The sequence below is a fragment of the Coleofasciculus sp. genome (assembly GCF_046565525.1).
Classification (GTDB): Bacteria; Cyanobacteriota; Cyanobacteriia; order Cyanobacteriales; family Coleofasciculaceae; genus Coleofasciculus.
Genome location: NZ_JBKHUP010000051.1, coordinates 1 through 56003 on the forward strand (window position 1 = coordinate 1; position 56003 = coordinate 56003).

General features: G+C 45.7%; 41 protein-coding genes and 2 pseudogenes. 15 read left to right on the plus strand and 28 right to left on the minus strand.

Annotation, left to right across the window (positions count from 1 at the left end):
• A partial coding sequence (locus tag ACLGGO_RS18670) for a HEAT repeat domain-containing protein (RefSeq protein WP_446420437.1) occupies positions 1–3381 on the minus strand: 3381 nt, incomplete at its 3' end.
• Between the two features lie 174 nt (positions 3382–3555).
• Here ACLGGO_RS18670 and ACLGGO_RS18675 point away from each other — a divergent pair.
• Positions 3556–3726 carry a hypothetical protein gene (locus ACLGGO_RS18675; RefSeq protein ID WP_446367753.1) on the plus strand — a complete coding sequence of 57 codons (171 nt, stop codon included), beginning with the start codon at positions 3556–3558 and terminating at the stop codon, positions 3724–3726.
• 142 nt (positions 3727–3868) lie between these two features.
• Here ACLGGO_RS18675 and gcvP read toward each other — a convergent pair whose 3' ends face one another.
• Entirely contained in the window at positions 3869–6850 is a 2982-nt protein-coding gene (gene gcvP, locus ACLGGO_RS18680; RefSeq protein WP_446420438.1) for an aminomethyl-transferring glycine dehydrogenase, read from the minus strand.
• A gap of 249 nt (positions 6851–7099) precedes the next feature.
• Positions 7100–7492, minus strand: a complete 393-nt coding sequence (gcvH, locus tag ACLGGO_RS18685) for a glycine cleavage system protein GcvH (protein ID WP_446335662.1) — start codon at positions 7490–7492, stop codon at positions 7100–7102.
• 63 nt (positions 7493–7555) lie between these two features.
• Between gcvH and ACLGGO_RS18690 the strand changes: the two genes are divergently transcribed.
• From ACLGGO_RS18690 to ACLGGO_RS18710, 5 genes are all read left to right on the plus strand, one after another.
• A complete protein-coding gene (locus tag ACLGGO_RS18690) occupies positions 7556–8392 on the plus strand; it encodes an alpha/beta hydrolase (RefSeq protein WP_446420439.1) in 837 nt (278 codons plus the stop codon).
• Between the two features lie 103 nt (positions 8393–8495).
• The gene (nadA, locus tag ACLGGO_RS18695) at positions 8496–9479 is read left to right on the plus strand and encodes a quinolinate synthase NadA (protein WP_446420440.1); all 984 of its coding nucleotides are present in this window, start codon (positions 8496–8498) and stop codon (positions 9477–9479) included.
• A gap of 464 nt (positions 9480–9943) precedes the next feature.
• Positions 9944–10555 (plus strand): cation diffusion facilitator family transporter, encoded by a 612-nt coding sequence (locus tag ACLGGO_RS18700; RefSeq protein ID WP_446420441.1) that lies wholly within the window; start codon positions 9944–9946, stop codon positions 10553–10555.
• Positions 10556–10783: 228 nt separating this feature from the next.
• Complete coding sequence (locus ACLGGO_RS18705; protein ID WP_446335658.1) at positions 10784–11392, plus strand: TIGR04282 family arsenosugar biosynthesis glycosyltransferase; 609 nt, start codon at positions 10784–10786, stop codon at positions 11390–11392.
• A 292-nt stretch (positions 11393–11684) separates the two neighbouring features.
• Positions 11685–14888 carry a hypothetical protein gene (locus tag ACLGGO_RS18710; RefSeq protein WP_446420442.1) on the plus strand — a complete coding sequence of 1068 codons (3204 nt, stop codon included), beginning with the start codon at positions 11685–11687 and terminating at the stop codon, positions 14886–14888.
• Between the two features lie 600 nt (positions 14889–15488).
• Here the strand turns inward: ACLGGO_RS18710 and ACLGGO_RS18715 are convergent.
• Complete coding sequence (locus ACLGGO_RS18715) at positions 15489–16085, minus strand: PEP-CTERM sorting domain-containing protein (protein ID WP_446420443.1); 597 nt, start codon at positions 16083–16085, stop codon at positions 15489–15491.
• Between the two features lie 482 nt (positions 16086–16567).
• On the opposite strand from ACLGGO_RS18715, the gene ACLGGO_RS18720 reads away from it, so the two are divergent.
• Entirely contained in the window at positions 16568–17254 is a 687-nt protein-coding gene (locus tag ACLGGO_RS18720; protein ID WP_446420468.1) for a TIGR04283 family arsenosugar biosynthesis glycosyltransferase, read from the plus strand.
• 84 nt (positions 17255–17338) lie between these two features.
• On the opposite strand, the gene ACLGGO_RS18725 is transcribed toward ACLGGO_RS18720, so the two are convergent.
• The 11 genes and pseudogenes from ACLGGO_RS18725 to ACLGGO_RS18775 form a co-directional block, all read right to left on the minus strand.
• The gene (locus ACLGGO_RS18725; RefSeq protein WP_446420444.1) at positions 17339–17923 is read right to left on the minus strand and encodes a hypothetical protein; all 585 of its coding nucleotides are present in this window, start codon (positions 17921–17923) and stop codon (positions 17339–17341) included.
• 367 nt (positions 17924–18290) lie between these two features.
• A complete protein-coding gene (locus ACLGGO_RS18730) occupies positions 18291–18833 on the minus strand; it encodes a restriction endonuclease (protein ID WP_446420445.1) in 543 nt (180 codons plus the stop codon).
• Positions 18830–20167, minus strand: a complete 1338-nt coding sequence (locus tag ACLGGO_RS18735; RefSeq protein ID WP_446420446.1) for a DNA methylase — start codon at positions 20165–20167, stop codon at positions 18830–18832. Before ACLGGO_RS18735 ends, ACLGGO_RS18730 begins: the two co-directional genes overlap by 4 nt.
• A 259-nt stretch (positions 20168–20426) precedes the next feature.
• Positions 20427–21341 (minus strand): branched-chain amino acid transaminase, encoded by a 915-nt coding sequence (locus ACLGGO_RS18740; protein ID WP_446420447.1) that lies wholly within the window; start codon positions 21339–21341, stop codon positions 20427–20429.
• 132 nt (positions 21342–21473) lie between these two features.
• Positions 21474–23240, minus strand: a complete 1767-nt coding sequence (locus tag ACLGGO_RS18745) for a M61 family metallopeptidase (RefSeq protein ID WP_446420448.1) — start codon at positions 23238–23240, stop codon at positions 21474–21476.
• A 183-nt stretch (positions 23241–23423) separates the two neighbouring features.
• On the minus strand, positions 23424–24107 hold the full coding sequence (locus ACLGGO_RS18750; RefSeq protein ID WP_446334247.1) for a Crp/Fnr family transcriptional regulator: 684 nt from the start codon (positions 24105–24107) through the stop codon (positions 23424–23426).
• Between the two features lie 165 nt (positions 24108–24272).
• A complete protein-coding gene (dxr, locus tag ACLGGO_RS18755) occupies positions 24273–25469 on the minus strand; it encodes a 1-deoxy-D-xylulose-5-phosphate reductoisomerase (protein WP_446334248.1) in 1197 nt (398 codons plus the stop codon).
• A gap of 309 nt (positions 25470–25778) precedes the next feature.
• Positions 25779–27809 carry an AAA family ATPase gene (locus ACLGGO_RS18760; RefSeq protein WP_446420449.1) on the minus strand — a complete coding sequence of 677 codons (2031 nt, stop codon included), beginning with the start codon at positions 27807–27809 and terminating at the stop codon, positions 25779–25781.
• A 113-nt stretch (positions 27810–27922) separates the two neighbouring features.
• Positions 27923–28048: pseudogene (locus ACLGGO_RS18765) on the minus strand (type II toxin-antitoxin system VapC family toxin); the annotation flags it as partial.
• Positions 28045–28263 carry a hypothetical protein gene (locus ACLGGO_RS18770; RefSeq protein WP_446368006.1) on the minus strand — a complete coding sequence of 73 codons (219 nt, stop codon included), beginning with the start codon at positions 28261–28263 and terminating at the stop codon, positions 28045–28047. The pseudogene ACLGGO_RS18765 and the gene ACLGGO_RS18770, both read right to left, overlap by 4 nt.
• A 403-nt stretch (positions 28264–28666) precedes the next feature.
• Positions 28667–29758: an ATP-binding protein gene (locus ACLGGO_RS18775; protein ID WP_446420450.1), complete on the minus strand. Its 1092-nt coding sequence runs from the start codon at positions 29756–29758 to the stop codon at positions 28667–28669.
• 135 nt (positions 29759–29893) lie between these two features.
• Here ACLGGO_RS18775 and ACLGGO_RS18780 point away from each other — a divergent pair, with 135 nt between their 5' ends.
• Together ACLGGO_RS18780 and ndk are read left to right on the plus strand one after the other, a co-directional pair.
• A complete protein-coding gene (locus tag ACLGGO_RS18780; protein WP_446420451.1) occupies positions 29894–30034 on the plus strand; it encodes a hypothetical protein in 141 nt (46 codons plus the stop codon).
• Between the two features lie 438 nt (positions 30035–30472).
• Positions 30473–30922, plus strand: coding sequence for a nucleoside-diphosphate kinase (gene ndk / locus ACLGGO_RS18785; protein WP_446334250.1), 450 nt, complete (start codon positions 30473–30475; stop codon positions 30920–30922).
• A 135-nt stretch (positions 30923–31057) separates the two neighbouring features.
• On the opposite strand, the gene ACLGGO_RS18790 is transcribed toward ndk, so the two are convergent.
• Together ACLGGO_RS18790 and ACLGGO_RS18795 are read right to left on the minus strand one after the other, a co-directional pair.
• Positions 31058–32464: an amidase gene (locus ACLGGO_RS18790; protein WP_446420452.1), complete on the minus strand. Its 1407-nt coding sequence runs from the start codon at positions 32462–32464 to the stop codon at positions 31058–31060.
• A 191-nt stretch (positions 32465–32655) separates the two neighbouring features.
• Positions 32656–33597, minus strand: a complete 942-nt coding sequence (locus ACLGGO_RS18795) for a lysophospholipid acyltransferase family protein (protein WP_446420453.1) — start codon at positions 33595–33597, stop codon at positions 32656–32658.
• 565 nt (positions 33598–34162) lie between these two features.
• Between ACLGGO_RS18795 and ACLGGO_RS18800 the strand changes: the two genes are divergently transcribed.
• Positions 34163–34654 carry a hypothetical protein gene (locus ACLGGO_RS18800; protein ID WP_446420454.1) on the plus strand — a complete coding sequence of 164 codons (492 nt, stop codon included), beginning with the start codon at positions 34163–34165 and terminating at the stop codon, positions 34652–34654.
• A 76-nt stretch (positions 34655–34730) separates the two neighbouring features.
• Here ACLGGO_RS18800 and ACLGGO_RS18805 read toward each other — a convergent pair whose 3' ends face one another.
• The 4 genes from ACLGGO_RS18805 to ACLGGO_RS18820 all read right to left on the minus strand — a co-directional run bounded on the left by ACLGGO_RS18805 (position 34731) and on the right by ACLGGO_RS18820 (position 37603).
• Positions 34731–35021 carry a hypothetical protein gene (locus ACLGGO_RS18805; protein ID WP_446420455.1) on the minus strand — a complete coding sequence of 97 codons (291 nt, stop codon included), beginning with the start codon at positions 35019–35021 and terminating at the stop codon, positions 34731–34733.
• Between the two features lie 360 nt (positions 35022–35381).
• Positions 35382–36587 carry an AAA family ATPase gene (locus ACLGGO_RS18810; RefSeq protein WP_446420469.1) on the minus strand — a complete coding sequence of 402 codons (1206 nt, stop codon included), beginning with the start codon at positions 36585–36587 and terminating at the stop codon, positions 35382–35384.
• Positions 36588–36625: 38 nt separating this feature from the next.
• A complete protein-coding gene (locus ACLGGO_RS18815) occupies positions 36626–37171 on the minus strand; it encodes an RNA 2'-phosphotransferase (RefSeq protein ID WP_446420456.1) in 546 nt (181 codons plus the stop codon).
• Positions 37172–37432: 261 nt separating this feature from the next.
• Positions 37433–37603: a hypothetical protein gene (locus tag ACLGGO_RS18820; RefSeq protein ID WP_446420457.1), complete on the minus strand. Its 171-nt coding sequence runs from the start codon at positions 37601–37603 to the stop codon at positions 37433–37435.
• Between the two features lie 68 nt (positions 37604–37671).
• On the opposite strand from ACLGGO_RS18820, the gene cutA reads away from it, so the two are divergent.
• Together cutA and ACLGGO_RS18830 are read left to right on the plus strand one after the other, a co-directional pair.
• The gene (gene cutA / locus ACLGGO_RS18825) at positions 37672–38007 is read left to right on the plus strand and encodes a divalent-cation tolerance protein CutA (RefSeq protein ID WP_446420458.1); all 336 of its coding nucleotides are present in this window, start codon (positions 37672–37674) and stop codon (positions 38005–38007) included.
• 297 nt (positions 38008–38304) lie between these two features.
• Positions 38305–39033, plus strand: coding sequence for a phosphatase PAP2 family protein (locus tag ACLGGO_RS18830; protein WP_446420459.1), 729 nt, complete (start codon positions 38305–38307; stop codon positions 39031–39033).
• A 151-nt stretch (positions 39034–39184) separates the two neighbouring features.
• Here the strand turns inward: ACLGGO_RS18830 and ACLGGO_RS18835 are convergent, their stop codons facing one another.
• The 7 genes from ACLGGO_RS18835 to ACLGGO_RS18865 form a co-directional block, all read right to left on the minus strand.
• A complete protein-coding gene (locus tag ACLGGO_RS18835) occupies positions 39185–40657 on the minus strand; it encodes a hypothetical protein (protein WP_446420460.1) in 1473 nt (490 codons plus the stop codon).
• Complete coding sequence (locus ACLGGO_RS18840) at positions 40647–41000, minus strand: hypothetical protein (RefSeq protein ID WP_446420461.1); 354 nt, start codon at positions 40998–41000, stop codon at positions 40647–40649. The genes ACLGGO_RS18835 and ACLGGO_RS18840 overlap by 11 nt, the downstream gene beginning before the upstream one ends.
• A gap of 32 nt (positions 41001–41032) precedes the next feature.
• Complete coding sequence (locus ACLGGO_RS18845; RefSeq protein WP_446420462.1) at positions 41033–44245, minus strand: CHAT domain-containing protein; 3213 nt, start codon at positions 44243–44245, stop codon at positions 41033–41035.
• Positions 44246–44635: 390 nt separating this feature from the next.
• Complete coding sequence (locus ACLGGO_RS18850; protein WP_446420463.1) at positions 44636–45298, minus strand: phage tail protein; 663 nt, start codon at positions 45296–45298, stop codon at positions 44636–44638.
• A 1-nt stretch (position 45299) separates the two neighbouring features.
• Positions 45300–46472 carry an AAA family ATPase gene (locus tag ACLGGO_RS18855; RefSeq protein ID WP_446420464.1) on the minus strand — a complete coding sequence of 391 codons (1173 nt, stop codon included), beginning with the start codon at positions 46470–46472 and terminating at the stop codon, positions 45300–45302.
• A 235-nt stretch (positions 46473–46707) separates the two neighbouring features.
• A complete protein-coding gene (gene ppc / locus ACLGGO_RS18860) occupies positions 46708–49806 on the minus strand; it encodes a phosphoenolpyruvate carboxylase (protein ID WP_446420465.1) in 3099 nt (1032 codons plus the stop codon).
• A gap of 212 nt (positions 49807–50018) precedes the next feature.
• Positions 50019–50261: a hypothetical protein gene (locus tag ACLGGO_RS18865; RefSeq protein WP_446334268.1), complete on the minus strand. Its 243-nt coding sequence runs from the start codon at positions 50259–50261 to the stop codon at positions 50019–50021.
• 363 nt (positions 50262–50624) lie between these two features.
• Here ACLGGO_RS18865 and ACLGGO_RS18870 point away from each other — a divergent pair, with 363 nt between their 5' ends.
• From ACLGGO_RS18870 to ACLGGO_RS18880, 3 genes and pseudogenes are all read left to right on the plus strand, one after another.
• A complete protein-coding gene (locus tag ACLGGO_RS18870) occupies positions 50625–53654 on the plus strand; it encodes a DUF1574 domain-containing protein (protein ID WP_446420466.1) in 3030 nt (1009 codons plus the stop codon).
• 180 nt (positions 53655–53834) lie between these two features.
• A complete protein-coding gene (locus ACLGGO_RS18875; RefSeq protein ID WP_446420467.1) occupies positions 53835–55352 on the plus strand; it encodes an MBOAT family O-acyltransferase in 1518 nt (505 codons plus the stop codon).
• A 145-nt stretch (positions 55353–55497) separates the two neighbouring features.
• Positions 55498–56003: pseudogene (locus tag ACLGGO_RS18880) on the plus strand (photosystem II q(b) protein); the annotation flags it as partial.

Genomic DNA, 56003 nt, shown 5'->3' on the forward strand with positions numbered 1-56003 from the left:
CCCTAAACTCTCTGCGGCTTGCAAACGAGTAGATTCATCGTGTGAGGAATGAATTAATTTGACTAAAGCGGCGATGGCGTGGGGATTATCTTTGCCAATTTCTCCTAAACTATTTGCCGCTTGCCTAGGGGTATATTTATCTTGAGAGGTATGGATTAATCGGACTAAAGCGGCGATGGCTTGGGGATTGTCTTTGTCTATTTTCCCTAAACTCTCTGCGGCTTGCAAACGAGTAGATTCATCGTGTGAGGAATGAATTAATTTGACTAAAGCGGCGATGGAGTGGGGATTATCTTTGCTGATTTTCCCTAAACTCTGTGCGGCTTGCCTACGGGTATATTCATCCTGTGAGGAATTGATTAATTGAACTAAAGCGGCGATGGCATGGAGATTATCTTTGCCAATTTCTCCTAAACTCTGTGCGGCTTGCCTACGGGTATATTCATCCTGTGAGGAATTGATTAATTTGACTAAAGCGGCGATAGCTTCGGGATTATCTTTGTCGATTTCCCCTAAACTCTCTACAGTTTGCCTACGAATGTATTCATCCTGTGAGGAATGGATTAATTTGACTAAAGCGTCGATAGCTTCGGGATTATCTTTGCCGATTTCCCCTAAACTCTCTACAGCTTGCCTACGAATGTATTCATCCTGTGAGGAATGGATTAATTTGACTAAAGCGGCGATAGCTTCGGGATTATCTTTGCCGATTTCCCCTAAACTCTCTACAGCTTGACCATGACTATCTTCATCCTGTGAGAAATGGATTAATTCGACTAAAGTGGCGATAGCTTGGGGATTATCTTTGTCAATTTTTCCCAAACTCTCTGCGGCTTGCAAACGGATAAATTCATGTTTTGAGGAATGGATTAATTTGACCAAAGCGGCGATAGCTTGGTGATTATCTTTGTCAATTTCCCCCAAACTCTCTGCGGCTTGCAAACGGATAAATTCATGTTTTGAGGAATGGATTAATTTGACTAAAGCGGCGATAGCTTCGGGATTATCTTTGCCAATTTTCTCTAAACTTTCTGCAGCTTGCCAACGGGTAGATGCCTCTTGTGCGGTATGGATTAATTCCACTAAAGCGGCGATCGCTCTTGGACACTCCGTCTGTAGCAACACCGCCCTTGCTCCCTCTTCTACCGGATCAAGAAATCTCCGCCACTTCTGTTTTTTAGTGTTGAAACATCCAAAGCCCAGTGTAATCATTGTCTCTACTATTTCATCTGCCCAGGAACAATCTTTAAACTCAGCAATTCCGGCTGCGGTGATAAAATAGGCTCGATACCAATAAAAACCTCCGCATCCATCCTCAAATTCTACTAACGCCTGGATAAACTCCTCCTTCTGTTCCTTTTCCACATCCTCACGCCCCAACCACAGCAAAATAACCTGTTTCCATTGCGGCTCAAATATGCGGTAAGAGAGATCCCCCCAACCCCCCTTCAAAAGCAGGGCTTTTAGAGCGTTAGCTGATTCTCCCTCTTGATCAGTTAAGGTTAGAGGTGGGTTTCGATGATTCAAGAAAAAGTGCCAATCTTCAACCGCCAGCGCGGCAAAATATTCCTCAAACGTGGGGTGATAAAAGGCATAAACTTTCTCATCTGGCTTTTCTGCTGCCACTCCCACCACATTCAACCAACCCAACTGCAATGCTAAGGAAAACAGTGAATTTTTATCCGTTATATTTCCTAATTCCTGTTCAATAAACCCTTCCCGCAAGCGGAACCGCGATGTACCTTCATCAATATCCCGCAGCGCTAATTGTCCCAAGGCTTGATTTAATTCATCTTGCCTATCGGTATGAAAAATAGACGCTTTCCAGATATAAAACTGCTGGACAAACTTCTGATACAATCCCGCCTGGGTATCGGGTAAATGTCCCTCCCAGGTTTGCCAGGTACTACATAATAGCGCTAACCGTAGGGGATTTTGGACTAAATCGCGGATGCGGATGCGTTCGGGTTGGGCTAATTCGGCTTTTAATCGTTCGGCTTTTTTAACCCCCTCCGACTCCCCCTTACTAAGGGGGAGAGAAGTAGAGGTATCTTGATTAAGGGGTAGAGAAATAGATGTATCTTGACTAACAGAAAGACAAATAGAGCCATCTTGCTCCCCCCTTACAAAGAGGGGTTGGAGGGGATTAAACCAATTATCAATAAATTGATGTACCTGCTGGGGATAATCAAAATCTAATAGGCGATAGGTTTCAAAGGTTTCTAATGCATTCGTAGACGCCAACCAAACATTTAACCGACAGGTTAACACCACCCGCGCCTGATTAATCCAACCCGTTAATTGATCCGCCATTGCTTGTATGGGATTCTCGGATGTCATTCTGAGTGGAACGGAGTGGAACGAAGAATCTCCCCAATTTCTGGCGTTGTTCAGCTTAACAGTAGAAGCTACTATCTCATCCACCCCATCCAACAGCAGCCACACCCGCCCCTGTTCAATTTGCTTAACCAAATCATCCCGAATTATTTGACTCAATCGCGTTGGCGGAATCGCTTGATTTAACCAAACCTCTAACAAATACTTGCTAATATCCTTACCCGACAAATCCGCCAGATTTATCCAAATCGGCAACCCTAAATTCTTCTCCAATAGCCAAAACGCGATCGCGTGTAGCAATGTTGTCTTTCCCGCCCCCGGTTCGCCGATTAAAGCAATCTGTTTCCCTTGGCTTTTTCCTTCCCCTTTCTCCAGAATCTGACTAAAAAATGTATCATGTTCAAAACGCTGGGTTTCCTGATACTGGGGTTCATAGAGTTGGGTTCCTTTTTCGGGTAAAAATTCGCGATCGCGCTTATCCTGTTTTTTCCTCTCCACCAACGCCAGAGGTACATAAATCTGTTCCCGTTCAAACTTGGCAGACTCTTCCTGCATCAAAATATTACTGGTAGCGCGTCGCCGTTTCTCCAGCATGGCGTGGCAAATCTCACGCCAATGTATCCCGTTTTGCTTTGGCGATACGGCGGGTTGCTGCAATTTTTTCCCTCTTTTTCTCTCCCACGCTTGATCAAACTGTCTCAGATTCTCCGCTTTATCCGATGACCAAAGTTTTAGCGTAAAATGCCAATCCTCCGCCCCCTGATTTTGGGTGCGGTTATCCTCTAATATCTGCAAAAAATCTTTCAGATAATACCGTAGCGCTTCGCGGACTTTCCGCTTGTCTAAATTCCCCTTATCATCATCCTTCTGGGTGAGTTCAACCAATACTCTGAGAGTGGTTCTGACAATCAACTGGTGCTCCTCACGCCAGTCGAAACTCAGTTTAACCTCTTCCTCAAACTCGTAATTCACATAACCCAGAATGGCGGATAATACCCGCCTCACCCAGGCTTGCACATCAGAACCGTGGCTATACTTTGGCATTCCTCACGCCTAGAAATTTTGCCCATAAGTTTGGGTTACCCCAAGGTTCCTCCCTCTACCCCAAACCCCTTGACTCTGATTCTAAACGATTCCCCGGATTGGCTGAAATGCCTTTGCTTGGAGGGATTAACCCAAAATTACCTTGACCTTGTAATCAAAATCAAGGTCAAATTCATGACACGCCCAACCCCTAAAAAAAGAGCGATCGCACTTATCCTGATCGAATTCTCCCTTCCTCTTGTGTTAGGTACATTCATCCATCCCAAATTAGAACTCAGTACCAGTGCAGGGTTTGTGATGTGGCAGATTAGCCAAGTGATCCGTTCAACGCGCGATCGTTCGTAGTTCGTAGTCAGGGCTTTAGCCCATCATCCTTTCGCACTCAGAGTTTTAGCTTCAATGATGTTAACTTGAACGGCACTGAAAAAGCTGGTGGGCAATGCCCACCCTACGTATCAAGAGTTTCTGCAAACCCCACTAAATGGGTTTAATTTTGGTTATATTCCTCCATACCCACACAAGAACAAACCAAATTGCGATCGCCAAAGGCATTGTCAATCCGCCCTACCGCCGCCCAAAACTTGTGTTCCCTTGTCCATGGTGCGGGATAAGCCGCTTGTTCGCGAGAATAGGGGCGATTCCATTCCCCTGCAATTAAAACCTCCGCCGTATGAGGAGCATTTTTGAGCACATTATTCTCCTGATCAACCTCCCCTGACTCAATCGCCTCAACCTCTTGGCGAATCCCAATCATCGCATCACAGAACCGATCCAACTCCTCCTTCGACTCACTTTCCGTCGGTTCCACCATCATTGTCCCCGCTACGGGCCAAGAAACCGTTGGCGCGTGGAACCCATAATCCATTAACCGCTTGGCAATATCATCCACCTCAATCCCGGCTGACTTTTTCAAACCCCGCAAATCTAAAATACATTCATGCGCCACCAAACCCGATTTCCCCTGATACAAAATCGGATAATAAGGCGCTAAGCGATGGGCAATATAATTCGCATTCAAAATCGCCACCTTCGTCGCTTGGGTTAACCCATCTGCCCCCATTAAAGCGATATACATCCAGGAAATCGGTAAAATACTCGCACTTCCCCAGGGGGCTGACGCCACAACGCCCACGGAATCGTGATTTGTCACCGATCCATAACCTTTAACAAACGACACATCCGGCAAAAACGGCACTAAATGAGACTGTACCCCAATCGGTCCCATCCCCGGACCCCCACCACCATGGGGAATACAAAAGGTTTTGTGTAAATTTAAATGGCAAACATCCGCCCCATAATCCCCAGGACGACACAATCCCACTTGGGCATTCATATTCGCCCCATCCAGATACACTTGTCCACCATGAGCATGAATCGTATCGCAAATTTCGCGGATTTCTTCCTCAAAAACGCCATGAGTAGACGGATACGTCACCATCAACGCCGCTAAATTCTGGCTGTGCTTTTCTGCCTTTGCCTTCAAATCCGCCACATCGATATTCCCTTGGTCATCACAGGTAACGGCTACCACCTTTAATCCTGCCATAACTGCACTCGCCGGATTCGTACCGTGGGCGGATTGGGGAATCAAACAAATCTGTCGATGTCCCTCGCCCCGGTGTTCATGATACTGGCGAATTACCAGCAATCCCGCATATTCCCCTTGCGCCCCAGCATTGGGTTGTAAGGAAATCCCGGCAAACCCGGTAATTTCTGCCAACCACGCCTCAAGCTGTTGGAATAAAATCTGATATCCCTGGGTTTGAGATAAGGGGGCGAAGGGATGAATCTGGCTAAATTCCGCCCAAGTAATCGGCATCATCTCGGCTGTGCCATTGAGTTTCATCGTACAGGAACCCAAGGGAATCATTGAGGTGGTGAGAGATAAATCCTTAGCTTGGAGACGATGGATATAGCGCAATAATTCGGTTTCTGAATGATAACGGTGAAAAACTGGGTCAGTAAGATAGGGACGGGTGCGGGTAAAAGGAGGTTCAAAGCTGTCAACGTCTCGTTTCAGCAGGGAGTCAACGGGAAACGGTAGCGAATCAATGCCCTCGACGCCAACTGATCCGAAAATATCCAGGAGAGTCACCACATCTTGGAACGTTGTCACTTCATCCAGGGTAATCGCGATCGCAGCTTCATCCAACACCCGCAGATTCATCCCCCTGGCTTGCGCCGCCTTGAGAATATCGCCGAGTTCCTGGGCATCTAACTCCACCCGCACCGTATCAAAGAACGGTTGTGAACTAATGTTATAACCCAAGCGTTCTAACCCAGCTGCCAATATCATCGTTAACCGATGCACACGCAGAGCAATTTGCTTAAGTCCCTCTGATCCATGATAAACCGCGTACATACTGGCAATCACCGCCAGCAAGACTTGTGCCGTACAAATATTACTCGTGGCTTTATCCCGACGGATATGCTGTTCACGGGTTTGGAGGGCAAGGCGCAAGGCGGGTTTCCCTTGGGCATCCTTAGACACACCGACAATTCGCCCTGGAACCTGCCGTTTATACGCCTCACGGGTGGCAAAATATGCCGCATGAGGTCCACCGTATCCCAGGGGTACACCAAAGCGTTGAGTCGTTCCTACGGCAATATCCGCACCGAATTCACCCGGAGGTGTCAGCAGGGTTAGACTCAAGGGATCAGCCGCAACCGTGACTAAACCGCCCGCCTCATGTACCTTACTCACAAACTCCCGGTAATCGTAAATTGTGCCATCAGTGGCAGGATATTGCAGTAATGCGCCAAAAATTGGCGACTCAAACTCAAATGTCTGATGATCACCGACAATAATCTCCATTCCCAATGGTTTGGCACGGGTTTGCACCACCTGAATCGTTTGGGGATGGCAATCCTGAGAGACAAAGAAGGCATTGGCTTTAGTTCTGCACAAGCCATAACTCATACTCATGGCTTCCGCCGCCGCTGTTCCTTCATCCAGTAACGACGAATTGGCGATATCCAAACCCGTTAAATCAATAATTAGGGTTTGAAAGTTCAGCAACGCCTCCAGTCGCCCTTGGGCAATTTCGGCTTGATAGGGGGTGTAGGCTGTATACCAGCCTGGATTTTCCAGAATATTCCGCAGGATCACCGGTGGGGTAATACAGTCGTGATAACCCATGCCGATGAATGAGCGAAACACCTGGTTTTTTGAGGCAATGTCCTGAAGTTGGGTAAGGGCAGCTTTTTCGCTTTGGGCGGGGGGTAAGTTGAGCGGATGATTTAGCCGAATGGTTGAGGGGACAGCGCCATCAATCAGTTCATCCAAGCTGGAGTAGCCCAAGATATCCAGCATTTGCCCTACGTCTTCAGCATTGACACCAATATGCCGTCTAGCATAAGAATCGGTTGATACTAAATGATCCGCCGCCGCAGAAACAGTTGGCTGAGAATCATTAGAGACGCCATTGAGGGTTGTGTCTGGATTAACTGAGACATTTGAGTTAGTCATATCAAACCGATTCATTCAAAGATTTGGGTGCATCAAGCCGCTAGAGTCAGGACGACTCCTTATTATTTTTTAACAAACCATTCGCGATCGTGCTGTCATTGGTCATTTGTCATTGGTCATTGGTCATTGGTCATTCGTCCTTTATCATTCTTTGATTAGGAAATTTCTCCCCCTGCTCCCCCTGCTCCCTCTGCTTCCCCTGCTTCCCCTGCTCCCCTGCTCCCCCAGCTCCCCCTGCACCCCTAACGCTTACTCCTCTCCTTCCACCTGAGCCTGATATTCAGACGCAGACAAAGCGTCTTCTAATTCATCGGCATCATTAACCCGCACTTTCAGAAACCACCCTTCACCATAAGGATCTTCAGCAATCAGTTCGGGAGATTCCACGACAGCATCGTTGCGTTCAATCACCGTTCCTGTAACCGGGGCATACATATCCTCAACAGCTTTCACCGATTCAATCGTGCCAAAGGTTTCCCCTTTTTCCAAAGCACTATTCACATCGGGCAGTTCGATGAACACAATATCACCTAACTGATCGATGGCAAAGGCACTAATCCCGATAGTGGCAATTTCCCCGTCGAGTCGTACATACTCGTGGCTGTCTAGATACTTTAAGTCATCAGGATACTCTAAAGCCATTTCATGTCCTCAAGAAAGCAGCAAAGCTAAGTGTACAACTTCCGATCGCGCCATAATAAACAGATGGATAAAGAAACCCTCAAACGGCGGCTATTGGGTGAGTTTACCTGGAAACGACTCGTGCGATCGCTAATTTTTATCTACGTCTTCTTTGCCTTATACGTCTTCTTCATCGCAGATCGGATGATTTTCCTACCCTCCCCCTCCAGCTACCCAGACACCCCCGACATTCTCAAATTGACGACGGCTGATGATATCCAGATTTCCGCCGTTTACTTGCCCAATCCGGCAGCTACTTATACTATCCTCTACATTCACGGCAATGCCGAGGACTTAGGCAATATTCAGCCCCTGCTGCATCATCTGCACAGTCTCGGGTTTAGCGTCTTTGCCTACGATTATCGCGGCTATGGCACGAGTCAGGGAAGTCCCTCTGAACGTAATGCCTATCGCGATAGTGACACCGCCTTTACCTATTTAAAAGAGCAACTGAAAGTACCACCGGAACAAATTATCGCCTATGGACGTTCCGTCGGCGGCGGTTCAGCCGTAGATTTAGCCGCCCGTCACCCCTTGGCAGGTTTAATCCTCGAAAGTTCGTTCACCTCCGCCTTTCGCGTCGTGCTACCCATCCCGATTTTACCCTTTGATAAATTCCCCAACCTGGACAAGATCACCCAGGTGAACTGTCCCGTCTTAGTCATCCATGGCACCGCCGATGAAACCATCCCCCTCTCCCACGGAAAACGCCTATTTGCCGCCGCCCCTGAACCAAAACTCTCCTTGTGGGTAGATGGTGCTAGTCATAATGATTTGTTCTGGGTGGCTGGGGAGCAATATGGGGAAACTTTACAGGAATTTGCCCAATTAGTCGCCAAAACTCAATCCCCTGACAAATGACAGATGACGAATCAGTCAAGAAAGAATGACATCACCTCTGCTATTTTTGGTAAAATTTACTATAATTACTTTGGAAGGTTTATATTCCGGGTAATTTACAACATTGTTTACAACCGTACTGCCTCAAACGACCCAACCCTTTGGGTCAATTCCCGATGACCTATTTAACGCCATTGACATCCTCAAGCAGGAACTCAACGCCGTTATCCTTGCCCACTACTACCAAGACCCCGATATTCAGGATATTGCCGATTATATTGGCGATTCTTTAGGACTTTCCCGCCAAGCAGCTAATACAGATGCAGATGTCATCGTCTTTGCGGGTGTTCATTTCATGGCAGAAACTGCCAAAATCCTCAATCCCGACAAACTCGTTCTCCTACCCGACTTAAACGCCGGTTGTTCTCTCGCTGATAGTTGTCCCCCGGATGCGTTTGCCCAATTTAAGGCAGAACACCCTGACCATTTAGTCATATCTTATATCAATTGCTCCGCCGAAATTAAGGCGATGAGTGATATTATTTGCACCAGTTCCAACGCCGTCGAAATTGTCCAGCAAATTCCCCCAGATCAACCGATTATTTTTGCCCCAGACCGGAATTTAGGGCGTTATGTGATGCAGCAGACTGGTCGTGATTTGCTGCTGTGGCAAGGGAGTTGTATTGTTCACGAAACCTTCTCGGAAAAGAGAATTGTACAGCTACAGATTGAACACCCCGATGCCGAGGTTATTGCTCATCCCGAATGCGAACCCCCAGTACTCCGCCAAGCGAGCTACATTGGCTCAACAACAGCGCTGTTGAAGTATTCGCAAACCAGTCCCCGTTCAAAATTTATTGTGGTGACAGAACCGGGAATTATTCACCAAATGCAAAAAGAAATGCCCAATAAGCGTTTCATTCCAGCACCTTCAACTAATAATTGTAACTGTAATGAATGTCCGTTCATGCGGTTGAATACGCTGGAAAAACTCTATCTAGCCATGAAGCAGCGTCAGCCAGAAATTACGTTACCCGAACACATTCGGATTGCGGCTTTACAACCGATTCAGCGCATGTTAGACATGAGTGCCAAGGTCAAAGTTTAGGTTCACCAAAAATTAGGGGGAAAGTCCCATTAACTGTTTGGGTGGAAACTCAATGAAGCAAACGCTCAAACATCAATTTGTAATACCTTGATTTGACCCCTCCCTAACCCTCCCCTTATCAAGGGGAGGGAACTCTAATGATTTTGGTTTTCCCTGATTCTTTAGCAGGGCTGGTTTAGTTAAATTATTTGTTTGTGCCAAAATGTTATTGGTAAAACCCACCCCTACACTCCCGTTTCTACAAGGAACATGCGACTAGAGGCGCAACTGGATATTAGGTGTAATGGCGTTGAAATAAGCATTTTTGAATCGCTGAAACTATTGCTATACCGTAGGGTGGGCATTGCCCACCAGCATATCAGTCAGTGCCATTCGTATTCGGTGAAGTGTGGGGGAATGTTATTAGTGATATCCTGTATTGAACGGATCTACTAACCCCACAAATCCTGCCGAGGTATTTTTTAATGAGCAAGCTTTATCAAAAAGGACTTTATTTAGAATATTTTACCGTTGGCTATAACATTCTTGAAGCCGTTGCTTCTATTCTTTTAGGTGCGCTCAACAATAGTATTGCATTAATTGGGTTTGGACTGGATAGTATTGTTGAATCCTTATCGGGATGCATTTTAATTTGGCGTCTCAGCCAGCATCAAAGCATGACACCGGAAGCTGAAGATAAAATTGAGCAACGAGCCATCCAGTTTGTGGCAATTACATTTTTCTTGATGGCTGGATATATTGGATTTGAATCGCTGAGAAAGTTAATTACACAAGACGCTCCAGATCCATCATTGCTGGGTATTATTCTCGCTATCCTCTCGTTGATTATTATGCCCCTATTGGCATGGCAAAAAAATAAAGTTGGGAAACAAATTAATAGTAGGGCGCTGATTGCCGATGCGAAAGAAACCTTGGTCTGTTCCTTTCTCTCTGTGGCATTACTTTTAGGGTTAGCTGGTAATTACTGGTTTGGCTTTTGGCAAGCTGATCCGTTTGCCGGATTTATTATCGTTTTTTATTTGATTAAAGAAGGCTGGGAGGTTTGGGAAGAGGCTCATGAATCTGATGTTGACTGAATCACTATACCATGTCTCTAAATTCAATAAACTCTTGACTAATTTTGGTAAACACGACAGTCAACCCGGTAGGGACACGATAGTATCGTGCCCCTACAAATGGTGATTTAGATGCCAAGAAAGCGTAAGCTATGAAACGGTCACGCATTTAATTAGCATACCCCTACACCTCACAGCCCTGACAACGATTTGACTATCGTCTATTTAGATGCACATCAGCTTAATCGAATGACTCCAGCTACTGTAAACGAAACGCTAATTATTTTTACGCGCTATCCAGAACCGGGAAAAACTAAAACGCGCCTGATTCCTGCTTTAGGTGAGGAAGGTGCAGCAAAACTGCAACGCCAGATGGCAGAAAATACCCTGGCTAAAGCAAAAAAACTGCAAGATTTTCATCCTGTATCTGTAGAAATTCATTTTGCTGGAGGGAATCAACAGCTAATGGAATTGTGGTTAGGTGCTGATGTAATTTACCGTCAACAAAGTGAGGGAGATTTAGGCGAGAGAATGGCATTGGCATTTGAGAGATCATTTGCAGGGGGAATGACTGGAGTGGTGATTATTGGTACAGATTGCCCCGATTTAGACACTCAAATAATGTCTGAAGCATTTCAATGGCTTGAAGCACAGGATTTAGTATTAGGACCTGCCCAAGATGGGGGATATTATCTGATTGGTTTGCGGCGGTTAATTCCTGAACTCTTTGTGGGAATTAATTGGGGAACCTCACAAGTCAGACAACAAACCGTAGAGATTGCCGATAACTTGGGATTAGCCATCGCATTTGAGCCAATGCTCCATGATATTGACCGTCCAGAGGATTTGAGCAGGTGAGGACAGTCCGTTATTGTGCAAGCGAGAGAATAGTTGTCCTCTATCGAGAGACTGATTTTTTTACCGAAAAAGTGTGATTAGATTAGCCCCTATCGCGTTATTCTTAGCGCGAGTTTAGCGAAATCATAGGACTATGAGGAGTTTATCGGGCTTTTGCCCGGTGTAAGTCTGCCCAGTTCGGCTAACTTTCCCCTACCCCTGGAAATCTATCCTAGGGGTAGATTTGCCGTTCGTCGCCGACGCTGTCTTCACCACCTCCAACCTATGACTGTTGAAACGTAAATGGTAGATAGTGAATAACCTCAAAACTCACTCCCTTAGTGGGGTAATCAGTAGCCTTGCCCTTTCCTTGTGCATCTGTAGTCTTTGGACTCCTCCAGTTCAGGCTGAAGGAAGCCGCGAATTAACCTCAAGTGGAGGCTTTCGCCCTTTTTTGGACTATCGCAATGACTCCTTGGAGACAGGACCAATACTGCGCCAAACGGTGATTCAGGTTTATGCTGAGGCAGGTGAAACGCTCTATTTAGGTTCAAGTGCTGTGGGCATCGGTCAGGGTACGATTAATTACACAAGACCCAGTGGTGCATCTGGTAGTTGCGGCACCAGGGGTAAGATTGAAAATCGTGCAGAAGAAAGAATCGGTCCTAATACTCTTTTTTCCGGTGGTTACACACCTTGTACCGTGGACGTTGATCAAACTGGGGTTTGGCAAATTAACATTGTTAGTCCTAATCCTTCAAGTACAGTCAACCCAAACCCTATTCCCGCCGACGATTCTTGGTCCTCACAAGGTAACAATGATAACTTTGTAACCGCTTGGGATGTCACCGTAGCCGATGCGGGTAGAGAAATTCAGGGTCGCGCCTTTGCCAATTATCTGGCGCTGAATATGGGAGGTAGAGAGGCTCCCCTGAGTTCCGAAGCCTACATCCTGACCGAAGAAGGTTATTTGTACCGCATTGATTTGAACGGTATCGAACCCTTCGGATTCATCTTTTTCTCAAACAATAAAGGATTTAGACGACCAAGCGGAGAACCATTCTTCTCCTCTGTTCCCCTAACTCCACCCCCTGACTTCCAAAATCCGTTCACTAATCCCAATACTGGTGATGACCGAACCCACAGAATTTTCTTTAACCGACCTGAACCCGGAATTCTAAATACGCCCCTAGAACCCATAGCTCCTGGAGAGGTGAGGGATTTTCGATTTATCGGTAATGATGGTACGCCCGGTCAAGCCGCATCGCCAGGTGGTGGTACATTTAGGTTCACCACGACACGGGCGGGTAGTTACAGAATTGTCATTGACTTGAATGGCGATGGTATTTTCGGAAATGATGACGGCTCAATCCGAGACAGAATCCTCACAGGTCGAGTAAGCCAAGGGGAAAATGAAGTGGTTTGGGATGGGCTAGATGGAGATGGAAACCCCCTACCAGGTGGTCGCCAAGGATTCGAGGTTCGCATTAATCTGTTTGCGGCTCAAGTCCATTTTCCTTTTTTAGATGTGGAAGCGAATCCCAATGGGATTATCTTAGAACGGCTGAATGGTCGAAATAGTCCAAATTTTACAGTTTACTATGACGATAGTCGTTTTAGTGGACCCGGCATCCCTCCTGATCCCCTAGATGCCTCAATCAACGGAGTTGGTCTAGCAGGAGTCAGCAGCCGTAATGGCGCTCATAGCTATGATTGTATTAATTCTAGTGAGGAAACAACCTGCTTTGGCGATCGCAGGGGTATTGACACTTGGACTTTTTTACCGTCTCAGGATTTTACGTTTACGGATGCTATAGTCATTGCCAAAGCAGACTTGGCAATTGAAAAACGTATTCGTTCAGACCAAGTTGTTGCCAATGGTAGGATTGTCTTTGAAATCGCGGTGACCAATAATGGTCCTAATGATGTCATGGGGGCAACGGTAACGGATACGATTCCTGATACGATTACTAATGTCAGGTGGACTTGTGCGATTACTAACGGTACTGGGAGTTGCGGTGCGGCAAATGGTACAGGCAATGGGATCAATACAACCGTCACTCTCAATCCGGAGGCTACCGCTACTTATACGGTAATCGGCACTCTCGCCAGAAATGCTTCGGGGACATTAACCAATACCGCCACAGTTCCCCTCGGACCGAATAACTCCGTAGGAGATGACATAACAGACCCCAATCCTGATAATAATACCAGTACCGTTCAAACCCCCATCGAACGAACCGCCGACTTGAGCCTAACTAAGACTGCAGCCCCTGCTAGTGCTGCACCGGGGGAAAATGTAACCATCTCCATCACCGTAACCAATGATGGACCTCTAGCCACGACTGATGTGCGAGTTAGGGACTCATTACCCGCCGGATTGAGCTTTATTTCAGCGACACCCAGCCAGGGAAGCTATGATAACCAAACTGGCGTCTGGACGGTGGGCAATCTTGATAACGACAGTAGCGCCACGTTGCAAATTGAGGCAACCTTAACCACAAGTGAAACCGTAGTGAATCGAGCGCAAGTCATAGCCTCAGATCGACCTGACCCAGATTCTACACCAGGAAATAGCATTGCTGGTGAGGATGACCAAGATAGTGCGGCGATTCCCTTGCAATCGGTTGACCTCGGCTTGAGTAAAACCGCACGCCCAAATCAGGCAAATGTGGGAGACGATATAACCTACACTATTACTCTGACCAATAACGATACTAATGATGCTACGGATGTGGCGGTGACGGAACCCTTGCCAACTGAGGTAACATTCAGATCGGCAACCGCGTCTCAAGGTTCATACAATAGCAGAACCGGAATTTGGTCAGTGGGGAATCTAGTCAATGGTAACGAGGCTACGTTAGAGATTATCGCCACTGGGGATATTCCTGGTTCTGTTACCAACACGGCGGTGATTAGTGCTTTAGATCAAGATGATCCGAATCCTGGAAATGATCGAGCTAGTGCAGAAGTGTTTTTTGCCGGAGAACCGCGCCTGCTTCTGGTGAAGCGCATTACTCAGGTGAACAGAGATGGACAAGTGCTAGAAGGAATTAACTTTAATACTGTTGTAGACGATCCCAATGATCCTGATGATAATGCTATTGGGTGGTCTCAGCTACCTGGGAGAGGGCTTTTAGGTGTTCCCAGAATTAGTCCCGATAGAGTTTTGCAAAGTGGTGATATTGTTGAATACACGATCTATTTCTTGTCAAATGGTGGCACAGGGGTTAATGGGGTGAATATCTGTGATCTCATTCCAGAAGGGACAACGTTTATCTCTGATAGTTTTAGGCAAGGTAGGGGAATTTTGTTAAATCAAGACGGGACACCCATACCCCAAAGTAATGCAGCGGATCAAGATTCGGGGATATTTTTTCCTCCTCTAAATCCTGTATCAACGCCCTGTGCTGAAGCCAACAATCCCAATGGAGCCGTGGTTTTGGAGTTAGGCGATATTTCTAACACACCTCCAACTAATGTGGGATTAATGCGCTTTCAGGTCAAAATTAATTGAAAATGGGCAACCAATGTAACCTCAAAGGTGTAACAGTTAACTCAGTGGGTAGAAAGCGCCTTGGTGGGGCTTAGCTTAATCGCATTGCCCCACGGGGGAAACTTCCGCAAAGCTTACGTCATAAGCGATGGTGAAAGCCCTCGTGATTTATCCGAGGGATGAAACCGAGCAATGTGTTTAGTTTAGCAACTTTAGTTGCTTTTCTTTCTAATCTTAGGTATAATAATAATATGAGAAACAGAGTTTGTAGGTGATAACTCTGTACAAATAAAAACCTTCTGAAAAATATTAAATGGTGTAATTGGTCTTGCTAGGATGTCAAACGAGCCAAAATTCGTACAATGCCGATTTCTCAGTCGGAATAGCACTTTTGTAAAAAACTTAAAAAACTAAATACTTGATAAGTACCGTAGGGCATACGGAAACTTCCTAATTAATTTAGGTAAAAGCTTGGAGAGCTACCAAAAAAAAGGGGTTCTAGATATTAAGTGATATTCTAGTTGACTTCGGGTAGGACATAATTGTGTAAGACCTAATTAGAGGTGACTCGAAAGGGCGATGATTAGCTCAAGAATCTCCCGCGTTTTAACCGGGAGAGTGTCAATAAAACTTTCTTTTCAGCACAGAAGCTCCAGCACCGAAAGCAAAAATTGTGCCTAAAACAGTAGCGGGTTCGGGAACCGAAGTATTAGAAGTGTCAGAAGTTGTAAGGATAACATTTGCTGCGGGATCTGTATAAGTATACCCTCCTGCCAGCCCTACTGCAGCAGTAAACGTGATTTCCTCAGACTCTCTTCGTAAGCTATACTTAGGGGCGTCAAAAGCGATGCCAAAATCAATGATTAAATCCCAATTTACGGCAGAAGAAAACTCAAAATCTACGTCGGGTTGTAAACCGGGTAGAGTAGGATCTAGACCGGTTAGAGTAGAAGCTGGACTTAAACTTAGGTTTAGCTCATCAACGTTAACACCCCAATCACGTAGGGTGTTGTCCTCATCATAAACTACAAAACCGAAGTATTCAGAAGATTTTGGCAAAATGTCTTTCAGTAGATCGCTAGAATCAACCAAGGTGAAATTACCAGAAAACTCTTGTCTAGTGAGAACTTCTCCTAGGGCGGGAGTGATGGGAACAACAATGCCTATTAAGGAACCGACGAGAGTGACACTAGCTAATTGCTGCCAAGCTTGATTCATAAAAATCCTTCGTTGTGGGAAACCCTGTGTCTTTAGACCAGGGAGGAACACGCGGTAGCGGTTTAAGAAGCATACCCCTTTCGGGGTGGAGGGGTATGGTTGCCCCTCCGGTTTTCACCCATTTCTGGGGTAAAGTTAGCCTCGCCAAGGTTATCGGTCGGTAACTGTCCAAAAAGCACTGTTTCAGTGACCTTAAAACTGTTTAACTTTTCGGTTCTAGAGCAGCAAACTGGCTATCGCATCCGCTGGTAGGTCTTTAACACTTGCCGATAACGTAGTGCGCTTAGCACTTAGGCTGGTAAGCACAGCTTTAACTTATTTGGCTAAAGCTCCGTGTATGCGAGACCGGGGTTGCTTACAAGACCTTCCTACAGTAGATGGTGAATAGATCCTATCACGTTCAACTCAGGTAGAGGCAATTCCTCACCTAAAACGTCTATACATAGTATGGACGAGGTATCCCGCCGCGAAAAATGGATGAAATGCAAACCGAAACGATTTCAGTTATTATTCCCGTTTTAAATGAAGCGAGTACGATTGGTTCGGTCTTAGAGAGGCTTACGGGTACTAATAATGTGGACATTATTGTGGTGGATGGGGGGAGTCGCGATGAAACAGTCACCGTGGCGCGATCGCGAAATGTCCAGGTTATTTCTACCCCACCCGGTCGCGCCTGTCAAATGAATGCCGGTGCAGCGAGGGCGACGGGTGATATTCTCCTATTTCTCCACGCGGATACCCGTTTACCTGCCAATTTTGATTGTTTAGTTCGCCAAGCGCTGCAAGAACCCCAAACTATTGCGGGGGCGTTTGAATTACGCATTGATTCTCAACAGTTGGGTTTGCGCCTCATTGAACGACTGGTGAATTGGCGATCGCGTTTTTTTTCGATGCCTTATGGCGACCAAGCTATATTCTTAAAAGCGACCATCTTTCATAGCATAGGAGGTTTTCCTAATTTGCCAATTATGGAAGATTTTGAATTCATCCGCCGCTTGAAACATCAGGGACGAATTGCCATTGTTCCAGCATTCGTTCTTACATCAGGACGACGGTGGGAACGGTTAGGAATCATCAAAACAACTTTAATTAACCAGCTTATTATTCTAGGGTATTTTTTCGGAGTTTCTCCTGACAAACTGGCGCGATGGTATAGGGGAAAAGGGTAAGGTCTTTGTGCCAATAAGTACCTGGACATAAATTCTGTCCGCTGTAGTCAGAAATGATAACAAGCGTCAAATGTTTACTGCTCCCTAAGCTACACCCTGACCGACCATTGTCAAAGGTTCAGGAACCGTCTGTGTCTCGGTTTCTATTGCTATTTTATAATGAGTAAATATAGGAATTACCAGTCCAGGAGCTTGCCAACCTGTCAAAGTTCCTGTATATACCTCTCCCTCTGGTGATAACAGCACTTCTCCGGCACTATTCAGTGGATTAAGACCATCACTGATCCCTAAATAGAACGTCTCGTTTTCAGCAAAATTGAACCCAACTTCTCCGATTCCTGCTGCTAGTCCTTTGCCCATTGCATCAAATAAAAACATAGACAAAGATGATAAAGATGATACAGATAATAAGGGATTTTGAACAACACGAAATTTAAAAAATGCTTGACGTTCAGATTCAAGTTGGTAGAGATCGATATCTGCCGGACTAAACAAACTGCCCTCAATTGTGTCAATCGTTGGCACTGCGATTGGACCTTGAGCGGATGAAATCAGTTGTCCTGTATCAACATCTTCAATAAAGGTTGATTCTGAGGCGGTGTTGTCTAATCCTCTGGGGAGAGTCTTCCCGCCCATCAACGTCGTTAATAATGATTTAAAATTTATCATCGGCTTTCTCGTCTCAAAGTTTTTTAGACGAATCAAATTAACTTAATTCGTCCGTTTGCCTAACCTTAAAATTATTTTTTTGTTTTTTCAGTTAATTGTATTGATTTTTAAGGAAATTTAATTTAACTTAATTTTTAAATTCAATAATGTTTACATTCAGTCAATTTCGATCACCTATAATCTTACATTTAGAGACGGTAAGGGCGCAAGGACTTGCGCCCAAAATATTCCACAATTTCAGCCGTGTCATGTCCCTATTGGCGTGGCACACCTAATTTGATGGATTAAATTAGGCTTGTAGTAGAGAACCTTAGACATAAATTTCGTTGGGTTCCTTGCGTCAACCCAACCTACAACTTATTCTCCCCTAGAAAATAAAGCGATTTTGTCTTGTCCGCAACCATGCCTGTAAATCGAACTGGGTTAAATTCTTTAGGTAGTCATAAGCGTTATTTCCTGCATAAATTTCCCATCCACCATTCCGACAGGCTTTGATCGCTTGTGGTAAGTTATCATTTCGCACAATCAACAAAACAGGGGTAAAACCTTCATCAATTAATTTCTGTGCATTTTCTCTAAATCCTCGTAGGGTTTTCGCATCGCCAGAACCAATACGGTACTTAGTATCAATCGCATTCAATCCTACTGCCAAATCATAATGGGTATCGTGTGCTTTTTGATATTGCTCGCAGGTTTGCTGACATAAAGTTTCGACCAAACGCTCCCAACATTTTCCTAATTCCCGTCCCCAATACTGCTTATTGGTGGCTTTTATAGCTTGGGTTAAACCAAAGGCGAACATTAAATCATCTTGCTCTGTTGATTCTTCGGGATAAATTTTTTCAGCAAAAGCTTGTTGATATTGATTTAAAATCTGCTCTAGCAAACCATCTAGATCTTCTTGATTCATATTTTGCTTTTTTGCAATACAACAACGGTATCATGCTTAATTGTTCCCGCCCAATTCACATTTCTGGGTAAGTTTAACCGACGATTTTTTAGCAATAAATTAAATTGAAATAGTTTGACAAAGCCAATTTCTTCAGCCATTTCCGTTAAAAGTTTAGCGACTGGAATTTCAACGCCACAAATTTTACTAATATCGCCAATGGCAAAGCAATAATAGCCACCTAAATTAAGATGATTGAAGCAGCTTAAAAAATGCGACTTCATGTCCATAAAGTATTTATAAACAACTCTTGATCGAAGCTTATTTTGTCCTTTACTCGCTTGATATTTCGTCCCGTAGTAAATGTCAGCAATCAAATCATCTAGATAGTAATTTCTAGTTTTCCCCAATTGGCAATGCTCTTTTCTAGGAATTCTTTCAGTTCCAATTTCTTGAGTATATAAATCAAGTCTTTCACGATCATTACTCACTAAACCCAACCAATGTAACTCAAACTTAGACGCCCAAACGTAATCAATTGCATTAATATAAGGCGGCGAAGTAATAACCGCATCACAACGCCAATCACCTGTAAGATTAATGGCTGTTTTTGAATTCAATTCAATGGCATTTTTAAACGAGTTATTCAAGACAAACTGCCATTCCCCAATTGCCTCTAACGCTTTATCAAGATAGTCTTTAAAATACCGATAAACATCTTCGCGAGAACGCTGGGGAATTTCTTTAACATTTGCTCGTTTTGCGGCGAGAATCATGCCATCATTCATATCGGATGTTTTGCGGACTGTTGAAGCAAAAATCAGCCAAAATAAAGGTCGTATCGCTTCCGGAACTTGAAAAATTTGCGCTCGGAGACTTTCTAATCCAGCTTGGACAGGTTTTTGAAACCAAAAATCTTTATTGGAAAAATTAACAGTTTCTAATGGATATTTTATCGCATAAGCATTTTGCAGGATTTGCTCGGCATAGTCTAGAATTTCTGCTATATCATAGATATGGGTTTTCACGCGACAGATCAGGCGACTTAGAGGATGATAATCAAGCCAATAAACTGATGCACCTTGTAATAAAGTTTCAATAATTGTTGTTCCTGAACCCGCAAAAGGTTCTAAAATTTTACATTGTTCTGTACCATACTTGCTGAAAAACCAATGCGGGATTTCCGGAATTGATTTGGCAGGCTGAAAACCAACAGAATGGATTTTGAGAGGTTGTTTTCGTTGTAGCGAAATCAGGGCATCTTGAGGTATATCGATAGGAATTTCGCCTTCAAGATGTAAGTAGGAGGGTTGGGGTATAGTATTGTCGGTTTCAAACAGTGAAAGTTGTTTCATACTAAATCCAGGTTAACTACCCTTATTTTGATAAGCTGTTCGTCATTTAAACCTTATTGTTAATAATTACGAAATCTTTGTAGTGCGACCAATTTTCTCGCTACCCATACTTTAAATGCGTGACAGCTTATCACTTTTGTAGGTCGGGTTTCCGAACGTAAGCGGAATTTTCTCAAAGAGTAATCCAACGCAGGCGGGTTAACCTGTTGGGTTTCGCTTACGCTCTACCCAACCTACTGGAACTACTGGAACTTTTACTCTATCCTAGAGGAACGACATACACCCAATCTTGATAATTTGGATCGCGATTTTCCGTAATTGCCGTAATTTTGTCTCTCAGTTTCTCTGTGATGGGTCGGGTTTTAGGCAACTCATAATTCTCAATCCGTTTAATTGGAGTAATTTTAGCCGCCGTTCCACTTAAAAATGCTTCATCGGCAATAAATAACTCCGATTTATCCACAGGGCGTTCGATTGTGGGGATACCTAAATCCTTTGCCAGCGTCAGGATACTATCTCTGGTGATTCCTTCTAAAATATCTTGGTCATATCCCGGCGTAATCAGTTGTCCATTCCGCACCATAAAGATATTCATCCCCGATGCTTCACAAATTTTTCCCTGAGAATTCATTAATAATGCTTCATCAAACCCGGATTCTACCGCTTCTGTTTTTGCCAGAGATGATGTGATATATGCGCCGCTAATTTTACCTCTCAGGGGCAAACTGTGATCGGCTTGACGATACCAGGAACTAATCCGACAGCTTACCCCTTCTGGGGATAAATAATCACCAAGTTCTAATCCATAGACGAAAAAGTCTTTCTCGATCTTATGCAGTCTGGGGGCAATTCCCAAATCGGATGTATAAATAAAGGGTCGGATATAAAACGAGGTTTTAACTTGGTTTTTCTTGACGAATTCTACAATTATAGTTTTGATTTTATCAGCGGGTAAGTCGTAATGTAAATATTTTGCACTGTCACTTAATCGTTTACAATGGCGGTCTAAGCGAAACAGGAGAATTTGTTCGGAGTTTTGCGGATCAGGAATCCCGCGCAATCCGCCAAACGCGCCTGTGCCATAATGCAGCGCATGGGTAGCAATGGAAATCTTGGCATCATCGAAGGGAAGAAATTGATTTTTAAAGTAAGCGATTGGCAGAAATTTATGCATTTTTAAACTAGACAGTCAGGGCTACTGGAAGGTATGGTGATCGATTGTACTACAGCTCAGTGATTTTGCCAGGGACTAGAACATCGATTTAGAAGTCGGACAAATGAGGGAAAGGGAAGGTGGGTAGAGTTATTAATTCCCTGGGGTGTTCAACCACCCCGCTAAATTCTGTTTTTGAGTCGCTGAGGGATTTTCAATCTGTACAACTTGGTAACGGGTGGGTTGGGATTCGCCTAAGGTAACGGGTAAGGTACAAAGTTCGTCTTGGTGGAACACGGTTACCTGAATCGTGTCACCGGGATGATAATCTTTTAGGCGATCGCATAATTGATCTGCACTGACTCGCCAACCGTCTATTGCTAGTAACTGATCCCCAGCATCTACTCCGGCTATTCCCGCAGGAGAGGTGGCGTTGACAAATTTGACCACCTCTTGCCCATTTTCAGTCTTGACAATTAACCCCAAATAGGGTATTGATTCCTCGTCTTCCACCACCTTGATTTTTAAGCCAAAGGGTTTGAGATATTCATCAAAGGGCAATTCTTCTGTCCCTTCAATGTAGCGATGGAAGAAATCACCCAAATCGGTATCAGCGACAGACTCCAACACCTCTCGCAGTTGTTGGGGAGTAAAGCCAACTTCCTTGACGCCAAACTCTTGCCACATCCGCCGCATCACATCATCCAGGGAGCGCTGATTGCCATGACGCGATCGCACCAGCAGATCCAGTAAGAAGGATACCATTTCTCCTTTGAGATAATAGGAGATCTGACTATTATCACTATTGGCATCCCGGCGATATAACTTAATCCAAGCATCAAAACTGGACTCACTCAGGGGTTGCACCAAACGTCCTGGGAGCAGTTGCATCCGGGTAATTTCTTTACTCAACCCCTCTAAAAAAGTCTTGCTATCGTAAATCTTTGCCCGTAAGGGGAGGACTAAATCATAATAACTGGTTGTCCCTTCACAAAACCACAGGGATGTGGTATAGCTTTCTTGTTCATAGTTAAACCGTTCCAAGACTTTGGGTCGAATCCGCTTAACATTCCACAGGTGAAAGAACTCATGGGCGACTAATTGCATGAAACGATTGTATTTATCTTTCGCCCGGAAACTGAAACGGGGATAATTTAAGGAACAAGAGGTTTTATGTTCTAAACCACCAAAGCCTGTGGACGATAAATGCAGTAAAAACAAATATCGTTCGTAGGGTAATCCCCCATATAACTCGGCTTCTGTCTCGATAATTTTTGTCGTATCCGCAATAATCCGTTGGGGATCAGCATTTCCCTGTCCCCAAATTGCCAGTTGATGGGGTTTACCTAGAACTTCAAAATCGTAAACCTGCTGTGTGCCTATTTCAAAGGGACTATCGACTAAGGTGTCAAAATCACTTGCCTCAAAGGTATTCTCAGCACCATCGACGGCGGGTAAGGGTGTTGTCGTCTGCCAATCCGATTTAGGGGGTACAATCGTCACCTGAATCGGCTGTTGCTCAAAACCAGGGACAAACAGGAATAATGCCGCCCCATTAAAATAGCCGTGGGTTGCATCTAGGTGATTGGTGCGTACTGATAATTCATTGGCAAAGACGCGGTAGCGGACAACGATGTTTGAAGCGTCTGTAGTTTGAATCTGCCAGTGATTTTTACTCTGTTTATCCCAGGGTAAGGGTTGGTTATCTTGGACAGATTCAACCTTGAAATCCTGTAGGTGTTTGGCATATTCCCGCACTAGATAAGACCCTGGAGTCCAAACGGGCATTTTTAAATCTAGCACTGATTCAGACCAACCATTCACCTGTAGCGTCACCTCAAACAGATGAGATTGAGGTTGAGGCATCGCGACGTGATAATGAAAGGTGGGTTTAGTCATTCGTCCTTTGTCATTCGTCATTTGTCATTCGTCATTTGTCAGAGAACGGGGAACCGGGAACGGGGAAAAAGTTTTGACCCTTCACTTGGGAAAGAGGGAACCTAGCGGTAGAGGTATGTAGGGGTGGGTTTCACTTATCCTTTTTTACCTCATCCAGAGGTGGCTAAACCCGCCCCCATCTTCCCCATCTCCCCTATAGTTATCCTAAAGCCGTCCAGCTAGATGGGTTAGTTGTTTGAGATTAATCAGACAAAGTTTTTGGTCTTGGGATTCAACGTTAATCCAGCCTTTACTGTCTAGCTTTTTCATGATTTTGGCTGTATCTTCAACACTGATATCTGTAACATCAGCCAAGTCTTTATAGGGAATGTTATAGATTTCGGTTCCCTTTTCCCCCACTTGACCATAATTCTCTGCTAAGTTGACTAAAGTATTGGCTAACTTAATCGCCGGCGGTTGATGGCGTCGTTGAAAGCGGACATTAGTCTGACGTAGCCGTCTGACCATCAGTTGTAGCATCCTGTGGTGTAACTGGGGATCTTTGAACAGAGTTTGAATGAAGCGCTGGGCAGAGACGCTGAGTAATTTGACCGATGAAAGGGCGACAACATCTGTAGAACGGGGAGATTCATCCAAGATTGCCATCTCGCCAAAAAAATCTCCCCGACCTAAAATGGCTAAAGTAACGGCGTTGTCCCCATATAGGCGTCGAACTTTGACCCAACCGGACATGATAAAGTAAACAGCATTACCCCAGGCATCTTCCATTAAGACGGCTCGCCCTGTGGGATACTCATGTTCGACTCCAACTGACAAAAGCCATTCTAATGTCTCGGGGTTTGCCGTATTAAATAGGGGGAAAAGCTCACTAAAAGCTTTGGTGTGCATGAAAGGTTTATTAAAGTTGGATCATCTAAGATTCCATTACACCACACCAGAACAACAGTCCCCAACTTCCTTGAGTTAGTGGTCTGTGAGCAGGGGTGTAGGAGTGCACAGGGGCAGAGGGTGCCGGGGGGTTAACCGTAAGTTAATTGACCAACAGTGTTTTTATTATCGCAGAGAAACGACGCGATCGCCCTTTTCTAAGTTCTCATAAATCCGCAATACTTCCTGTCTTGCCCAGCGATCGGCGGCTAGAATATCTTCTAGTCCAGGATCAGGGCAGTTGTCGTGGGCGTGGCGATCGCAGGTTTGCTCAATACACCGGGCAATGTCTAAATATTGGATTTTCTCCTCTAAAAACAGTGCCACGGCTTGCTCATTAGCGGCGTTTAATACAGCCGGCATTGAACCTCCAGCCCGCCCTGCGGCGTAGGCTAATTGCATACAGGGATATTTATCATGGTCGGGTTCTTTAAATGTCAATGTCCCCGCCTTGACTAAATCCAAGGGTTCCCAGTCTGTATAGATGCGATGGGGCCAGGATAAGGCATAGAGTAGGGGTAAGCGCATATCGGGCCACCCTAACTGGGCTAAGACGGAGGTATCTTGTAATTCGATTAAGGAGTGAATAATGCTCTGGGGATGGATGACAATATCGATATCGTCATAATCCATACCGAAGAGGAAGTGTGCCTCAATTACCTCTAGCCCCTTATTCATCAAGGTAGCGGAATCGACGGTAATTTTGCGCCCCATCGACCAGTTGGGATGCTTAATCGCATCGGCAACGGTTACCTCCCCTAACCTGTCCACCGACCAATCCCGGAAAGCGCCCCCAGATGCGGTGAGGATAATGCGCCGTAATCCTCCCTCTGGGACTCCCTGAAGGCATTGGAAGATGGCAGAATGTTCCGAGTCAGCCGGAAGCAGTTTAACGCCATGTTTTTCAATCAGGGGATTGACAACGGGTCCACCTGCGATTAGGGTTTCCTTGTTGGCTAAGGCAATATCTTTTCCCGCTTCAATGGCGGCAATGGTGGGTAGCAATCCCGCACAACCGACAATTCCAGTTACTACCGCTTCAGCATCACCATAACGGGCAACTTCTACCACACCCGCTTCTCCCGCCACCAGAATCGGTTGGGGATCAAGGTCTGCGATCGCGGCTTTTAGGTCAGGTAATTTTTCCGCATCACAAATTGCTACGATTTCCGGTCGAAACTGCCGAATCTGGGCAGCTAATAGTTCCACATTGCGCCGGGAAGCCAATCCCACCAACCGAAATTGGTCTGGATGGTGAGTCAGAATCTCTAGGGTTTGGGTGCCAATCGATCCAGTGGAGCCGAGGAGAGTAATTGATTTCACAACAGTTTCTTAAGAATTCGCCGCTCTTTATTACTATAGGATTATTTTGCACATCGTTCATCAGATTTCAGCCCAGAACTCAAGTTCCGCGTCAAAGCTAAAACCCGTTAAAACGGGTTCACCGGAAACCGTAGGGGCGCATGGCGTGCGCCCGATTCAATGGTAAAATCTATTTCACAATTTTAGGTCAGTCCAGTAGATTGGGTTGACGCGAGGAAACCCAACACCATTATTGATTGGCTGGTTACGGTTTTTAGTAGTGCGATCGCGTATGGCGAAGACAGCGCCACTACGAACTCAAGATATTACTTACTCCCCCGTCTCTCTAGCAAACCAGCGCCGGATTAACTCCACTTGGAAGCAGTAGCCGCCACCACTGTCTTCAATGAACTCCCGTTGCAATAGTAAATTAAGGGTAGGATTCAAGCGATCGGGAAACGTGCGGGATAACACCGCCTTACCAATACTCGCCCCTTCCCCCTGTGCTGCCAAAAAACGCAGTATCGCCAATCCCAACTCATCCACTTGATTGCGTTCGATGTCGGCAAAGAAGAAGCTACCACTGCTTAACGCTTCGGGTACGGCGTCTTCCACATCAGCTACAGTTGCTAGTCGGCGAATCGATACCTCTTGCTCATTTTTCAGGGCGACAATCTCAGAGCAAAGTAATTGTACCAAGCAAGGATGACATCGGGTCAGGCAGAGGACTCGCTCAACATCATCCAGCCATTCGTCAAAGGTGGTAAAGGGGTCATCCGTTAAGGCTTCGCGGGTGAGGGTAGGTAAAGTTAAACTAGCTTGCTGTTTAGCTGAATAGGTCATCCCTTTGGCAAGATTATAGAGAAAACCAGCATGGTCACTCGCTGATGTGGGTGCGCCTTGCAAATCCACAAACATGGGGATGATGGAATGGGGGAGGAGGCGTCCCAGGTTATTTAACAGAGAGGTTTTGCCCATACGTCGCTGACCATATAGGAGTAAGGGAGGGCGGCGACGGTCTAAGATTAATTTCTCGATGCGAAGCCCAATGCTAGTGCGTCCGGTGAAGACTTCTTGCTGTTCAGTGAGGGGAATGCCGATGATGTAAGGAGAGTCAATTTCTTGATTGAGTTCAACTGTTTGCGCCAATCCAGCAATATGGTTTGTAACAATTTTGCACCAACTGCTGGCAATCGGGCGGAAGCGTAAGGTATATTTTTCACTGCTGCGGGTTAATTCGCGTAACAAACTGTCCAAACGATCTGCAACAGCAGTGATTGCTAAACGCTGGTTGTAAGCACTTCTTTGATTAAGGGCAGCATTTACGTCTTTACTAATCCGGTCAAAGCTACGGAGAAGGGAGCTGACAGGACTTTCGATTTCGCCTATCGTAAATTGGCGGTGTGCTTTACCAATTTCTTCTACGTTAGTACAGTGTTCTAGATTCCTTGCGTCTAATTCAATCTGTGTTTTCTGAGCCGCCCAGCCTTGGTGAGTGGTACTTAAATAGTTAAGTGCAGCTTGCCCTTCTGCTGGGTTGCGTTCCAAGACTAAAATAAGGTATTTGTCTAGTTCGGGGAGACGTAAACGTTGCCACTCATCCCAAAAGGCTGAATGCAAACGCAGAAAGCAACATTTTCTATCTGGGTGTTTTAGGTCAAGACGGTAAAGTAGTGCATTCCAGAGGATGACAAAGGGATAGGTTACGATAGATCGCCACAAGCTTATAGTGACTCCCACACCCCCCGCCACACCTCTAGCCACGCCAAATGCTACACCTCTAGCCACGCTAAATCCCACGCCTAACACTACGCCAAACGCCATGCTCCCCGCCACGCTCCCCGCCACGCCAAACGCTACACCTCTAGCCACGCCAAACGCTGTGCCTACCGCTATGCCAAACGCCACACCTTCCACGACGCCTACCGCCACGCCCTCCACGACGCCTACCGCTATACCTACTGCCACACCAAACAGCACGTCTACCACCACGCTCCCCGCTACGCCAAACGCCATGCCTTCCGCCATGCCTTCTGCCACGCCAAACGCCACGCGAGGGACAACTTCATTCAATGACTCCCCCAAAGCTAACAACACTAAACCCAGAATTAAATTGGCAAGTATCGGTAGAATGATGTAGCCCTGAAACAGAAGCTTCCCCAATTTTTTATTTCCCCACCGTAACGAATTTATTCGGTTATTGTGGAAGTCAAAGGCAGGGTCAATTCGTTTTAGATGATTCCGAAACGCTGAGGGATGAAAGAACAGCCAAAAGAATAGTTGCAAACTCCCCAGAATCAAGTTCGGGTGCTGCTCAGGTGAATCGGTATAGGCGTTGCGTGGAACCGAGGGTGAAGACATCTCAATTTAAGCTTAAAACGTGACTCTGTGAATCCTAATATAAATTCGCGATAACGAGTTACAATTGCTGCTCCAACTGTAACTCACACTGTTGAAAAACATAATTAACCGCTGCAAGAAATTATGCTAATTCCTAAACCTTGTTCCTGGTAGTCTTGTATCCACTTTCGATGTTGCTGAGTTAATCGCTGATTGTCGTCAACCCACCAAATCCAGATATGGGTATCCAGTATTATCATTGCAGAACTTCCCAATCTTCAACAGGTATAGCTGAATCAAAGGGATCATCATAGCGAATAACTTTACCGCGTAGAGAAGCAGGATTTGAATTTAGAGATGTAAGATGACGTTCTAGAATAATGATTTCAACGGCTTCTCCAGCTTTAAAGGGTAAATTATTGAGCGTCAATGTTCCAGTTTCAGTTAATTTGGCTTCTATCCGATGTACTTTCATGTTTGTTTGTCTCTTCCTGAATGTTGCTTATCTTGATTTGTGGAAAACGTAGCTTATCCGCTAGAGTAGTTGGGTTTACTGGCGTTTTTCCAACCTAATTTAATAGTAGTGTAAGTATCTGGCTCACTTGTATAAAAATCTTGCTGATTAGTATAAACATTAACTAGCCTTGATATCGTGGTTCCCAAGTAGATGGGGTAAACCCGACTGTAGGGGCACCATCCTTGCGCCCTCGGCGGCGACAGTTCAATTGATATGGAATTGGTGGGCAATGCCCACCCTACCACTGGGGGAGATGAGGTTGTAGAGACGTTCCGGTGGAACGTCTGGGCGGGTTTAGTCACATCTGGGTGCAACTGAAAATAGAGTAGTAAAACCCGCCCCTACACAGGCGCTGGGTTCTCTAAAAATTCGTAAAGGGTTCTATCTGTCTTAACCCCTCCTCCCGCCAATCATCCCCCGTTTCCCCCTCTTCCAAACTAAACAAACGTTCGCGACAAAGAATTTGCAGCAGCAGGGGTAAACATTGACTTTTCTCCAAAATCCAGGCTATATCCTCAACCGGAAACGGAATCGGTGAACTGTCAATCAATTCCCGCGCCTCCACCTCCGTTAATGCGCCCAGATAGGCGGTATAACCAAAGATATTGAAAAAGGGAGAACTATGTCCCGTATGAGACACCAAATCCAGGGGAGATTCCGGTGTGGCTAAAATAAAAGCCAAATTTCCCCCTGTCTGATTCGTGGCTAAAGAACGTAAACTTTCCCAAAACCCATCATCTAACTCTGGACAACGCTGCAATCCCACGCCAATTTCATCCAATAAAATAACGGTGGGTGAATGCAAATGGCTACTCACCACATCCATAAAATAATCCAGGTGACAAGGATTCGGCACTTTCATATTCATGCCTTCTAGAATATAACCCAGCAATTTCTCTTGGCTTGCCATCCGGGTATCCTGAAAATCCACGAATATCCAGCAGTAGCGTTCGGGATGGGGTAAACAGTCCGATTTTTGACCGGGACGTAATTCCTCTGGTGGCGTCGTGGTAATGGTTTTCAAGTATTGCAACAGAGAGGTTTTGCCGATGCGCCGCTTCCCGATAATCGCTGCATTTTGCAGGGGATGGCGTTTGAGTAAATTGAACAGGCGCTTGAGTTCCCGCTTGCGCCCAAAAAAGTAGCGGGGATGGGTGATGGGTGTCCCGGTGATGAAGGGTGAAGACTCCTCCAGGGTTGGGTTTGAGTCATTGGGAGAGGGCGGATTGTCTGACTCATCTAAATAAATATCTCGCCAGTTTAACCCCAATGCTTCGCACAGTTCGACAAAATACTCAAAATCAACGGGTTCGCCATTGAGGAATTTTTTCACCGTGGATAACGATGGGGTAACGTGTTCAGCAAACTTCTTTTGGCTGGGGTAGCCATTGCGCCGAAGTGCTGATTTGACAAGGTTTCTGTAGTCTGGGGCAACTTTAAGCGATCGCGCCATTATTCATAATCAGCGAAAAGTCAATTCAGGTTAACTCCAAGTTATCCACAAGTCAGCCATCTCTGCCAAATTTCTCAACCCGCTACTTACCTAGCGTTCTCTAGTTGAATAGGATGAAGATTTCAATCTGATTCAATGAAACGATTTGAAGACCTTAAAACTATCCTTGAGATTATTGTAATCTTAGCGGCGCTGGCTGAATACCCCCTGCTGCTAGTTACGGCGGTTGTCGTTGTCTGGATTTTTGTGCTAATCAATAATGAGAATAAAAATTAAAATTACCCTCAGAAGGAACACTATAGGACTTAGGCTTTCTTGGTGTCTACATCACTATCCATCCGTGTCAATTGAAGCCACAACCCTTACCCATCCTCGTTCAGCGGCTGGAGCCGCTTGTTAAGGGAGGCAGAGCCTGCCTGGGGGCATTCCCCTGAAGGGGCGGGTAAGGGACGTAAAGGATAAGCAGGGTGTGGGGATAAGGGGTTAGGGTGTCGGGAAGATAAACGATTAGATGGGATGTTTTCTGGGTCGGTTCTGGCGGTTCGGTATCAAAAATAAATGTAGGACTTAAGCACACACGCCATTTAGGGTAGGGGCACGATATTATCGTGCCCCTACAGGTAGCTCCCTCGGAACCCGACGCTATTGGGCGATGGACAAGAATATGGTCTAATCTGGGTTTGGTAATTTGTGAAATATGTTGAGGAGAGAAACTTGGAGCGGACATTTCTAATGATTAAGCCAGATGGCGTCCAGCGTAATCTGGTGGGTGAAATTATCCAACGGTTTGAGACTAAAGGCTTTACCCTGGTGGGACTTAAGCTGATGAGTGTTAGCCGCGAATTGGCAGAACAACATTATGCGGTTCACAAAGACAAGGGGTTTTTTGCTGGACTCATCGAATTCATTACCTCTGGTCCTGTTGTGGCAATGGTTTGGGAAGGCAATGGTATTATTGCCTCTGCCCGGAAAATCATTGGTGCAACCAATCCCCTCAACGCTGAACCTGGAACGATTCGTGGTGATTTTGGCGTCACTGTTGGTCGCAACCTGATCCACGGTTCGGATGCGTTAGAAACCGCCCAACAGGAAATTAAGCTCTGGTTTAAGGATGAGGAACTGGTAAGCTGGCAACCAACCATCAACCCTTGGATCTACGAATAAGGATGCTAGACGACTGTAGGGGTTTGGTTACCAAACCCCTACGGCGTGGTGAGGATGTCAAACACGAATACCCAAAGCGTTAACAGAACAAACACCCCAGACGCGGCTGGTAGTCTGGGGATTTTCATGATTGACTCAAGCAACTAAAGCTGGACGCTGATGAATCCCATGAGTTGTCGCTTCTAACCGGGTAGCTAACGCAATCAGCGTGGCTTCGGCTGCGGGGCGTCCCACAAGCTGAACCCCCACAGGCAAACCCTTTGAGTCAAATCCGGTGGGAATTGCGATCGCGGGTAGTCCACTTGCATTAAACGGAGGACAGGGCGCAATCCAACGAATAATATTTTGCAACGTTTCCTCTGGACTTAAATCCGCCCACTCACCCACACGAATCGTTGGCTGCATATAAACCGGAAGCACTAGCACCTGAAACTTCTCAAAAAAACCGACAATCTGTCGCGATATCATCTGCATTTGGGCAACGGCTTGCAAATACTCCCCAGCCGAACCGGATTGGGCAGCAATCCACTGGTTCATCGGACTCAACGCCGCCACGGGAATTCCTGTAGCCGTTACCCCCGCTTGCCACACCTTTTGAAAAGGTTCCACTAAACCACTAAAATCGGGACAACCAGGTTCTACCTCATGTCCCATATCTTCCAATCGCCGCACCGTTTCATGCACCGCCTGCTGACAAACCTCTGCGGCATCCCCTAGAGGGGGTATCGCTGTAGAAAAGGCAATTCTCAACTGACCTAGGGGTTGACGAGTGGCTTCCAGAAACGATACCTCCGGATCAGGTAACCAATAGGGATCACCCGGAATATAGCCCGACATCACATCCAGCAACGCCGCCGCATCTGCAACCGTGCGGGCTAAAGCACCATTACTGGCAATTCCACTTTGGCGATCGCCTACAGGGGCAAAGGATACTCGACCCCGTGAGGGTTTAATCCCCACCACGCCGCAGCAGGAGGCAGGTCCGCGAACTGAACCGCCCCCATCAGAACCCTGAGCGATCGCGCATAATCCGGCGGCGACAGCAGCGGCTGCACCCCCACTTGATCCGCCTGGAGTGTACTCTAAATTCCAGGGATTACGGGCTGGGGGAAATCCTGGGGGTTCGGTATAGGGAAGAGAACCGACTTCTGAGGTGGCGGTTTTGCCTAAAATAATGAATCCGGCTTGTTTAATCCGGGTGACGACTCCATCATCATAAGGTGCTATTTTATCTTTGAGAATTGGTGTGCCGTAGCTACAGGGCAACCCCTGCACAGAAGTGAGGTCTTTGATAGAAATGGGTACGCCAAAAAAGGGGGGCAGTTCAGCGCTATCTCTTATCTGTGTCAACTGTTCAGTTTTGGCTTTGGCATCTGCTAGCGCCATCTCAGTGGCGACACTAAAATAACTGCCTAGTTGAGGATTAAACTTTTGAATGCGTGCTAAATAAAGTTCGACTAATTCTAAGGGGGATAGTTGACCTTGGCGAATTAATTGCGCTTGTTCTAAGGCGGATGTGAATGCTAAATCTTTGTTTGTCATTTTTCAGGGAACTCTTAACAGGGAACTCTTAACAGGGGATAGAGAATTCTCATTCATAATTGATAATTCATACGTCCTTTGTCATTCGTCATTTGTCAAATAACTCAAAACTTAGTCGGGGCGGGTTTAGTTGCACCTGGGTAAGGTCAGAAACGATAGTAGTGAAAAGAGCCCCTACACAACATTCACAATTACAATAATAGGCAATTGAGCCAATGACGCAGGGGTTTGGGTTGGTTGGGTTCTTGATAGTTATTGGGTAATAGTTTGATCAGCGCTTCTTGTAAAGTCTCCATTGCCTTCTGGACTTCTCCAGGTTTTGGTCGTTGGGATTGGGGAAAGTTCAAGGGTTCGCCAAATCGAAGAGTTAATGGCTTGCGAAAATAAAGGTCATGGGTGCCAATCAACGCTACGGGTACAATGGGTACGCCAGCCCGCAAAGCGTACATCATACCGCCTCGCGCTAAGGGTAATTGCAATTCACCTTCAACCTCACCCAGTCTCCCCTCTGGAAAGATTAAAATGCCATCCCCACGGGCAAAAATTGCCTGAACCGCCCGTTCTACCTGTCGCATTGTACCCAGTCCGGAGTTACTTGGCACATCCTCTTCAATCGCGGAGGCTAAGTCGGCTAAATCTTCACGCCCTGATTGGGCGGCTTCGATAACTGCTTTTTCTTCTTTCCAGCGCCGTTCTAGGGGAATTACACCCCCAGCCCAACCCAAAATCCGGCGTTTCCACCAATTGTTATAGAGAGTACGAGCATCAGCCGGAGTATAGTAGTAGGGACGTCCTGGAACTTCGGCGAGAATCAGTAATGGATCAATGTGATTGAGATGGTTCGCGGCGAGTAGTGCGGGTTGAGTGGGGATATGTTCCGGATTTTCTATTCCCACGGGGAACAGAAGATGAATGAATGATCGCAGGATGAAACGCCTTACCCTTGGGCTGACTCGCTGATCACAATCCCCTTTTGCGATCGCCTCAAGATTATTCCTAGCATTTTCGACAGCATAACGCACTCTGCGATCGCGGGCAGCACTCAATCCTTCCTTCACCCGTTGAATCATTGCAGGTGTCAGGGGTGGCGGTTGGATTTGTTGGGTTTGCTGATTCTCTACAGGGGGACTCATAAGTAATTCGGGAAACAGGGGAAACCAAGGTAGCCAAGAGAGACTTCATCATTCATCTTTGATAACGTCTTTCCGGGATAGGAGATGCAATAGCCCAGTTTTTCCTTTGTCACCCTCTTCACTCCGTTGCTTCAGTTACACAATCCTGAACGGCTTGGATTCGCAGCGGTTCAAGTCACAACAGTAGCATAGACAGTTAAAAAACTGGCATACTATTACATACCCGTTTTTTAGCTCGTTATAGGAGGTTCAGCTCCTACACCATCCTCAGTCAGCCCATCTAATGTAGTGGCGTGACACATCTAATTGGATGGATTAGAACTGTAGAGTAGCACGCCCCGTGCGCCCGATGTAACCGTAAAATCGATTCCACCATTTTAGCTGTGTCCATCCAGTCGGATGGGTTAGACAACAGCTACAAAAGAAGCCAAACATTGAGCAATGGTACATTAGACCAAAAAAATTAACGTTTTTTCCCCATGAAATCTACACAACTCTCCAAGCTATTTCCGCCAATAATCCCAATTTAAAATGGAGAGATTACCAGGGGCAAAAACAAGTATTAATGGTTACCTGGACATCCTGGAATGGCTATGATACTCAAATTGGCTTACCGATGGAATTAAGCCGAGAAACTTGGGTAACGTCGGTTCCTGAACTGCAAACCTTTGCCCGAACCTTAAACCTTGACTCAGAAAGCCTCGCCTTACGCCTAGAACAATACCTCGGTTTACCACCTCACAATGGCAAAACCAAATTTGTGGAAATGTGGGTGAATGTCTCTGATCTATTTCGTCCTTGTCCCGATGCAGAAACCAACGATACTCGCTGTGAGGTGAAATTTCCTGAGACTGTTGATCTGCAACATCAGGATTGGATCAATAATTTACAGTTAGCCTCTTATGAGACTAATGGTTATCCTTGGACACGATTAGGTTATAGCTATGACTGGGGAAGTCTTGAGGGTGAAATTGGTGCCAGTGAATTTGTCGTCAGAAAAGGCGCAAACATTACTATTGAATCTGTGAAAAACACTGTAGACTACTGCAAAGCTTAGGGATACCTGGAAGTAACCTAAATTACCAGGGGAGCTTCTCAGTTGCCAAAAGAAGCTCCCCAAGCTTTTATTTGCATTAATTCTCTGGAGAATCCTCATCTGTAGGAGGTTTAATGTCAACATCAGGCGCTGTAATCGTCTTTTCTTCTTGGGTAACTTCAACTTCAGGAACAGTAATGGTTTTTTCCTGAGTTCCTACATCAACTTCCGGACCCTCAACTTCATATTCGGGCACCTTCCCCGGATCTACGTTAACATCAACCTCCGGGGCTTCCCCTGCTTGCTCTTTTTCCACGCGACAACCTGTTGAAACAACAAGCAGTAAAGCCAGAGGAAGTAAGAGAACAGATCGTTTTAGAAAAAACATAATTTTTTTATAGAATACATTATCCCGTTGCTAGGGTATTTACATGAGGTAATAACTCTTAGAAGCGAGACCTCCTAATTATATGCAATATAGTCAAATTAAGCTTATATCTTTAGGATGAAATTATTCTGGCAATCGCCGTATTGATTGGTGCGATCGCGGGATTGTTAAAAGCTGTAGTTCCCTAAAATACAGGATGTGGGCAATTCATGAATTGCCCCTACTGGCGTGGCACACCGACTTGGGGAATGAAAATTGTAGGGGCGCACCGACGTGCGCCCTTTTACCGCACCGACGTGCGCCCGATTTAATCGTCAAATCTATCCCACAATTTTAGCTGTGCCACGCCCCTACTCAACCTTACACAAACCGATGCATAAACTCATAAGTCAAATCGACTCGTCCTTTACGTAACATCGCGGGGTCGAATCGTTCTGTGGTATTACAAGTCATTAATACCACTAATTTTTGCTGCGCTTTAATCCCGGTTTCATCAATCACACTTTGATATAACGTTCCATCCAGCAAACTGAGAATATGCTCCGTTTTATTATTCCATTGCGCCACTTCACTGGCTCTATTTTTGGCTAAGTTATCCGCTTCATTAATAATTAGGGCAACTCGTTCTAAATAACTCGGCGGCACAAAATTTTCTACGGCATCGTGATCCAGAATGAAAATAGTATACCCCAACGGAACCAGAATTTCCTTTGCCACTGCTTGTGTCCATACCGTTTTCCCGGTTCCCGGTTCACCATGCACCACAATCGCTAATTGATTTTGATCTAGAATTGCCTGCTGAACTGTATCCGTAAAGCGTTGAATATCACTGGGAAAATCTCTAATCTGAAACTGACTGTAAACCTGTCCCACTCGACTTTGATAGCCACTCAGCATCACCGCTACATTATACGTAGCTTTATTCACCAAAGGTCGAATATCATCAGCCATTAAACAGTAGCAGCGCCGTCCTTGACCCTGGTTATTAATTTGTAACCAAATTTCTGGATTAGACCAGTAGCCATAGACTGTGCCGAAAACCTCTAAGCGTTCCCAGTTGACAAACTTTTCTATGGGATAATAAAAGCGGCGATCCATGTAATCTTGAGTAATTAAATCGGGATTGCCCAGAATATTCAAAACTTTAAATAAGGTGACTTCTTGCAGTCGATTCAGAACATACTCAATGGGAATATTCTCGCGGGTGACTGTTTGGGTGACGGGCGTATTGACGAATATCGTTTCTCTCTGAGAATGATTGGGGGCTGGCGGGTCAGGGGTAATGTACTCCCACAACTCATCCCACTCATAACGCATATTTTCGGAAAATAAGCTCAAAACATTTGCAAAAATATTATAGTGATTTCGCCCTAATGTATCAGCAATATCACTGGTAAAATCCAAGGTTTTTTGCAATAACTCTGAGGTGTCATTTTGAAGTAAATGTAAAATAAAATCCAAATCAAACTGCCGAGATAAAGGACGCCAACCCGCTCCCAATAAACCCTTAGCTTGCCGATCGTTCTGATGAGAATTTTCTTTAGACCAAACCTGTTCTGAATTCATCACTATTTTTTCCTGCTGAGTTTGAGACTCCTGGCGGATTAGAATTGCTGTAGATATTCAGGGGGAACAAAATCTACCAACCACACCCCATTGTCGGAACAGTAGAATGTATGACCCTTCTCGGACATCGCTTTAGCATCGATAACCAAGACTACCGGACGACCATGACGCTGTCCTACTTTTTTTGCCGTTGCGATATCCTGGGATAAGTGGACGTGATGCCGGGACATTTTACATAAGCCTTGACGCTGAATCGATTCAACAGTTTGGTGACCTGTTCCGTGGTAAAGTACTTCTGGTGGAATGGTTGGTTCTAACTGTAAATCCACTGAGATACTATGCCCTTGATTGGCGCGAATCCGTGTTTGTGTCCCATCAAAGGAAAAGCGTTGTTTATCATTTTGGGCAACGACTTCTTTAAGTTCATTGAGAGTAAGAGGAAAGGAATACTGTTTACAGGCGGATAGCAGTTGATCAACTTTGACCCAACCCCCTGGTTCTAAGGTTAACCCAATCCGTTCGGGTTGATGCCGCAGATGTTTGCTGAGATATTTGCTAATTTTAACCAGGCGGGTAGAGTTCATGGTTGATTGATTCAATAGCTTTTAATTATGGTTTAGCTAACCATAAATAATGGTTGGGTAACCTTGTCTTAAGTCTGAGTCGGATCAATGGGTTTATACTCAGGGGTGAGGATTATGTGAACTTGTATTATATAATACTACAATTGATAAAAATTGTCTACCTGTAAACTATTCTGTCGCGATTGAATCAGTTCTCGCGCCGAGAACCCTACTGGTAACTCGTTGGGCATTGTTTGGGGTTGCATGGCTTTGCCAACAGGATCATACTTTTGAGGATTCCTTGGTGAGAGAGAATTGGGGACGAGGGATGCCTGTTTCTATAGCTGAGGGAGTGTAATTAACGCCATTTGCTAAGGGATGAGTTGCTAGGGAGGTAAGATTCATACTTGGGATATAGATACTCCGCGATCGCACGATAGTCACGATAGTCACGGTAGTGTAGTGTAAAGATGTTTTTTTCCGGGTGAGTTGATACAATTAACCAGGCGTAGGATGATTCTATGGCAAATCCATCAACCTCTAGCTATGGTGTAGTCTTGGTAACGGCAACGTCAAAAGAAGAAGCAGACGCGATCGCTTCATCCTTGGTGGAAGCGCGAATGGCAGCTTGTGTCAGTATTACGCCCGTGCGATCGATTTATACCTGGGATGGAAAGGTGAATCGTGATCAAGAGTGGCAATTGGTGATTAAAACAGATTTATCTCTATTTGACCAGTTAGCTGCCAAAATTCAGGAGTTGCATAGTTACGAGGTTCCCGAAATTATTGCCCTGCCGATTATTGCTGGATCTGAGGCTTATTTACAGTGGATTTCAGAAAATGTATCTGTTCGATGAGAGATACAAGCCTTTTGATTGTTGAAGGTTGTAGGGGCGGGTTTTACAACTATCGTTTCTTTTTGACCCAGATTTGACTAAACCCGCCCCTACCACTGGGCTAGTTTAGGGACTTTCGTTTTGCCATTGATGATAACGTTGAATCAAAACCCGCCCTGACCTAATTTTAAATGTATGTATAGGGATGAGGGATAAGTAATGTCTTGATGTCCTTTGTCCTCAGATGTGGGATAATGATACTTTTGAGGAAGTCGCCAATTTTTTCAAGTTGTACACCGTCACATTTCACTCTGTTTAATGTCTACTTATGACCTCTCACAGCGTATCCAATCCTTCTGGAAATTTCTGATCAAACTACTAACCCGCCACTGGCGTTCTCTGGTTTTATTATTTCTGGCTGTCTATGTCCCCGTGCAAATCTTCGGAGAATTAGCTGAGGAGATTTGGGAAAAGGAAGGGGGTTTTCCCTGGGATGTGCCAATTTTATTAGCGATTCGTAGTACAACCTCACCCCAACTCGATGGGTTTGTGATAACCCTGACGAACTTGGGTGCCTATTGGGGGGTATTGCCCTTATCTGTGGCGATAGTACTCCTATTGGCATTCCGACGCCAGTGGCGATTCCTCACCTATGCGCTGATAACTTTATTAGGCAGTGTTATTATTAATCGTGCTGCTAAGTTAACTTTCCAGCGAGTACGCCCGAGTTTGTGGGAATCCCCTGCGCCAGAGCCTGATTATGCGTTTCCCAGTGGACACGCGATGGGAAGCATGACGTTTGCGATTGTATTAATTATTTTGACCTGGAATACCCGTTGGCGTTGGCTGACGGTTATTGGGGGTCTCATGTTTGCGATCGCGATCGGTTGGACTCGGATGTATTTAGGGGTTCACTACCCCAGTGATATTATTGCAGGTTGGATGGCATCCATTGCTTGGGCGGTTGGCGTCTGTTTGGTGATTAGACCCCACAGGAGTCAGCGACGACTGGAGAAAGAGGAAGAAGCAGCGACAGAAACGTCATAGGTAAGTGTTGTGGGGGGGGAGGAAGCAGGGGGAGCCGGGGGAGCCGGGGGAGTAGGGGAAGCCGGGGGAGCAGGGGAAGCCGGGGGAGCTTCAGCTTAATATACCGTAGGGTGGGCACTGCCCACCAGCCCAAATTTCAGTACCATTCAACTTAATTTGTTTTCTTTTTGGTAATCCACCACGTTGCTAATCCAGCGAGTAGGGCGGCTAAAACACTCCAGAAGAATGTGGAAATAACGGGGTGAGGTTTGTTAGTTGAAAAAGGCGGTAAGAGGGGCTTGTCAATATGATTAAAGCTGGACGCCACCAGTCCGCCTGTCCCTAACCCAATACCCAAAACTTGGATGGTTCGTTCTAGGCGATAATCGCGGTCTTTCTCTTCTTGTTGGCGGGTTTTATCTTGGTCTTCCCTTATGCGATCGCGTTGGGCTTGGTCGATTTCAACAATACCCCGAATTGAGGAGATGGCTTTCTCTAGTAAGTTTGCACCGGGGACAAAATAGCCTAAGTCTCCTTGAATCTGTTCTTGAAAGACTTGACAATTTTCCCGATAAAAGCTAGCCAAAAAACTGATATCTTTATCTTTGTCTAAGGTGAACTTATTCAGAATAAGTTGCAATTTAGTCTTATAATTATCTGCATTAATCGCAATACTGTTCCGGCGAGACTCTAAATCGCGTAACAAGTCAGAATATTCAACCGTTTGCTTCGCCATTTCTTTCAACTGACCCTTGAGATACTTTAAACTATCTTCACTCAGCGTATCGGTAGTTTGGGGGAGTTGGTTGAAGGTTTGACGAATCAGGTGTTGAATGTGTTTGTAGGCTTGATACGCATCGGTATACGTGTCTCGGCTATGGCGAAATTCAGTGATAACTTTATTTCTATAGAAAAATAAATCGAGTAATAACTGGTAGCCTTCTTGGAATTTAGTATCCGTTACCGGGTCAGAAAATAACCAGACTAAAATATGGCGATATGTATCAGGCGTGCTGATTAAACCATACTCAAAAATAGGACTACCAAACAATTGTCCTTTCCGGTAAAGTTCCGGGCGTTTGTGCGGGTCATAGACAAATTCTCGGATGCATTCATTCGCCAAGTCTTCTAGGAATTTATCGCCCTGGCGTTTTTGGTTATCGCTTAGCAAAGCGGTAAGAATTACTGTTTGTCCAAAATAACTTTGGATGGTATCGGGGAGAAAACAGCAATCGGGATTTAACGCCTCTAAAACTGAGGAATCGACGGGCTGTACTTTATGACCATTGTTCAGCGGTGGGTCAGGACAGCCGAGATTTAATCCTAAGCCGTAGCTATCATAGAGTTGCAGTGGATAGGCAAAGCCTTCCAGTTTTAAATTGTTGTTTTTATAGGGAATTTCGGTGTGGATTGGCAAGAAAAAATCATTGGCTTTTGCGCCATCGAGTAAATCAAACCGATCATTATAAGGTCGGGGCGGATGCAGGTTGAGTTGTTCCTTGATATGGAATTTGGCAAAAATATCATGACATTTATCCCACAACAAGTCCGGGTCTTTTATCGACACATTGCCATCAACATCCGGTGTCTTGAACAGGTGGAATGCAAACAGGTAAACTTTCGGGGCATAGAGTTTAGTCGTCATTCGATACCGTTTGATTAGAATTGGGGGCGGGGGGTTGTGGGTTGGCGGCTTTCTGTTTCACGGTTTCCCGGATAACTGAGATATTCTTTTTAATTCCTTCTTCGTCAGCCCGGTTAGCTTTTTGCGGTGTCCAGCGCACAGCCACCATTCGTAAGGTTTCGCCCAAGGGCTGATGGGCGGCGCACCAGTCAACAATTGCATCAGCAACGGGGTTAAATTCATCATCACTGAATTGATCCAGAGTTTGCCCTAATTGGGGTAAGTCTTGCCAAGCTTGGCGGTCAAAATTGTTGGCTTCTTCCAGTAATTCGCGAAATCCGAGGATAATTTGGGCGTAGTTCATCAGAGTCTTGTCCTAAAATAAAACAGCAGTTTCTATTGTCCAATGGCACAGAATGCAGCCCAATAGGCAGGCTGAGAAAAGGGTTGTTCGTTCAATGATAACGTTAATTCACGTTCCACTTCTCGCTGACGTTCTGGGCTTAAATTGAGCGGTTTTAACCAGTCTCGCAATTTTTCCTTGGTCACATCCCGCAGCCAACATTGGGCAGTTTTCAGGGCTTTGGCGACGGATATTGGTGTTAGCGATAGTTCAGACAGGTTTTGACTCTGCCCCACCAGATTACGGTAAAATTCAATCATCAAAAATGCTGTTGCCACGTCGCAGACTGTCCATTGACTCCCGACAATACTGGGACTTCCCGCCACCAGGAAACCACTGGGTAAGCTGATATATTCATCACTGAGGCTTTTCGGGTCAGTTAAACTGGTTTCGCAGGCGGAGAGGGTGACGAGACGACAGGGACGTAAATCGAGGGCGAAAATCTCTTCTAGCAGCAAGCATTTTTCTAAGTCAATCTGGTGTTTGTCGGGGGATTGGATATAGCGCGTTTCATCGGCTTCGGGTATTTCGGATAGAGTCGCACCAGATAACACCAAGGCAGAACGCAGGGGTGATTCAAAGTTAAAATAACCGTGACCGGAAAAATGGATAAAATTCGCTAAGCGTAACTGGTTTTGAGTTGTGGCTTGAGTCCAGACATCTTTGGTGGCGCGTTGACTGGGTAGGATATGGACGGGGTGGAAATATCTGCTAATCGCTTCTACTTCCACATCGGCGAAGTTTAAGTCTTCCGTCGGGTTTTGCATGGCAAACAGATGCTTTGATGCGGTTCTCTGGGAAAACTGGGGTTCTTGACAGCGTTTTTGGCTAAGTTGTAGGAGTTGGCAACTGGGTGCATAGCGCACACCGTCAGGGAATTGATCTAGGAGAACGGAGGTAGTATTTCCTGTATCCTGTCGGTTGTCAACTGAAGAGGATAAAACAGGCAAAGCATGGAGGGGGAATAGGTGCAGGTAGCGATGGGGAATCAGAATCAGTTGCTGACAGTCTTTGGGGATTGGGGATTGAGTCAGAATGTCGTCAAGATGCAGAATCTGGGAAAGTGTTTCTAGGCGAGAGGAAAGACAATCGCGCCATTGACGATTATGGTATTGATAGTCGTGAAGATAGTCCTGCTGCCATTGGTTTAACTGGGTTAGGTCGTCGGGTTGAAATTGCCAGACGTAGGGCTCTTGGTTGTGGGTGATGACAAAGGCGAAGAATCGTTCCTTGGTAATATACCACTCAATGATTGCCGTTTTCTCATCTAACAGGTGAATAATCTCCTCAAAACGGATGGGTTGAACCGCTTGGGTGAGGGCGTAGGCGGGGTCAGCTTCCAGGATTTCATCGAGAATCTGATCGAATTTTGCTTGTAATTCCTCCAACTCCTGGCGCAATCGCTGGGCATACAGTTGATTGGGGTTACTATTTTCATGTCCCTCAGTGGCGGACGTTTTTAAACCTCTCTCCAAACCTCTCTCCTGCGAGGAGAGAGGCTTTGAATTCTCTTGTGACGAAAAAGCTTCCCCCTGCAGAAAAAGCGAAGCATCCTCTGGTCTCTCCCTGGCTTCCCCCATGGAACCAAAAGCGAAGCATCCTTTAGTCTCCCCCGTGCAAAAAGAGCGAAGCATCCGCTGTCCTCCCCCCTCCTCGTAGGGGGGAACGAGGGGGGTAGGGGGGACGGAAGGGGGATCTATAAGGGAGGTGGGAGGGGAATCTATAAGGGAGGTGGGAGGGGAATCTAAAGCAGGCTGGGGGGTTGGGTTGGCAGTCTCGTCAATGGCTTCTTCCTCCCAGAGTTCATCACTGAATCTAGACTGCATCGGGTTGGCTTTCAATCCCGCCTCTTCCCCCAAATTATCCAGTTGTTTGTGTTTATCCGTAATTTGGGCTTTCAGGCGTTCGATGCGCTGGCGAATCTTTCGGTCAAGTTGATCGCCTTTGGGATGGAGGGTACTCTCAGCATCCGCAAAGAGTTGGACAAGGTTGCGGGCTTTGCTGCGCTCGACGTATTCTAATGCTAATTTGGGTTGATGATTATTTAGGCAAGCTTGCACGATTTGGGTATAGACATCAATCGCCTCGGTTAAAATTTCTTGTCGTCGTTGGTTGGTACTTGCCCAACTACAGCTAATTTCTACCGCTTCAATCGCGGCGGCATAACCCTCAATCGCGGTTTGCCATTTTTCGGCATTAAAGGCAGTATTACCCAAATCTCGTCCAGCTTTCAGGCATTTAACAGGAAAGGCGGCGGGTTGGAAAATTTCTAGCGATGAGCGGAAATAGCTAATCGCGGCGTCAATTTCTCCCAAGTCGCTGTAGGCAGTCCCTAGATTGTATTGAGTAATTGCCCAATCTTCCGGAAACGCCTCACGAGTCCAAACTTTCAATGCAGCTTGTAAATGAGGTATCGCTAGTTCACTCTGTCCGGCGTCGCGGTAAGCATAACCTAGATTATTTTGGATATTTGCCCACTTTTCCGGAAACGCCTCGCGGGTGTGAATTTCTAAGGCGTTTTGGTAAGCTGCGATCGCCTCAGTAAATTGCTTGGTGTCTCCGTAGACATTACCCAGATTCGTTTGGGTCATTGCCCATTTTTCCGGAAACGCCTCACTGGAGAGGACTTCTAAGGCATTTTGGCAAGCTGCGATCGCTTCAGCAAACTGCTTGGTGTCTCCGTAAACATTACCCAGATTCGTTTGGGTCAATGCCCAATCTTCCGGAAACGCCTCGCGGGTGCAAACTTGCAATGCCGCCTCATAGCAGGATATCGCCACCTTGAGATTTTCTGCGCGATCGCCCCGTATCCGAGTCCCATAGCAACTACCCAGACTATTTTGGAGTGTCGCCCACTGCACTGGAAAGGCGTGGCGGGGAAAAAACTTAGTTAAGACTTTGTCACAGACGATCGCAATCTCGATATGACTGGCTCTGTTTCCCCGACGGAACTCGTCAATAAACTTGCTAAACTGAGAAAGTTTCGTTACCAACTTTCCTCGCTGTCTTTCGTTCGCTCTCCTCAGTCTCAACTCAGCATCTTCGCGCACCAGTTGAGCAAAGTTATCGGTCAGCTTATCAGCATTCTCCTCCAGCAGTTGATACACCTGCTCCCGGTTTTCCGCTTCAGATGCATCCCACAGCCTCTCAAAGAACTGACGCCCCGTTTTCCCCTTACTGGTTGATTGTCCAAAGCCTTTTGCCATGCAGTCGCCAATTCCCCAGTTGATGCCATTTTCTTATGATGACGCATTAGCCGCGACTGGGGCAATTGTCCGAGTAATCTTAACCCCCCTTAATCCCCCCTTGCTAAGGGGGGAAATGTTCCCTCCCCTTGGTAAGGGGAGGGTTAGGGTGGGGTAGAGTCAAGGTATTGCTTGGGTTTTCCGCTTAAGTTGACACCAATGACCGACGTGCGCCCGATTTAACCGTCCAATCTATTCCACAACACAATTTTAGCTGCGCCGCGCCAGTACAGGGCGACCCGACTTTATTGAGTACATTAGTGTTGTTTATTAGTGCAAGCGGGTCGCCCCTACAACGACCTTTCACCAAAGAGACTAGGGCGCGGATGCAATATTTTAATTGAACTTATTTTAAACAATTTCATCGTCTATAACAATCTTTTTCGCCTGAACTCCTTCTATAAAAATCTTTAGGCTGGGATTTAGGGCGTAATTTCTCATTAATACGTTATTCTTGCAGTAGTTTCTTGAAAGAGAATCATACTCATTATAGTTTTTATGAATAGTTTGCTGACACTGGCGTCTTAATCGCTGTAAACAATTTTTAGTTTGTGGCGCTTCTTTATTCTTGGTGCAGTAAAGGGGAAGCAGCCAGCATTCCGTTGAATGAACAGAAATAGCAAAGATTATTCTAGCTTGGTATTTACGGTAAAAGACTTCCCCTATTAATCTTTGGCACTTTTCCACGACTTTATCAATTAACTCTTCAGGAGTTAATTCTTCCCCATCTTGATACTTAGGAATATCATAATGCACTTCTTCTGAGGTATCCGTATCGACTTGGATAATCAGATAATCGCTAAATTGAAACGCTTCTTTAAATTTACTGGAGGCACAATACTCAAATACTTTTAACCAATTGCTATAATTTTCAATTCTGTTTTTATCGGTTTCATCCCTGAGAGGTAACAAGGGATTAACGATAATATCAGGATTATTAAAATACCCTATTAAAATATTTTCAATAACCACTTGATCAGTTATGCCTTCTGCTATCAAGCCAAAAGTCGTCATACTAGAAATTTTTCGGAAGTCCGCCGATATAGCCTCTCATGAATGCTTCTGATAATTTTACCGGCTCTTGTCCTTCCAGAGGAGCAGGCTTTTCAACAGGTCTAGCTTTGGTATGTCCAAATTTATTCCGGTAAATAACCAAGAGTTGTTGCTCCGGATCATCTAAGTCTAATCCATCTAAAATTGCTGGATTATGGGTGGTAACGATAACTTGCTTATCATACTTTTTCGCTAACTGAACTAATTCTCGCATTAACTGGCTGCATAATTTGGGGTTCAGCGAAGCGTCAATATTATCTATTGCAAAAAAACGCGGTGTATCGTCACTAATAAAAAGCGCAAAGTAAAACAATAAAAATAGAAATCCTTCATTTACACTTTTTTGGTCAAAGGCAGATAAGTCTGGATCTAAATACCTATCTTTTGTCTTCAGGCTTTTTTCACTATCAAAGAAGTCGGAATTAATTGTGAAATCCTCAAACCAAAACAGCAACTTTAGTTTTTCTTTGAGTTCATTGATATTGCTTGGATCTAAACTTACTTTGAGGAGTTTAAATAATCCTTCCCCCTTAATTCCTAGTGGTTGAATTTGCCCTTCTTTCTCAAACTGTCTTAACGCAAAACTTTCTGGAGAGTAAATCAAAAAAAGATTTAAGCCTATTTGTTTGATTATTTTTTGTATAATTGTTTTTTCTTTTATTCTTAAAGCATCAATGGCGTTGAAATCAATTACTTCATCCCTCAACAGATTTTTCTGAAGGTAATTTATATAACATTCTATTTCATTATTTACAAGTTTTCCTTCTGTCTCTTTATCAACATCTATATCTAGTTTTTCTATCAACCATGAAGAATAGGGTTGATTGTTATTTTGAAGGACATAACCAAATTTGAAATCTGAATCTTTTCCGTAAAAATAAATTTTTATTCCTTGTGTAATCTGCTCTTTATCGAAAGCTGAACGCATATATTCAGGCTCTGTAACCCTGATACCCCTTGAAAACAAAAATTCATTATCTAATTTATCATTTGCAGCGGCTGAGGCTAAAGCAATAGCTTCCAGTATATTACTCTTACCGGAACCATTTTCACCGACTAATACAGTTACACGCCCCAAGCCTAACTTTAGCTTTTGAATGGATTTGTAGTTTTCTATCTGGATTTCTTGGAGCATAAGTCTAGAGTATTGGCTGGGTCATTTGTGTTGGGTTTCCTATCGTCAACCCAACCTACAACCTGTTCCACGTAGGGGCGCACCGACGTGCGCCCGGTTTAACCGTCAAATCTATTCCACAACACAATTTTCGCCGTGCCGCGCCAGTGGAGGGCGACCCGATCCAATTAAGTTTATTGGTGTTGTTCATTAGTGCAAGCGGGTCGCCCCTACAATGACCAATAACCAATGACCATCAACCCGTATTCCGCATACCCGCAGCAATACCGTTAATCGTCAACAAAGCACCCCGCAGTAACTCACCTTTACTATACCGAGATTGAACAAACCCCGATGCCATCTGAGTGCTATGCTGGCGCAACCGTTTCAGCAAAGAGACTTGCAAGAAACCCAGGGGAACAATCGTACCATTCCGCAATTGTACCGATCGCTGTAACTCTGGATCACCATCCAGTAACTGCTTGTGTCCGGTAATTAACGAGATTAACTCACGAGTCAGGTTAAATTCATCGGTAATTTGCTGGAATAACCGATCAAACCGTTCTCGATCATCGGGATGGGACAATTTCTCCACATAATGACCCGCAATTTGCAGATCCACTTTTGCCAACGTCATCTCTACCTTAGAGATAACCATCTTAAAAAAGGGCCACTTGAAGTAAAAATAACGCAACAGCTTCAAATTTTCTTCGGGTTCCTCATCCAAAAACCCTTTCAACGCCGCACCCACACCATACCAACTCGGTAATAAGAAACGACTTTGCGTCCAACTAAACACCCAAGGAATTGCCCGCAGACTGGTAAAATCTTTCTTACCACCGCGACGGGTGGGACGGGAACTGATTTGCAACTGACTAATTTCCTGAATTGGCGTCACTTCATTAAAGAAATCCAAGAAATCCGGCTGCTCATACACAAACCCCCGATAATGTTGGCGCGATCGCACCGCCAATTCTTCCATTATTTCGTTCCACGGTTCCAGGTTATCAAAGCCGCTTCCCAGCAAACTCGCTTGAATCACCGCCGTGGTTACGGTTTCTAGGTGATAAAGTGCCAACTCCGGCAAAGAATACTTAGACGCGAGCACCTCACCCTGTTCCGTAATCTTAATCCGTCCCTGGATACTCCGCCCCGGCTGCGCCAGAATCGCCTCATAGGTCGGTCCACCGCCACGCCCCACGGAACCGCCGCGTCCGTGGAAAATACGTACAGCAATCCCATAGTCTTCCGCAATTTGCTGTAGGGCTTTTTGCGCTTTGTGAATTTCCCAATTACTGCTTAAGAACCCAGAATCCTTGTTACTGTCTGAGTAGCCCAGCATTATCTCCTGCAACGGTTGAGGATAAGAGGGGAAAGTCGGGGAACCCTTTTCAGCTATCGTCTTTTCGTAATCCTTGAGCGCCTCATAACCACCTGCTAAACAGGCTCGATACAGGGGTAACTCAAACAGGGATTTCATCACCTTTGGCGCCCGTTGCAAGTCGTCTACCGTTTCAAATAAGGGGACAACTTGAATAGTACTCTTCCCAGTTGCTGGATCATAGAGTCCAGCTTCTTGAGCCAAAAGCAACACTTCCAACAAGTCACTGGCTTCGTGGCTCATGCTAATAATGTATGTTTGGCAAATTTGTTCACCAAACTCTTGTTGCAGCCGTCGCAACATGCGGAAGGTTTCAATAATCTCGCAGGCTTCGGGAGAAAAGGGGAGTTCACCAGGAATTAAGGGGCGTCGTGTGGGTAACTCGTTGGTTAACCATTCGGTGCGTTCGGCTTCAGATAATTCGTTATAGGGCTTGGGTAGAATTTGCAGATACTCAGTAATCTCGTGCATCGTATCACTATGACGAGAACTTTCCTGACGAATATCTAGGTGTGCCAGATTAAACCCATAAATTTCCACCTGACAGATCAGCGTATCGAGTTCCTGACAACTTAATCCCGTCTCCGCTAAGTTACGTTGAATTAATTGCAACTCTGCCAAAAATTCCTGATCCGATTGGTAAATGCAGGGGTTAGTCGTTTCCAGAGCCATTGGCTGTAGCGGTTGGCTCTGAGAAAGGTGGAGATTACGCGCCAGGGTATTTTCCAGTCGTTGCTGAATATAGGAGAGTTTGAGACGATAGGGTTCTTGGCGGTAGCGAATTGCCAGTTCCTCATAAACCTCCGGTATTTGGGAGCGATCTTGCTCCAGAGAGTCCAATAATTCGGGTAGGACATCACTCCAGTGCAATGACAAGCTCAACAGATTGGTCAGATGTTTAACGGAGTGGATATATTTTTCCAGAACCAGATTTCGCTGATAGCAAGCCGTTTGCCAGGTCACTTCCGGTTTAACGGAGGGGTTCCCATCTCGGTCAGATCCCACCCAAGAGCCAAACTTACAGAAATTTTTCCGGGGTGGATTCAGCCAAGGAAAGGACGATTGTATACTCTGTTTTAAGCGGTGATAGAGTTGGGGAATGGCATCAAACAGGACTTCTTGAAAATAGTGGAGGGTGTAATCCACCTCATCCAAAACCGTGGGCTTAAATTGATGCAGTTCATCGGTACGCCACCACAGCCGAATCTCTTCTCTGAGTTGTTCGGTGTAGTCTTCCACTTCCCAGGATGAGTTGAGACCTAAGGCGCGGGATGCTTCCTCCGCTTGGTCAAGCTGTTGCAGGATTGTCGAAATACGCCGTTGTTTTTGCCGAATCGTGTGTCGGACAATTTCTGTCGGGTGCGCGGTAAAGACTAGGCGAATATCCAGATTGTCAATTAGCCGCTGAATATGCTGGGGGGGTACGTTGAGGTCGCGCAGATAAGGAAATAGCCAATGGAAGGTACTGTTGGTATTTGCGGATTTTCTATCGTCCTGCCAACGTTTTTCTAATAAATCCGCCATCGGTTCACTCCCGGATGCTTTAGCATCGTCACTGTTCTTGGATGCTTCGAGTGAACTGCCATTAGCTTTCATCGAGGTGCGATTGCTCCCCGCTAATGTATTGTAGGTAGCCCGTCGTAAAAGTTGTTGATCGCGCTGTTCGTAATGTTGTTCGACACCGTTAATCAGTTGGAAATAAAGCGCAAAAGCACGAGATGCCCGAATTGCGGCGTTGAGGTCAAGCCGTTCGATCACTTCCGGAATCGATGAAAGCGAAAACCCTGTGGCTTGTCCTTCTGGCGAACTTAATTGGCGCAAAGACGCCAGCAAATCGACCAGTTCCTGACCGCATTCAGAAAGAAGAACCGACTCCCACAACTGTTCCACAACTTTGATGCGATGACGCAACAGGAGCTTGGATGTAGATGGGATGGCAAATTCCTGATCGGATGAGTGGAGGAGGGAACTCATAGGGTCTGTTTGCAGTAAGACAAGGATGATCCATTTTAGGGGGTTAATGCTAACCTGTATAGTTTTATTCTTGACAAATTTCTGGGAAGGGAATCTCGAAGGGAACAGGGAACGGGGAAAACAGGTACAGCAGGGTACAGGTGCTCATGAAGCTAAGGACAAATAATCACCCATGAGGATCACAGCCGTTAACTTGAAATTTTCCCACCTACTTAGTCGTCGTTAGAGGATGAGGGAGGCGTATCCGGAAAGGGAAGAATCGGTAAGCGCTCGCCACGAAAAACTTCTTCGCTGGCTTCTCCTACTTGTTGCAGCCATGAACCAATCCTGTTTAGGGAAATCACCCCCACAAGCATCGGGCCTGTGGCTAAACTTAAGAAGAGTTCTGCTGAATGTTTAACGGACTCCGGTAATGGGTTAACTTTTACCTGTGGATTTTGGTTCACCGATGCCATATATAAAATTCAACCTCCCACGAACAACGGTTAATCGTATACAAAAGACCTACCCCATATTTGATCATAGAGTGAAATTGGGATAGGTGCATCTCAATGCCAGCAAAATTAGGGGAAAGAAAAGCCACAGTGCAAGCGTAAACATCTTAATCGCTGACTTGATTTTACTCCCCTCCCTAACTCAAAACTTGGTTGGGGCGGGCGCGAGTCACATCTGAGTGAAAAGAAAACTATAGTAGTAAAACCCGTCCCTACACACTCAAAACTCAAAACTCCCCCCCCAACTCCCCCGTTTTTCACTCTCATGTGCAATCATGAGAGGAAAAATCAGCCGCCGTTATCAGTCCAGGTAACAAATTTGTAATGTTGGATGTCGAAGAGCGCAACTACAACAATCGTCCGTCCTCTTTGGCTCAATGGGTATACGATACCATCGGTCAACCGGGGGTGTGCCTGAGAGTCCGGTTACGAGGGAATAATTTGCATATTCTCTGTGAAAGCCGTGAAAGTATTCCGGCTCAAAGGGTAGTCAATCAATTGCTCCAAGCTCTCAAACCGGAAACCGCGACTTTTCCTGTCGATCTGGAAAGCCCTATCTACCAAATTATTATCTACGGGCGTAAAGTTTCCCAGGCACATCCAGAATGGGTCAAGGAAATTCGCCTCAACACAGATACCAATAACACAGAATCTGTCCCTGAACCATCCTGGGAAACGACACCCGCTCAATCGGCGTTTATCATCTCCCATGAAAGTCTCGCCCGTTCCGGTTCCCCAGACGCGATCGCACGGTATCTGAGTGCTAATCTGAGTCATTTGGGTGTGAGTGTCAATATCCAGATTCAGGACTTGCCAACTAAGGACAATCGAGAACAGTCTCTGGTCAAGCAAAAACCCAAAATCCCCTCCCAGTCCTCACCACCTTACCATCGGCGGCTGTGGGTTATCTGTACCTCGAACTATAGTCCCGATTCAGCGTTACTGTCTGAGCCAATTGTTCAGCTTTTACGCTCTCTAGAACTGACTGAGTTTAGAGACGCCGCCATAAGCGCTCAAGTGAGGGGAGAAGCCACTCCAGAATGGATGGTGCGGGTGGATTTGACGCCCACTGACGTGATGCTAAAGGATTGGGCGCGTTGGGGAGATGTGCAAGCGATCGCGACGCTATCGAATCAGATGCTAGCGCAAGTCGGGATGACGGTGCGGGCTGTATTGAAAGAGACAACTCTGCATCTGTTTTGCTCTGCCTTGGATCTGGGCAAAACCCCCGTTCCGGATCAAGCCACTGCCATGAATGCGATCGCGCCTCTACTCAAATCATTAAAGCCCCAAGGGATTAAAGCGGCAACTATTTATGGCGTTGAATCCGATTACTTTTCCCTCGAACCCGAACCGGAAAAACCTGTCTGGGTGGATTGGGTAACTTTACCCGCGAGTGAACAACCCCAACTCGCCTCATCCAGCTATTCCTTAGGGCAACAAGGCAATCTTAATGCCCTGACCTTTTTGCTACAACGGTTGCTCAATCCCGATTTGGAGCAGCGACTAGCAACGGGTGGGATTCAGATCAAAGTGCGCCGTCAGCAAGACTTGCTGCACATTATGAGCGAAGCACCCTTATGTCCCTCTAAAGCCCAAGTGAGTCTACCCATCGTTCGGTTTGTGCGTCAGCTTGCCATCTCCACTATCGCTGGAGTACGGATTTACGGACGCTCTGCTGGCGCAACATCTCCCGCCTGGAATTATGGTGTAGATTTTGCGGAACGCCGACGGTTGGCATTAGAAACTACCCCAGAATTTGTTTCATCGGATACAGACATTAGCGAGCTAGTGGTTCCCACCGAGGAATCGGTGTCACGTCCGCATAGAAAAGACACAACGCTCAAAGAGGGTTTACCACGTCAGTCAAATACCGCCGTTGGCACAATTGGACGTTGGTTGTGTTCGAGCCAACTTTTTGTTCCCACCCCAGACAATCAACGTGTAGCAGTTGATACTCAACGCACGAGTTCTGAATCGTCACAAGCGGTTAAAGTGGCATTGGTGTGGGGGATTATGGGATTATTGCTGATGTTTCTGTTTGATCGACCCGTTGGTCGCATCCTGCAACCCCAAGGCAACTTTTCCCAGCGAGATGCTGTATCGGCAGCACAGGAGTCACCGATTCCTGTAGACTTGTCCCAACTTTCGTTACAACAGGATAACAATCAGAATAGCCAAGACTTCAACGCCTCTGGGTTTACCCGCGAAGGAGACAAAAGTATCATCATTGATGATTCCTTGCCCTCCCAGCGAAAAGATGCGACTCAAGCTGCCATGTTAGCCCTCGCCCGTTCCTCTAATCCCCCGTTTAATAACCAACTGCTCGATCAAAAGTTAGCCCTTTACCAAGAGCGCCTGCAACAAGGAAATCGCCCCGATGTGCTAATTATGGGCAGTTCTCGAGCCATGCGCGGCATTGATCCGGTGGCATTAGAAGAGGCATTAGCGGTTGAGGGGTATTCAGACATTGATGTCTTTAATTTTGGCATTAATGGTGCCACGGCTCAAATTGTGGACTTAATGACGCGCCGGATTCTCACCCCGGATCAATTACCGAAATTAATTATCGTGGCAGATGGCGCTCGCGCCTTTAACAGTGGTCGAGTTGATGCTACCTTTGAGGCGATCGCGGATTCAGAAGGCTACCGTCAGCTTAATGCTGGCACATTTCCCGGTACCTCCACTCAGACGTCCGCCCAAGCCAACCAAACCTCCCAACCGTTGGCAGCGTTGAAAAGAAGTTATCAATCCATTGACGATGGGATGAATCAACTTCTGGCAGGATTATCCTCAACTTACCCCCAACGGGATCAACTCAAATCCCTGTTAAGAGATCAGTTTGTCTCCGTGGTTAAAACATTGCCCAATACCTCCAATTCAACTGAAGCCGAGCAAGGCTTAGACAAGGATATGTCCATTGATATGGATGGCTTCCTGCCCTTATCCATTCGCTTTGACCCAGAAACGTACTACCAGAACCATCCCAGAGTGACGGGGGCGTATGATGGCGATTATCAATCCTTCCAACTTCGGGGTAAGCAAGATCAGGCATTTGACGCCCTATTAACATTTGCTCAGGAACATGACATTACTGTAGTTTTTGTGAATCTACCCTTGACCAACGATTACTTAGATCCAGTCCGCCTTAAGTACGAACAGCAATTTAAGCAATACATGCACGCGAATGCTGTTGAACGGGAACTCATTTTTCGGGATTTAAGTGGATTGTTATCCGATAAACCCGATCATTTTTCTGACCCCAGTCATCTCAATCGCTTCGGAGGGTATGAAGTTTCTAATCAGTTGGCTAAAGACCCGATGATTCCCTGGGCATTATTCGCTGGGGATTAGTTATTGGTCATTTGTCATTGGTCATTTGTCATACTCGCTCCCGAAAAGAAGCAAGCTACGTCATTCGTCCTTTGTCAGGGAATCGGTAAGGTAGAACTTTGAGTTAACTCCCCCGGCTCCCCCAGCTCCCCCAGCTTCCCCGGCTCCATATTCCCTGTTCCTTGTTCCCTATTTTAAAAAATGGCATTTATTTCCATCACTTATGGATTCTTTCTGCTGGGTGTCCTGCTGATTTACTGGACTCAGCGTTCTTCATCAGGGCGATTATGGGTACTCCTAATTGCCAGTTTACTCTTTTACAGCAGCTTACAAATTCAATACATTCCGCTGCTCTTATTCGTAGTTTGGCTCAATTTTTACTTGGGGCAGAGAATTGCGGTCAATACATCACCTGGGTCGCATCTCAACAATAACCATCTCTCCAATGAAGAGTGGTTAATGGAACAGGAACTTTGGAACCAGAGACGTTTGAAACTCCTGTGGCTGGGGATTGGATTAAATATTCTCTGTTTAGTCAGCTTCAAGTATGTTCCGTTTATCCTGACGAATATCTCCGCCCCCTTGAATTTACCCGTGGCGCGAGAGGGGGCAAGCTGGATTAGCGATCACTTAATTGCTCCCTTTGGACTTTCGTTTTTTGTTTTTGAATGTATTGCCTATCTAATTGATGTATATCGGGGGGCACCCGCCACGCGCCAAAGCTTACAATTTGCTACCTACAAATTATTTTTCCCGAAACTAATTTCAGGACCCATTACTCGCTACCATCAGTTTTCTAGCGAGTTGAAAGATATCCAATTTCCCAGTTTTGACCGCCTGAGTGAGGGGCTATGGTTGATTGCCAGTGGTGCGGTTAAAAAGGCACTTTTAGCGGATCGGATCGGAATTTTTGTTGATCTGTGTTTTGGCAGCGTAGAACGGGCAGGTAGTGGTGATTTGTGGCTGGCTATTTTTGCCTATGGTTTACAACTGTATCTGGATTTTAGCGGCTATGTGGATATTGCCCGGGGGAGTGCTATCCTCATGGGATTTAACCTGCCAGAAAACTTTAATTTTCCGTACTTTAGTACCAGCATTGCAGATTTCTGGCGACGCTGGCATATTACGTTAGGCGATTGGATTCGCAACTATCTTTATTTTCCCTTAGGCGGGTCACGCAAAGGATTAGGTCGAACCTGTCTGAACTTGTTTGTTGTCATGCTAATTATTGGCATTTGGCATGGTGCGGCTTGGGGATTTGTCGTGTGGGGAGGATTGCACGGTTTAGCTTTGGTGGTGCATCGTTTAACCCAAACCCTATCAGACCGCTTTGCTTGGTTAAAGGGATGGTGGCAAACCGGATTCGGTGTGCTAGTGGCGTGGGCAATTACTCAATGGATGGTGTTCATGTCCTGGATTTTCTTCCGCTTACCTAATCTCAAGCAAGCCGGCTTTGTCATCCAGAACCTCTGGGGTCAACCCGCCGATGTCCAGTTTTCCGAAAATGTTTATTTGACTGCGTTTGGCTTACAACGCTTTGAGTTGACACTGCTGTTGGTCATCGTCGCCCTTTTAATGGCGGGTGTTTATGGGATTCATCGGGGTCTGAAGTTACAACTCAACTGGCCCCTGAAGTTGCTATTGGTGCCTCTATGCCTTTATACGGTGTGGTTGTTGGCGCCTTCAGGCGGTTTACCTTATATCTACTTTGACTTTTGATTGATAAGTTAACCTAATGCAAGTCATACAATAAATTAATAAAACCGTTGGATGATTCAAATGAATATGAATACCATTAAAGATAGGGCAAAAGTTTTGCCTTGCTTCAATCAATCGCTAATGAAGTAATAGCACTAATTGAATTATGACTACCACAGTACAACGTCGCGATAGCGCGTCTTTGTGGGAACGGTTCTGTAATTGGGTCACTTCCACCGAAAACCGCCTGTATATCGGCTGGTTCGGTGTGCTGATGATCCCTACTCTCTTAACCGCTACCACCTGCTTCATCATCGCCTTCATCGCCGCTCCCCCTGTGGACATCGATGGAATCCGCGAGCCTGTTGCTGGAAGCTTACTCTATGGCAACAACATCATCTCTGGTGCTGTTGTACCTTCCTCCAACGCCATCGGCTTGCACTTCTACCCCATCTGGGAAGCTGCTTCCTTAGATGAGTGGCTCTACAACGGTGGTCCTTACCAGTTGGTGGTTTTCCACTTCCTCATTGGCATCTTCGCCTACATGGGTCGTGAGTGGGAACTTTCCTACCGCTTAGGTATGCGTCCTTGGATTTGCGTAGCTTACAGCGCACCTGTAGCTGCTGCTACCGCCGTGTTCCTCATCTACCCCATCGGTCAAGGTTCTTTCTC

Bases quoted from the DNA above. Each gene is read 5' to 3' on its own strand.
- ACLGGO_RS18675 (WP_446367753.1), top strand. From the start codon at position 3,556: ATGACACGCCCAACCCCTAAAAAAAGAGCGATCGCACTTATCCTGATC.
- gcvP (WP_446420438.1), bottom strand. From the start codon at position 6,850: ATGACTAACTCAAATGTCTCAGTTAATCCAGACACAACCCTCAATGGC.
- gcvH (WP_446335662.1), bottom strand. From the start codon at position 7,492: ATGGCTTTAGAGTATCCTGATGACTTAAAGTATCTAGACAGCCACGAG.
- ACLGGO_RS18690 (WP_446420439.1), top strand. From the start codon at position 7,556: ATGGATAAAGAAACCCTCAAACGGCGGCTATTGGGTGAGTTTACCTGG.
- ACLGGO_RS18700 (WP_446420441.1), top strand. From the start codon at position 9,944: ATGAGCAAGCTTTATCAAAAAGGACTTTATTTAGAATATTTTACCGTT.
- ACLGGO_RS18705 (WP_446335658.1), top strand. From the start codon at position 10,784: ATGACTCCAGCTACTGTAAACGAAACGCTAATTATTTTTACGCGCTAT.
- ACLGGO_RS18715 (WP_446420443.1), bottom strand. From the start codon at position 16,085: ATGAATCAAGCTTGGCAGCAATTAGCTAGTGTCACTCTCGTCGGTTCC.
- ACLGGO_RS18720 (WP_446420468.1), top strand. From the start codon at position 16,568: ATGCAAACCGAAACGATTTCAGTTATTATTCCCGTTTTAAATGAAGCG.
- ACLGGO_RS18725 (WP_446420444.1), bottom strand. From the start codon at position 17,923: ATGATAAATTTTAAATCATTATTAACGACGTTGATGGGCGGGAAGACT.
- ACLGGO_RS18730 (WP_446420445.1), bottom strand. From the start codon at position 18,833: ATGAATCAAGAAGATCTAGATGGTTTGCTAGAGCAGATTTTAAATCAA.
- ACLGGO_RS18735 (WP_446420446.1), bottom strand. From the start codon at position 20,167: ATGAAACAACTTTCACTGTTTGAAACCGACAATACTATACCCCAACCC.
- ACLGGO_RS18740 (WP_446420447.1), bottom strand. From the start codon at position 21,341: ATGCATAAATTTCTGCCAATCGCTTACTTTAAAAATCAATTTCTTCCC.
- ACLGGO_RS18745 (WP_446420448.1), bottom strand. From the start codon at position 23,240: ATGACGAATGACAAAGGACGAATGACTAAACCCACCTTTCATTATCAC.
- ACLGGO_RS18750 (WP_446334247.1), bottom strand. From the start codon at position 24,107: ATGCACACCAAAGCTTTTAGTGAGCTTTTCCCCCTATTTAATACGGCA.
- ACLGGO_RS18760 (WP_446420449.1), bottom strand. From the start codon at position 27,809: ATGTCTTCACCCTCGGTTCCACGCAACGCCTATACCGATTCACCTGAG.
- ACLGGO_RS18770 (WP_446368006.1), bottom strand. From the start codon at position 28,263: ATGAAAGTACATCGGATAGAAGCCAAATTAACTGAAACTGGAACATTG.
- ACLGGO_RS18775 (WP_446420450.1), bottom strand. From the start codon at position 29,758: ATGGCGCGATCGCTTAAAGTTGCCCCAGACTACAGAAACCTTGTCAAA.
- ACLGGO_RS18780 (WP_446420451.1), top strand. From the start codon at position 29,894: ATGAAACGATTTGAAGACCTTAAAACTATCCTTGAGATTATTGTAATC.
- ACLGGO_RS18790 (WP_446420452.1), bottom strand. From the start codon at position 32,464: ATGACAAACAAAGATTTAGCATTCACATCCGCCTTAGAACAAGCGCAA.
- ACLGGO_RS18795 (WP_446420453.1), bottom strand. From the start codon at position 33,597: ATGAGTCCCCCTGTAGAGAATCAGCAAACCCAACAAATCCAACCGCCA.
- ACLGGO_RS18800 (WP_446420454.1), top strand. From the start codon at position 34,163: ATGGTTACCTGGACATCCTGGAATGGCTATGATACTCAAATTGGCTTA.
- ACLGGO_RS18805 (WP_446420455.1), bottom strand. From the start codon at position 35,021: ATGTTTTTTCTAAAACGATCTGTTCTCTTACTTCCTCTGGCTTTACTG.
- ACLGGO_RS18810 (WP_446420469.1), bottom strand. From the start codon at position 36,587: ATGAATTCAGAACAGGTTTGGTCTAAAGAAAATTCTCATCAGAACGAT.
- ACLGGO_RS18815 (WP_446420456.1), bottom strand. From the start codon at position 37,171: ATGAACTCTACCCGCCTGGTTAAAATTAGCAAATATCTCAGCAAACAT.
- cutA (WP_446420458.1), top strand. From the start codon at position 37,672: ATGGCAAATCCATCAACCTCTAGCTATGGTGTAGTCTTGGTAACGGCA.
- ACLGGO_RS18830 (WP_446420459.1), top strand. From the start codon at position 38,305: ATGTCTACTTATGACCTCTCACAGCGTATCCAATCCTTCTGGAAATTT.
- ACLGGO_RS18835 (WP_446420460.1), bottom strand. From the start codon at position 40,657: ATGACGACTAAACTCTATGCCCCGAAAGTTTACCTGTTTGCATTCCAC.
- ACLGGO_RS18840 (WP_446420461.1), bottom strand. From the start codon at position 41,000: ATGAACTACGCCCAAATTATCCTCGGATTTCGCGAATTACTGGAAGAA.
- ACLGGO_RS18845 (WP_446420462.1), bottom strand. From the start codon at position 44,245: ATGGCAAAAGGCTTTGGACAATCAACCAGTAAGGGGAAAACGGGGCGT.
- ACLGGO_RS18850 (WP_446420463.1), bottom strand. From the start codon at position 45,298: ATGACGACTTTTGGCTTGATAGCAGAAGGCATAACTGATCAAGTGGTT.
- ACLGGO_RS18855 (WP_446420464.1), bottom strand. From the start codon at position 46,472: ATGCTCCAAGAAATCCAGATAGAAAACTACAAATCCATTCAAAAGCTA.
- ppc (WP_446420465.1), bottom strand. From the start codon at position 49,806: ATGAGTTCCCTCCTCCACTCATCCGATCAGGAATTTGCCATCCCATCT.
- ACLGGO_RS18865 (WP_446334268.1), bottom strand. From the start codon at position 50,261: ATGGCATCGGTGAACCAAAATCCACAGGTAAAAGTTAACCCATTACCG.
- ACLGGO_RS18870 (WP_446420466.1), top strand. From the start codon at position 50,625: ATGTTGGATGTCGAAGAGCGCAACTACAACAATCGTCCGTCCTCTTTG.
- ACLGGO_RS18875 (WP_446420467.1), top strand. From the start codon at position 53,835: ATGGCATTTATTTCCATCACTTATGGATTCTTTCTGCTGGGTGTCCTG.